The 57,671-nt window shown below is 65.2% G+C and carries 39 protein-coding genes, 1 tRNA gene, 2 rRNA genes and 1 riboswitch; of the genes, 25 read left to right on the plus strand and 17 right to left on the minus strand.

Annotated features, from left to right (window positions below; all coding sequences use genetic code 11):
* The 3 genes from ABIB58_RS09460 to ABIB58_RS09470 all read left to right on the plus strand — a co-directional run.
* A 23S ribosomal RNA gene (locus tag ABIB58_RS09460) occupies positions 1–281 on the plus strand; the annotation flags it as partial.
* Between the two features lie 85 nt (positions 282–366).
* A 5S ribosomal RNA gene (rrf, locus tag ABIB58_RS09465) occupies positions 367–481 on the plus strand.
* 87 nt (positions 482–568) lie between these two features.
* Positions 569–645: transfer RNA gene (locus ABIB58_RS09470), tRNA-Met, on the plus strand.
* 1,001 nt (positions 646–1,646) lie between these two features.
* On the opposite strand, the gene ABIB58_RS09475 is transcribed toward ABIB58_RS09470, so the two are convergent.
* A complete protein-coding gene (locus ABIB58_RS09475) occupies positions 1,647–2,048 on the minus strand; it encodes a hypothetical protein (RefSeq protein ID WP_354040539.1) in 402 nt (133 codons plus the stop codon).
* A 341-nt stretch (positions 2,049–2,389) separates the two neighbouring features.
* On the opposite strand from ABIB58_RS09475, the gene ABIB58_RS09480 reads away from it, so the two are divergent.
* The 3 genes from ABIB58_RS09480 to ABIB58_RS09490 all read left to right on the plus strand — a co-directional run bounded on the left by ABIB58_RS09480 (position 2,390) and on the right by ABIB58_RS09490 (position 7,951).
* Entirely contained in the window at positions 2,390–2,599 is a 210-nt protein-coding gene (locus tag ABIB58_RS09480) for an IPTL-CTERM sorting domain-containing protein (protein ID WP_354040541.1), read from the plus strand.
* A 530-nt stretch (positions 2,600–3,129) separates the two neighbouring features.
* On the plus strand, positions 3,130–4,641 hold the full coding sequence (locus ABIB58_RS09485; RefSeq protein ID WP_354040543.1) for a tryptophan halogenase family protein: 1,512 nt from the start codon (positions 3,130–3,132) through the stop codon (positions 4,639–4,641).
* A gap of 226 nt (positions 4,642–4,867) precedes the next feature.
* On the plus strand, positions 4,868–7,951 hold the full coding sequence (locus ABIB58_RS09490) for a TonB-dependent receptor (protein ID WP_354040545.1): 3,084 nt from the start codon (positions 4,868–4,870) through the stop codon (positions 7,949–7,951).
* Positions 7,952–8,015: 64 nt separating this feature from the next.
* Here the strand turns inward: ABIB58_RS09490 and ABIB58_RS09495 are convergent, their stop codons facing one another.
* A complete protein-coding gene (locus ABIB58_RS09495) occupies positions 8,016–9,422 on the minus strand; it encodes a tryptophan 7-halogenase (protein ID WP_354040547.1) in 1,407 nt (468 codons plus the stop codon).
* Positions 9,419–10,945, minus strand: coding sequence for a tryptophan halogenase family protein (locus ABIB58_RS09500; protein ID WP_354040549.1), 1,527 nt, complete (start codon positions 10,943–10,945; stop codon positions 9,419–9,421). Before ABIB58_RS09500 ends, ABIB58_RS09495 begins: the two co-directional genes overlap by 4 nt.
* 137 nt (positions 10,946–11,082) lie before the next feature.
* Between ABIB58_RS09500 and ABIB58_RS09505 the strand changes: the two genes are divergently transcribed.
* The 4 genes from ABIB58_RS09505 to ABIB58_RS09520 all read left to right on the plus strand — a co-directional run bounded on the left by ABIB58_RS09505 (position 11,083) and on the right by ABIB58_RS09520 (position 17,626).
* Positions 11,083–12,126: a LacI family DNA-binding transcriptional regulator gene (locus ABIB58_RS09505; protein ID WP_354040787.1), complete on the plus strand. Its 1,044-nt coding sequence runs from the start codon at positions 11,083–11,085 to the stop codon at positions 12,124–12,126.
* 152 nt (positions 12,127–12,278) lie between these two features.
* A complete protein-coding gene (locus ABIB58_RS09510; protein WP_354040551.1) occupies positions 12,279–14,804 on the plus strand; it encodes a glycoside hydrolase family 3 protein in 2,526 nt (841 codons plus the stop codon).
* A 30-nt stretch (positions 14,805–14,834) separates the two neighbouring features.
* Positions 14,835–16,148, plus strand: a complete 1,314-nt coding sequence (locus ABIB58_RS09515; RefSeq protein WP_354040553.1) for a cation:proton antiporter — start codon at positions 14,835–14,837, stop codon at positions 16,146–16,148.
* A gap of 47 nt (positions 16,149–16,195) precedes the next feature.
* The gene (locus ABIB58_RS09520; protein WP_354040555.1) at positions 16,196–17,626 is read left to right on the plus strand and encodes a sugar porter family MFS transporter; all 1,431 of its coding nucleotides are present in this window, start codon (positions 16,196–16,198) and stop codon (positions 17,624–17,626) included.
* Between the two features lie 62 nt (positions 17,627–17,688).
* Here ABIB58_RS09520 and ABIB58_RS09525 read toward each other — a convergent pair whose 3' ends face one another.
* Entirely contained in the window at positions 17,689–19,452 is a 1,764-nt protein-coding gene (locus ABIB58_RS09525; protein ID WP_354040557.1) for a glycoside hydrolase family 9 protein, read from the minus strand.
* On the opposite strand from ABIB58_RS09525, the gene ABIB58_RS09530 reads away from it, so the two are divergent.
* The 5 genes from ABIB58_RS09530 (at position 19,391) to ABIB58_RS09550 (ending at position 25,904) form a co-directional block, all read left to right on the plus strand.
* Positions 19,391–19,786, plus strand: coding sequence for an MFS transporter (locus tag ABIB58_RS09530; RefSeq protein WP_354040559.1), 396 nt, complete (start codon positions 19,391–19,393; stop codon positions 19,784–19,786). The genes ABIB58_RS09525 and ABIB58_RS09530 overlap by 62 nt on opposite strands.
* 272 nt (positions 19,787–20,058) lie before the next feature.
* On the plus strand, positions 20,059–20,637 hold the full coding sequence (locus ABIB58_RS09535; RefSeq protein WP_354040561.1) for an RNA polymerase sigma factor: 579 nt from the start codon (positions 20,059–20,061) through the stop codon (positions 20,635–20,637).
* Entirely contained in the window at positions 20,634–21,578 is a 945-nt protein-coding gene (locus ABIB58_RS09540) for a FecR family protein (protein WP_354040563.1), read from the plus strand. The genes ABIB58_RS09535 and ABIB58_RS09540 overlap by 4 nt, the downstream gene beginning before the upstream one ends.
* Before the next feature lie 145 nt (positions 21,579–21,723).
* On the plus strand, positions 21,724–24,714 hold the full coding sequence (locus tag ABIB58_RS09545; protein WP_354040565.1) for a TonB-dependent receptor: 2,991 nt from the start codon (positions 21,724–21,726) through the stop codon (positions 24,712–24,714).
* A gap of 77 nt (positions 24,715–24,791) precedes the next feature.
* Complete coding sequence (locus ABIB58_RS09550) at positions 24,792–25,904, plus strand: pectinesterase family protein (RefSeq protein WP_354040567.1); 1,113 nt, start codon at positions 24,792–24,794, stop codon at positions 25,902–25,904.
* 64 nt (positions 25,905–25,968) lie between these two features.
* On the opposite strand, the gene ABIB58_RS09555 is transcribed toward ABIB58_RS09550, so the two are convergent.
* Positions 25,969–28,482, minus strand: coding sequence for an ABC transporter permease (locus tag ABIB58_RS09555; protein ID WP_354040569.1), 2,514 nt, complete (start codon positions 28,480–28,482; stop codon positions 25,969–25,971).
* Positions 28,479–29,171, minus strand: a complete 693-nt coding sequence (locus ABIB58_RS09560) for an ABC transporter ATP-binding protein (RefSeq protein WP_354040571.1) — start codon at positions 29,169–29,171, stop codon at positions 28,479–28,481. Before ABIB58_RS09560 ends, ABIB58_RS09555 begins: the two co-directional genes overlap by 4 nt.
* 246 nt (positions 29,172–29,417) lie before the next feature.
* Between ABIB58_RS09560 and ABIB58_RS09565 the strand changes: the two genes are divergently transcribed.
* Positions 29,418–29,948, plus strand: a complete 531-nt coding sequence (locus tag ABIB58_RS09565) for an arylesterase (protein ID WP_354040789.1) — start codon at positions 29,418–29,420, stop codon at positions 29,946–29,948.
* Positions 29,949–30,054: 106 nt separating this feature from the next.
* Positions 30,055–30,267, plus strand: a complete 213-nt coding sequence (locus tag ABIB58_RS09570) for a hypothetical protein (protein WP_354040573.1) — start codon at positions 30,055–30,057, stop codon at positions 30,265–30,267.
* Positions 30,268–30,767: 500 nt separating this feature from the next.
* Here ABIB58_RS09570 and ABIB58_RS09575 read toward each other — a convergent pair whose 3' ends face one another.
* The 8 genes from ABIB58_RS09575 to ABIB58_RS09610 all read right to left on the minus strand — a co-directional run bounded on the left by ABIB58_RS09575 (position 30,768) and on the right by ABIB58_RS09610 (position 40,325).
* Positions 30,768–31,811, minus strand: coding sequence for a DUF2891 domain-containing protein (locus ABIB58_RS09575; protein WP_205196327.1), 1,044 nt, complete (start codon positions 31,809–31,811; stop codon positions 30,768–30,770).
* A gap of 2 nt (positions 31,812–31,813) precedes the next feature.
* Positions 31,814–32,779, minus strand: a complete 966-nt coding sequence (locus ABIB58_RS09580; protein ID WP_354040576.1) for a DUF979 domain-containing protein — start codon at positions 32,777–32,779, stop codon at positions 31,814–31,816.
* A complete protein-coding gene (locus ABIB58_RS09585) occupies positions 32,776–33,510 on the minus strand; it encodes a DUF969 domain-containing protein (protein ID WP_185225641.1) in 735 nt (244 codons plus the stop codon). Before ABIB58_RS09585 ends, ABIB58_RS09580 begins: the two co-directional genes overlap by 4 nt.
* Positions 33,511–33,553: 43 nt before the next feature.
* A complete protein-coding gene (locus tag ABIB58_RS09590) occupies positions 33,554–36,445 on the minus strand; it encodes a hydantoinase B/oxoprolinase family protein (RefSeq protein ID WP_354040578.1) in 2,892 nt (963 codons plus the stop codon).
* Entirely contained in the window at positions 36,424–37,164 is a 741-nt protein-coding gene (locus ABIB58_RS09595) for a hydantoinase/oxoprolinase N-terminal domain-containing protein (RefSeq protein ID WP_354040580.1), read from the minus strand. The genes ABIB58_RS09590 and ABIB58_RS09595 overlap by 22 nt, the downstream gene beginning before the upstream one ends.
* Positions 37,165–37,462: 298 nt before the next feature.
* Positions 37,463–38,254, minus strand: coding sequence for an acyl-CoA thioesterase (locus ABIB58_RS09600; RefSeq protein WP_354040582.1), 792 nt, complete (start codon positions 38,252–38,254; stop codon positions 37,463–37,465).
* A complete protein-coding gene (locus ABIB58_RS09605) occupies positions 38,251–39,312 on the minus strand; it encodes a methionine synthase (RefSeq protein ID WP_354040584.1) in 1,062 nt (353 codons plus the stop codon). The genes ABIB58_RS09600 and ABIB58_RS09605 overlap by 4 nt, the downstream gene beginning before the upstream one ends.
* Before the next feature lie 29 nt (positions 39,313–39,341).
* Positions 39,342–40,325 carry a DUF1852 domain-containing protein gene (locus ABIB58_RS09610; protein WP_354040586.1) on the minus strand — a complete coding sequence of 328 codons (984 nt, stop codon included), beginning with the start codon at positions 40,323–40,325 and terminating at the stop codon, positions 39,342–39,344.
* Positions 40,326–40,433: 108 nt separating this feature from the next.
* Positions 40,434–40,641: riboswitch (cobalamin riboswitch) on the minus strand.
* A 504-nt stretch (positions 40,642–41,145) separates the two neighbouring features.
* On the opposite strand from ABIB58_RS09610, the gene ABIB58_RS09615 reads away from it, so the two are divergent.
* From ABIB58_RS09615 to ABIB58_RS09635, 5 genes are all read left to right on the plus strand, one after another.
* Entirely contained in the window at positions 41,146–41,370 is a 225-nt protein-coding gene (locus ABIB58_RS09615) for a hypothetical protein (protein WP_231576708.1), read from the plus strand.
* 186 nt (positions 41,371–41,556) lie between these two features.
* Positions 41,557–44,862 (plus strand): helicase-related protein, encoded by a 3,306-nt coding sequence (locus ABIB58_RS09620; protein WP_354040589.1) that lies wholly within the window; start codon positions 41,557–41,559, stop codon positions 44,860–44,862.
* A 137-nt stretch (positions 44,863–44,999) separates the two neighbouring features.
* Positions 45,000–46,358, plus strand: a complete 1,359-nt coding sequence (locus tag ABIB58_RS09625) for an alpha/beta hydrolase (RefSeq protein ID WP_045811964.1) — start codon at positions 45,000–45,002, stop codon at positions 46,356–46,358.
* A complete protein-coding gene (locus ABIB58_RS09630) occupies positions 46,355–47,899 on the plus strand; it encodes a GMC family oxidoreductase (protein WP_045811965.1) in 1,545 nt (514 codons plus the stop codon). Before ABIB58_RS09625 ends, ABIB58_RS09630 begins: the two co-directional genes overlap by 4 nt.
* Positions 47,899–48,702: an SDR family NAD(P)-dependent oxidoreductase gene (locus ABIB58_RS09635; protein ID WP_045811966.1), complete on the plus strand. Its 804-nt coding sequence runs from the start codon at positions 47,899–47,901 to the stop codon at positions 48,700–48,702. The genes ABIB58_RS09630 and ABIB58_RS09635 overlap by 1 nt, the downstream gene beginning before the upstream one ends.
* Positions 48,703–48,759: 57 nt before the next feature.
* On the opposite strand, the gene ABIB58_RS09640 is transcribed toward ABIB58_RS09635, so the two are convergent.
* The 3 genes from ABIB58_RS09640 to ABIB58_RS09650 are packed head-to-tail and all read right to left on the minus strand — an operon-like array spanning position 48,760 to position 52,479.
* Positions 48,760–49,653, minus strand: a complete 894-nt coding sequence (locus ABIB58_RS09640; RefSeq protein WP_354040592.1) for an SDR family oxidoreductase — start codon at positions 49,651–49,653, stop codon at positions 48,760–48,762.
* Positions 49,646–51,493, minus strand: coding sequence for a glycoside hydrolase family 15 protein (locus tag ABIB58_RS09645; protein WP_156146876.1), 1,848 nt, complete (start codon positions 51,491–51,493; stop codon positions 49,646–49,648). Before ABIB58_RS09645 ends, ABIB58_RS09640 begins: the two co-directional genes overlap by 8 nt.
* Entirely contained in the window at positions 51,490–52,479 is a 990-nt protein-coding gene (locus ABIB58_RS09650; RefSeq protein ID WP_045811968.1) for an SDR family oxidoreductase, read from the minus strand. The genes ABIB58_RS09645 and ABIB58_RS09650 overlap by 4 nt, the downstream gene beginning before the upstream one ends.
* A 494-nt stretch (positions 52,480–52,973) precedes the next feature.
* On the opposite strand from ABIB58_RS09650, the gene ABIB58_RS09655 reads away from it, so the two are divergent.
* From ABIB58_RS09655 to ABIB58_RS09665, 3 genes are all read left to right on the plus strand, one after another.
* A complete protein-coding gene (locus tag ABIB58_RS09655; protein WP_502909745.1) occupies positions 52,974–54,299 on the plus strand; it encodes a TolC family protein in 1,326 nt (441 codons plus the stop codon).
* Between the two features lie 110 nt (positions 54,300–54,409).
* Complete coding sequence (locus ABIB58_RS09660; protein WP_354040595.1) at positions 54,410–55,357, plus strand: HlyD family secretion protein; 948 nt, start codon at positions 54,410–54,412, stop codon at positions 55,355–55,357.
* Positions 55,354–57,669: an ABC transporter permease gene (locus tag ABIB58_RS09665; RefSeq protein WP_354040597.1), complete on the plus strand. Its 2,316-nt coding sequence runs from the start codon at positions 55,354–55,356 to the stop codon at positions 57,667–57,669. The genes ABIB58_RS09660 and ABIB58_RS09665 overlap by 4 nt, the downstream gene beginning before the upstream one ends.
* The last annotated feature ends 2 nt before the right edge of the window (positions 57,670–57,671 follow it).

Raw genomic sequence — 57,671 nt, forward strand, 5'->3', positions numbered from 1 at the left:
TGGTCCCTATCTGCCGTGGGTGTTCGAAGCTTGAGAGGATCTGTCCCTAGTACGAGAGGACCGGGATGGACATACCTCTGGTGTACCTGTCATGGCGCCAGCTGTGCAGCAGGGTAGCTAAGTATGGAATAGATAACCGCTGAAAGCATCTAAGCGGGAAACTAACCTCAAAACAAGGCTTCGCTGAGGATCGTGGAAGACTACCACGTTGATAGGCCAGGTGTGGAAGTGGGGCGACCCATGAAGCTTACTGGTACTAATAATCCGATCGGTTTGATCGTTTCTCAGCAAAACTCATTCGATGATCGTTCAGACCAGAACGATCGCAGACAATGTCTTCTCATCATCCGCTGTCCCCCTGGTTGACCTGGTGGCTATGTCGGAGGTTCCCCACCCGATCCCATTCCGAACTCGGTCGTTAAGCCCTCCAGAGCCAATGGTACTTCGTCTCAAGGCGCGGGAGAGTAGGTCGCCGCCGGGTCTACCAGGCGGACAGCCGATGATGAACAAACACTGCAGTCGCGGCCCTTCTCGAAACGTTCTTCCTTCTCGATACACTACCGCTTGCCGCGGGATGGAGCAGCCCGGTAGCTCGTCAGGCTCATAACCTGAAGGTCGTAGGTTCAAATCCTACTCCCGCACCCAGACCAACCTCACACCCTGTGGGGATGCCAGAAGCCCCGCCCAAACCGGCGGGGCTTTTTGCTGTGCGGGCTTCATTCAGACCCAGCAACACGCCAGGCTTCCATGCATCTGCAGGTCGAGCTTCCCTTACACCTTCCAACGGATAGAAAACCATGCGGTCGTTGGGCCCTCGTGGATGGCTCACTCACTGCCAGCATAGATTTCTGCGGCCAGGCGTGGTCATGACAAGAGTGAGATAGGCGTCTCTACCGAATGTCCAGGCAGTAGCTCGATGTCCGCTTACAGATCGATGAGGCCGGTGGGCATCTCGTGGTTTTCAGGCCCGAGAAAAACGTGGTTTGGTCTGCAAAACTTATCCGAAGCGAAGCGGTTCACCCTTCATCACGGGTCGCCAACAACCGCACTTTAGGCTAGAAAATTGACGACCACTTTTGGCGCCAAAGCCTGTGACCGAAATCGACCGTTGCGGACATTGGCCGCAGCCCACTTAGATACGCGCCTATCGGCAGCGAAGGCTTGGACCGAAATCGGTTTCTAGTCGTGGGCTGAATGCTCGACATTCGCAACCTCGCGTGATCGTCTAGGTGGCCCAAAGGAGAATGGTCTTGTTTTTCGCCGCCATGTTCGCAGCCGCCCAAGTTGCATCACAAGCTCCCCCTTTGGCCGAGGAAGGCGTTTGGCTGGGTCGGCTCTCAACCGCCGTCGCGATCTGCCGTGACTACGGCTACGGGGTGAACCAGACAGCCGCCCGCGGCATCGTCGATGGCTTCGAAGCGAGAGCCACAACAGAAGGATGGACGTCCGAAAATCTCCAAGCCGCTTACAATCAAGGCAGAGAGTTAGAGCGCGCAGACTTCAAACTTCTCTTTGACCTCGACGGACTAACGCGCTCTGAGATTCGACGCGCGTACAGGGATCACCTCAATCGGACGAAGGTCCGATGCAGGGTGCACTCCGAACGCTTTCCCACCGTCATCTCGGATGTGCGTAATGGCGAACGCTCAATCGACGCTAGCCTTTCGGCTGGTCGCTGAGCATGCCGATCCGTTGGCGGTTGCGCAAAGGCGACGGCCTATTTCTGCTAGCTGCGAGGGCGCGCGCGCCTGTTGAAAGTCAACATTCGTCAAGATTAGAGTTTTGAAATGTCGCTGATCGCGATCGCTGTGATGGGCCAGTATCTCGGCCATGTCTACGTCTCCCCACATCCGCCCGAGACTGTTCCTTGCCCGCTGGCTGCGGTGCAGCAGGAACTTGTGCATGGCCGCCACTTCAATCGGATTAGCGTGGGCGATGTCTTCATCGAAACGGACCAGGGGTCCGTGAACTGCAGCCAGCAATACGTTGGAAGCATGTACTGCACCTTCCCGCGGGCGCGTATACTCACAGTGCAGCAGGGCGAACATCCCGTGGTCCGATACGAAATCCCGCGCGGTGCAAGGGTTACATTTGAGTCTCGTGACGGGAGGCATGCTTGCCGATTGGGCCGCTGGATCAGAACGCACGGCGACACGATCGTGCCAGACCTGCCAACTCCTGACTAAAGGTCTCAACCTGCTTGGCCTTCGACGTCTGAGCTGAGCCGCAAGCGTCGCGGCTCGTACCCGAGCTGCAGCGTCTGGCTCGGCCGGGCGCGGAGATCATCGGACGGGTCGCCATCGCTGTCAGAACGGTCGTCATCCAACGGTGTTCGTCCTTGTACAGGTTGCCGGAATGTCTGGCGCTTTTTGATTACAAGCCCTGCCCGATGGCTCGCTACGACGTCGAACTCGAAATGGGGAATGTCATGAGTAAGAAGTGTCTGGCCTCGGCCGTGGCCCTTGTCGTTGGCGCGCCCGCTGCTGCTGCGCCGGCAGCAATCCTGACGATGAGCGAGTGGGCTATGATCCTGTTGGGCGCATTCTTGGCCGGCGGTGCCGCACTCTACTTTCAACGTCGTAGAATGATTGGTGCCTAAACAACGCATTGCGACGCTTCGAAGCCCGGCCGCGCAGTTCCTTGGACTGTTCGGCCTGATTGCCCTGACCATCTTCTAGGTGCTGGCGACAACCTTGGGCGGCGGCTGGCTTTGTCTAGCCGTCCACCCGAGTGTTTGTCGACATCTCAGCCCATTTGATCGCGCCGTTGGACAGCAGCGTCACCGTTGATGGCGACGGCCTGCGGTCCTCAGATGGCCGCAGAGTCGTTCAGGTTTTGCAAGGCTGCAACGCCGTCGACGTTTGCGCCTTGCTGGCGGCTGCAATGTTGGCCCACCCGACGACATTCTTGCGATCGCTCACCGACGCTGTGCTCATACCTGCTACCCACCCATTGCCGACCTCAGTGAGTGATGAAGGGTAGGGCGTTGCACCTAGCGCCATTCCAGAAATGGCCAAACACTTAGACCCAACAAATATGATGATCGATTACGCGCCACTTCGGCCACGGAACAAGCTAATGCCGTTGATGATCCGCAATCGAGCCTGACAATCGCGACCGAGGTGCAATGTGTCTAATCCATCTCCAATCATTGATCGCATCGTTGTCGTTGGCGGCGGAACGGCGGGGTGGATGGCGGCGGCGGCGCTGGCGCATGCGTTCGAGGGCGCGGGCAAGACCGTGACCTTGGTCGAATCCGAGGCCATTGGCATTATCGGCGTGGGCGAGGCGACGATCCCGGAAATCCTGAAGTTCAATGCGCGCCTGGGGATCGACGAGGCGGACTTCCTGCGTGAGACCAAGGACACGTTCAAGCTGGGGATCGAGTTCGACGGCTGGCGACTCGAGGGTGAGCGCTGTTTCCACCCGTTCGGCGCCTTCGGGCTGGATATGGAAGGCATCGCCTTTCATCATTTCTGGCTGAAAGCCTGCGCCGAAGGCGGGTCGGAGCTGCTGGAAACCTACTCCATGGCCTGGCAGGCCGCGCGCCGTGGCCGTTTCGTCCATCCGCAGGGCGGGCCGCAGTCGCCGTTGTCCAGCCTGGGCTACGCCTATCATTTCGATGCGGCGCTCTATGCGGGCTTCCTGCGCCGCTTTGCAGAGGGTCTGGGTGTCGTTCGCCACGAGGGGCGGGTGGTCGAGGTTCAGCAGGCGGCGGACGGTGATATCGCGGGCGTCAGGCTGGACGACGGGCGGATCGTCGAGGGCGACTTCTTCATCGATTGCACCGGCTTCGTCGGCCTTCTGATCGAGCAGGCCTTGACGTCCGGATATGAAGACTGGAGTTCCTGGCTTCCATGTGACAGCGCTGTCGCCGTGCCGTGCGAGCGGGAGGGGGCGTTGTCGCCTTACACGCGATCGACGGCGCGCGAGGCCGGATGGCAATGGCGCATCCCGCTGCAACACCGGGTGGGCAATGGCTACGTCTATTCCTCGGCGCATCTCCCGCATCAGGAGGCCGAGGACGCGCTGATGTCGCGGCTGGAGGGTACGGCTCTGGCCGAGCCGCGTCGCCTGCGGTTCGCCACGGGCAGGCGCAAGGACTGTTGGAAGCGCAACTGCGTGGCGGTCGGATTGTCGAGCGGATTCCTCGAGCCGCTTGAATCGACCAGCATTCACCTGATCCAGAGCGCCATCACCAAGCTGATCACCCTGTTTCCGTCGCACAAAGACAGCGAGGGCCTTCGCCGTGAGTTCAACGCGCTGATGGAGGAGGAATTCGTCACCGTCCGCGACTTCCTGATCCTGCACTACAAGATCACGCAGCGGGAAGGGGCCTTCTGGCAGCAGGTGCGCGACATGCCGATCCCGGACCGGCTGGCGGCCAAGATCGCCCTGTTCGAGGAGACGGGTCGGATCGTCAGGCGCGACCATGACATCTTTTCCGAATCGAGCTGGCTGGCGGTCGCGGTGGGGCAAGGGCTGACGCCGCACGGGCGTCACCCAATTTCCGACGTGATCAGTCATGACGCCAATCTGGGTCGGCTGTCGGCGATCCGAGACAGCATCTGGCGAACTGCCGACGCCCTGCCGACGCACGAAGATGTTCTGGCCACGACGATGAATCGCAAGACGTTTTGAGGCAGCGGCTGGCGCCTGAAAGCCGTGTCAGCAGACTGGCGTCCGCCGCAATGGTGGGCGCGCTTTGCTTCTGAACCCGCTGGTCGAAAAGGCGACAAGTTTGCCGCGAAACGTTGACATCGCTGTCAATCGGTAGTCCAACACGCTCGCGGACGGCCGATCAAGGCTGCCGAAACGATTGCGACGGGCTGAACCGTCCTCGGGGGGATCAGAAGTGAAGTCAGAGATGTTCCAAACCGGCTATGCGCCCGCCGCTCGTGGGCTGCGCCGTTCCGTGTCCGCCCTGGCGTTGACCGTCGCCGTCGTCGGCGCGAGCGCCGCCCACGCCCAATCGACGCCGGCGCCGCAGGCAACTGCCCCGGCCACGGACGATGCGGCGCAGGTCGACGACGTGGTCGTCACCGGCATCCGAGCGCGCATCGCATCCTCGCAGGCGATCAAGCGCGACTCCGACACCTTTGTTGACGCAGTCACGGCCGACGATATCGGCGCCCTGCCGGACAAGTCGGTCAACGAAGTGCTGCAACGCATCCCCGGCGTGAACATCAACCGCTTCCAGGGTCCGACCGACCCCGACCACTTCTCGGTCGAAGGCTCCAACGTCATTATTCGCGGTCTGTCCTACGTCCGCTCGGAGTTCAACGGCCGCGACGCCTTCAGCGTGAACACGGGTCGCGCCCTGGGCTTCAACGACGTGTCGCCGGAACTGCTGGCCAGCGTTCAGGTGTTCAAGAACGCGACGGCCGACCGGATTGAGGGAGGAATCGCCGGCGTGGTCGATCTGCGCACCCGCAAGCCGTTCGACAGCCGCAAGTTCGTCTTCGGCGCGACGGCGGAAGGCTCTTATGGCGATCTGCGTGAAAAGCCGGGCCTGGGCTTCTCGTCGCTGATCAGCAATGTCTGGGACACCCAGTACGGCTCGTTCGGCGCCCTGTTGAGCTACGGCGAATCCGACCTGTATTCCGAAGCCTACGGCAGCCACCTGACAGATTTCACCTATCGGTCCGATCTGTCGAACGGCGAGAACCGCCGATACGTTCCGCGCGGCGGCGCGGTGCGGACCCAGCAGTTCGACCGTTCGCGTTCGACCCTGGACGGCTCGCTGCAGTGGGAATCGACCGACGGCCGCGCCAAGCTGACCGGCGAATACATCCGCGCCGACTCGACCTCGGCCTGGGGCGAGCGCGTGGTCGAAGTGGATCTGGGCAGCGGCGGCAACCCGACCCCCTTGCCGGGCCAGTCGTTCACCTATGATTCCAACGGCGTCTTCACCAGCGGTCTGCTGGTCAGCAATGCGCCGAACCTTCAGGTTCTGCCCAAGCGTCAGCGCGATCTGCAAACCCTGACCGAAGACTTCTCTCTGGCCGCTGAGTTCCATCCGACCGATCGCCTGTCGATCTGGCTGGATGCGCAATACAGCAAGGCCAGCGCCGACGATCTGGACATGAGCGTCTATGGCGCCATCACGCCGCTCTACACCCTGATCGGCGAAGGGCGTCACGGCGTGCCGGACATTCAGTTCGTGGATGCCTCGGGCCAGCCGTCGGCCAGCACAAACAGCCCGTCGAACTTCTATTATCGTTCGGCCATGGATCACATCGAGCAGTCGGACGGCGATCAGACCGCGTTCAAGGCGGACGTCAAATACGACTTCGACAACTCGCCGCTGCGCGCCATCCGCATGGGTGCGCGCTATTCGGATCGCGAGCAGACGCGCCGCTACACCGCCTATAACTGGGGTGCGATTTCTGAAAGCTGGGCTGGCGGTGTCACGCCGTTCCAGACCACAGGTCCGTTGGCCGTCGAAGCCTATGACTTCCCCAACTTCCAGCGCGGTCACAATCCTACGCCGATGAACGGCTTCTATCCGACAGCCGATCTGATTGCGGCCTATCGGGACGGCACGCTGCAGGCGGCCCTGGCTGCAGCGAGCAGCTCGGGCTCGACTTGGCGTCCGCTGGATCAGCGTCCGGGGGCCATCGCCGGCACGCCCTTCCTGCCTGGCGACATCAACAACTCGGCGGAACAGACCACCTCGGCCTATGTCCGGTTCGACTTCGGTTGGGATGACATCTTCGGTCCGGACACGGCTATCACCGGCAACCTGGGTGTTCGCTACGCCAAGACGGACTTCCAGACGCGCGGCTTCATCTCAAGCCCCAATATCGCGCAGAACTTCGGTGATGCGAACGGCAACGATCCGCGCTTCCCGGGTCAAAACATTCCGGTCACCCAGGCAAACGCGGCGGCCATCGCCCGTTTCCGGTGCTCGACCGTCCAGCCGGGTCAGTCGGCGCCGGGCTACTGTTTGCTGTCGAACGACCGTCTGAACCAACTGGTCGCGTTCAGCGACGGCAGCTTCCAAGAGATCGAGCGCGGCAACAGCTATGACGACTGGCTGCCCAGCCTGAACGTCAACTTGAAGTACAAGGAGTGGGTGTTCCGTGGTGCGGTGTCGCGCGCCATGACGCGCCCGGACTTCGGCGTGACGGCCTTTGCCGCCACCCTGTTCTACACCGACATGAATCAGGTTCGGGACAACGGCGGCGACGTCAACACCGCCCCGCTGTTGACGACCTTCACTGGCGGATCGCAGCTGACGGGCGTGCGCTCGTGGAACTACGACCTTGGCGTGGAATGGTATTTCAAGCCGGGCAGCTCGCTGACCTTCAACGCCTTCTACAAGGACCTGTCGGACATTCTGGCCAGCGGCTCGACCGTCCAGCAGTTCAGCAACGCGCAGGGCGTCTCCACCGACGTCCAGGTCAACCAGCAGGTCAATATAGGCTCAGGCTGGATCAAGGGCTTCGAAGTCGGTTATCAGCAGACCTACAGCTTCCTGCCGGGTCTGTGGAGCGGGCTGGGGATCGAGGCGAATTACACCTACGTCGAGCCTTCGACCTTCCCCAACGCCGTGACCGAGCCGCGCTATGTGGGTCTGGAACTGCCGCTGCAGCAGCTGTCGAAACACACCGACAACTTCTCGGTCTTCTACGAGAAGGATCTTCTGTCGGCGCGCCTGGCCTACAATTGGCGCAATGGCTTCCTGCTGACGCCGCGCGACGATGTGAACCCGTTCTCGCCGATCTTCAACGACTCGACGGGGCAGCTTGACGGTTCGATCTTCTACACGCTGAACGACAACTGGAAGATCGGCCTGTATGGCGCGAACCTGCTGGACGAAGTCACCGTCACCCAGCAGCAGACGTCCTACAACCTCAACGGCGCAAACCAGGCCGGTCCGCTGGCCCCGCGATCCTACTTCCGCAGCGACCGCCGCGTGACGTTCAGCCTGCGCTACACCTTCTAACACTTCTTCTCTGAGCGAAGACTTGGGGCGTCGATCTGATCGACGCCCCTTTTTTCGTTCTGGATCAGCCGCCCTCGCGCAGTCGGTCTATGAACTGAGAATGGGCGGGCAGGGCGGCCAAGGTCTGGTCGAAAGCCATGACCATCCGCCCCAGCGACGCCATGGCGGCCTTGATGTCCAGACGGTCGGCCTGGATGTCGTAACGGCGCGGTATGAGGCCCAGACTGGCCATCAGCATTATCCAGTGCTGAGCATCATAAGGATCGCCATCCAGGCCGACGCCGGCGTTGCGAGACGTAAACTGAGTGATGCGACGCGCCAGGTTGTCGCTAGCCGGGGCCAGTCGCTGGCCTTGCGACCCGCACAGAAGAATAAGATGAAGTCGATCCGCGCGGTGCGCGATGTCGCGAACCACCGCCTCATTGTAGGCCTCGGCGCAGCCTGAAATCTGCTCGGACGCGCCCGGCAGTGATGCGACGAGTTGTGTCAGCTGTCGCTCCAGTAGGACGCTGTCCAGGCCCAGTCCGTCGCCAAAGCGCGCCGCCGCCGGACCAAGAGCAAGACGACGGCCGCTCCAGGGATGCGTATCCAGGCCGGGGGCAAAGGCGACGTCCGACTGGGCGGCGACGTCAACGTCGCCCAACCAGGCCGCCAGCGCCGCCTTCGCAACGTCAACGGTGGTGCGATCTGCGGCGTAGGCCAGGCTGGCGAAACCGCCTCCGGGCAGGGGGCTGCGACTGACCAGCCCTTCGACCAGATTGGCCATATCCAGACGCGGCGTGTGATCGCCGCCCACGTAGCGCATGGTCAGACAGCGGTCGTAGCCCAGCCGCCCGGTCCAGTCGCCGTCGCCGCTGAAAACTCCGTTCGCTCGCGTTTCCAGGGTCATGAAGGCTTCGACTTCACGGGCATCTTCAGGCGTCTCCCGCACGCCAGCGCGCAGGGCGATGTCCCGCAGTCGCGCCGTCAGAACGCGCGCGTCCAGCATCAGTCTGGGGCGAAGAAGGGAGCGCGGCGACTGCCGATCTGGGCTGGGATGGGCGTAACGACCGGCCGCCATCATGCGCGCCTGGAACTGCAACGGCGCCAGAAGCGCGGCGTAGTCGGGGGCGGCGGGCGACTGACGGGCGGCGCGCAACACCACGTCCGTCAGCGCGACCCCATCGATCCCAGGCAGCGGCTCCTGCTCGACGACGGCGATGTCTCGCCCGTCGCACCAGTTTCGCAGCAGCGAGCCCAGGAAGAAGCCGCCGTGGCCGTGCGCCAACAGGTCCGCGCCGTCCGACAACTGCATGAGCACGCCGTCGGGTTCGGCGACCACGACCTCAGACTCTTCGCCGAGTGCGGGGGAAACAGCGTCTTCGATCAGGACCGAATTACCAGACGGCAGGTGGCGGGCCAGCAGCGCGGCCGCCGCCCAAGCCGCTAAGCCGGCGCCCTGAATGACCCAAATTTTTTCGGTTCCGCTCATCGGAGGCTACCTGCGCGCGCAGCCGCATCGCTGATGAAGGTCATGTGATCGGGCGTCCGATCGACGGTCGATCGGACGGCGTCACGCAGGGCTCCCAGCTTGTCGGACAGGACATGCGGCTCCAGCCGATCGACGCGCGGATCCCAGCCGTTCGGAACGATGTTCTGCCCCACCAGTACGGCGAGCCAACTGGGCGGCAGGAAGACGCCGATGTCGTAGTCGGGAAGCAGGCCGCGCGACTTAAAGGCCTCGACCTTGGCCGACAGACTGTCTGGCCAGGGCATGGTTCGCATCTCGCGCCAGAACGGCTCGTCACGCTGGTTGGCGACATAATGCAGGACGAGGAAGTCACGAATCCGGTCGAACTCCAGCGCCATGATCCGATTGTATTCTTGGGCGTCCGCCGCTATCCCGACCCGGTCGGGAAACAGATCCAGCAAGGTCGTGATCCCCAACTGGATCAGGTAGATGCTGGTGGATTCCAACGGCTCCAAGAAGCCGCCGGACAGGCCGATCGCCACGACGTTTCGGCTCCACAGCCTTTGGCGTCGTCCGGTCTTGAAGCTCAACCGACGCGGCTCGGCCAGCGCCGGACCTTCCAGATTGGACATCAGGGTCGCCACGGCGTCCTCGTCCGAGATATGGGCCGATGAGAAAACGTGGCCATTCCCGGTGCGATGTTGCAGCGGAATGCGCCATTGCCACCCCGCCGCGCGGGCCGTCGCGCGGGTATAGGGGCCGACCGGCGCCGTCGTCTGGCACGGCACGGCGAAGGCGCTGTCGCAGGGCAGCCAATGGCTCCAGTCCTCGAACGTCGTCTCCAGCGCCTGATTGATCAGCCGTCCGCGAAAGCCCGAGCAGTCGACGAAGAGATCGCCCGAAACACGGCGCCCGTCCGACAGGACGACGGCGTCGACATCGCCCGTCGCGCCATTCAGGACATGATCGACGACCTTCCCTTCGGTGCGGACCACGCCGCGCCCGCACGACACTTGGCGCAGGAAGGCGGCATAGAGGCTGGCGTCGAACTGAAAGGCGTAGCTGAAGGTGGACAGCATCGAGCCGGGGTCTGAAATCGGCCGCTGGAAGCGGTTCGCCTCGGCCGCCCTGACCGGATAGCTGTAGTCGCTGATGTCGGCGGCGTCGCCCATGGCGCGGCGCGCGGCCCAGACATGGTGGAAATCGATCCCCTCGATCGGCTCGCCATAGGCCCCGAAGGGATGGATGTAGCTGTCGCCGGGCCGTCCCCAATCCACGAACTGGATGCCCAGTTTGAAGGTCGCCTGCGTCTGGTTGATCAACGTCTGCTCGTCGATGCCCATGGCCGTGTTGAAGGCGCGGATGTGGGGCAGGGTGGCCTCGCCTACGCCGACGATGCCGATCTCGTCGGACTCGACCAGTTCGATCGAGACGGGGCTGCCCGCCAGACGATGAGACAGGGCGGCGGCCGTCATCCAGCCGGCGGTTCCTCCGTCCAGGATGACGATTTTTCGGATGGGGCCGGCATCGGTTTGGGTCATCATGTCGACTGTCTAGCAGACCATTTTTTGGCATGACAGCGATGGACAAGCCTGGCCATAAGCTGTGTCGGCATCGCCTTTTCGAACGGGGATGTTAGAAGCGGTCCGAGCGACGTTCAGGGGGACGGAATTTGGCGACGGTGACGATCTATGACGTGGCCGCGAAGGCGGGCGTGTCCATCAAGTCCGTGTCGCGCGTGCTCAACAACGAGCCGAACGTCAGCCCCACGCTGCGAACCAAGGTGGAGGAGGCGGCTGCGTCTCTGGGGTATCGACGCAGCCTGTCGGCGCGTAGTCTGGCGGGGGCGTCGTCGTCGTTGATCGCGGTCTTGGTGGACGCGGATCTGACCATCGAACACTGGAAGAGCGGGCGCGGCAGCGACTATCTTGGGCGTCTGGAGTTCGGCGCCCTGATGGAGGCGCGCCAGGTCGATTACCATCTGATGATCGAGCTGGTGGATCATAACTCGCCTGATCTCGAACGCGATCTGATGGCGCTGCTGAACTCCATCCGGCCCGAGGGCGTCATTCTGACCCCGCCGAACTCGGACAATACTGTGGTGATGGATGCTCTCGACGCGGCCGGCACGCCTTATGCCCGCATCGGTGCGGAAGCGGCGTTCGATCGGGGCTTCTGCATCGAGATGGACGAACGGCGCGCCGCATTTGAGATGACCCGCCATCTTATCGACCTCGGCCACACGCGGATCGCCTTCGTGACCGGGCCGGTCGCCTATGGCGCCAGCCGGCGTCGTCTGGCCGGTTACAGGGACGCTATGGCCGAGGTGGGCCTGGATGTGGCGCCGGCCTGGGTGGTGGAGGGCGACTTCACCTTCAACTCCGGCGCGCTGGCGATGGAGACACTGCACCTGACCGCGCCCGACATCACGGCGATCTTCGCCAGTAACGACGATACGGCCCTTGGCGTCTTGCAATGTGCGGCGCGGCTGGGGTTGTCGGTGCCCGGCGACCTGTCGGTGGCCGGTTTTGACGATTCGCCCGGCGCGGGTTTCAGCACGCCGGATTTGAGCACTATCCGTCAGCCGGTGGCGGAAATGGCGGCCGCTGCGGCCCAGCGCCTGATTCCGCCGCTACGCCGCCTTTTGACCGGCGACGCCCATGCGCGCGTTATCGTTCCGCATGATCTGATTGCGCGTCAGTCCACGGCTCGCATCGCACATTGAAGTCAGCGATCTGACAGATATTGACAGCGCTGTCAGCCCTTTGGCACAGTGGGCGTCGTCCAACGGTGCTTCGGACGTCCATATCGGCCTGAAGGCGCGTCTCCGGGGTTGGCTTGGGCGGCGCGGTGGCCCTAGCGATCAGGTCTCTTTCCATGCGCAAGGCCGCCACCGCCCTAGTGATCACCCTCATGTCGAGCGCCTGCGCGATCGACCCCGGCACGGCTCGCGCCGTTCCCGTTCAGGCCGTGACGCCCCAAGCCTCCATCGTAACCGACGCCACGCGCGCTCATCCGGCGCTTTGGCCCCGAGCGGCCTCGCCGGCTGCGATGACCGATGCGGCGACGGAAGCGTTCGTCACCAAACTGATGAGCCGGATGACGCTGGAGGAGAAGGTCGGCCAGACGATCCAGGCCGATATCGGCTCGATCAAGCCTGAGGACCTGCTGACCTATCCGCTGGGCTCGATCCTGGCGGGCGGCAACTCTTCGCCGGGCGGGGACGAGCGCGCCTCGGCCCAGAAATGGGTCGAACTGGCTCAGGCCTTCCGCGCAGCGGCGGCCCAGCGTCCGGGCGCCAAGGTGCCGCTGATCTACGGCATCGACGCGGTGCACGGGCACAACAACATCGTCGGCGCCACCATCTTTCCGCACAACATCGGCCTGGGCGCCGCGCGCGATCCCGACCTGATCCGCCGCATCGGTGAAGCGACGGCGCTGGAAGTGGCGGTGACCGGCGCCGACTGGACCTTCGGCCCGACCCTGGCCGTGCCCCAGGACGACCGCTGGGGCCGGACGTATGAAGGCTATGCCGAGAACCCCGAGGTCGCCAAAAGCTACGCTGGTCCGATGACGCTCGGCCTGCAAGGCGCGCTGTCGGCCGATCGTCCGCTGACAGCCGGCCATATCGCCGGCTCGGCCAAACACTTCCTGGCCGACGGCGGCACCACGGGCGGCAAGGACCAGGGCGATTTTGCGGGATCGGAACAGGAGCTGATCCGCACCCATCTGTCCGGCTATCCCCAGGCCATCGACGCCGGGGTGCTGTCGATCATGGCCAGCTTCTCCAGCTGGAACGGCGTCAAACACTCGGGCAACGAGACCATTCTGACCGACGTGCTGCGCGGCCCGCTGGGCTTCGACGGCTTCGTGGTCTCCGACTGGAACGCCCATGGCCAGCTGCCGGGCTGTTCGAACGAAAGCTGCGCCCTGGCCTTCAACGCCGGCATCGACATGTTCATGGCGCCCGACAGCTGGAAGCCGCTCTACGCCTCGACCCTGGCCCAGGTGAAGTCGGGCGAAATCCCGATGGCGCGCCTGGACGAGGCGGTGCGCCGCATCCTGCGCGTCAAGGTCAAGACCGGCCTGTTCAACGACAGCCGCCCGGTCGAGGGGCATCTGAACGAACTGGGCTCGCCGGCCCACCGCGCCCTGGCGCGCGAGGCGGTGCGCAAGTCGCTGGTGTTGCTGAAGAACGAAGGCTCGGTGCTGCCGATCCGCTCGGGCGCGCGGGTGCTGGTCGCCGGCCAAGCCGACAATATCGGCCAGGCCTCGGGCGGCTGGACCCTGACATGGCAGGGCACGGGCAACTCGAACGCCGACTTCCCCAACGGCCAGTCGATCTGGAGCGGCATCCGCGAGGCGGTCGCCGCCGGCGGCGGCCAGGCGACGCTCAGCGCCGATGGCTCCTTCACCCAGAAACCCGACGTGGCCATCGTCGTCTTCGGCGAAACGCCCTATGCCGAGTTCCAGGGCGATGTGGACACGCTGGACTTCGTGCCCACCGGCCCGTTGGAGACGTTGAAGCGGCTGAAGGCGGCGGGCATTCCGACGGTGTCGGTCTTCCTGTCGGGCCGCCCGATGTGGACCAACCCTGAGATCAACGCCTCCGACGCCTTCGTCGCCGCCTGGCTGCCGGGCACGGAGGGCGGCGGGATCGCCGATGTGCTGGTCGGCGATGCGGCGGGCAAGCCGCGCAACGACTTTACCGGAACCCTGTCCTTCAGCTGGCCCAAGACCGCCAAGGGCGAGCCGCTAAACGTGGGCCAGCCAGGTTATGACCCGCAGTTCGCCTATGGCTACGGCCTGACCTACGCACGCAACGCCCGCGTCGGCGCCCTGTCCGAAGACAGCGGCGTGGTCGGGTCCGGCAGCAATCTGGATCGCTATTTCGTCGATGGCCGCTTCGTCGCGCCCTGGTCGCTGATGCTGCGCGACGCGGGCGGCGAGTTCCGCCTGGGGGCTGAAAAGAGCGGCGCCAGCCCGCGCGGCGGCGTGTCGGCACGCGCCACCGACGGCGCCGGCCAGGAATCGGCGCGCGCCCTGACCTTCTCGCAGAACGGGGGGCAGGCCATCATCGCGGCCCAGCCGGTCGATCTGACGCGCCAGTCGAACGGCGAGATGGCCATCGCCTTCCGCTACCGCGTGGACGCGCGCCCCAAGGGGCCCGTGTTCCTGACGCTGGGCGCCGGTTCGGTCGACATCTCCGGCCTGATCGGCGCAGCGCCCGTCGGCGAATGGCGCACGCTGAAGGTCCGGCTGTCGTGCCTGCGTGATCGCGGCGCCGACATCGCCGCCGTCGACCAACCCTGGGGCCTGCGCACCGACGCCGACTTCGCGATCACGGTCGAGGACATCCGCCTGGCCTCAAACGAGGGCGACGCCGTCTGTCCGACGCAGTAGGCTGGCGCTCGCCAAAGGGGGACCGGCCGCATGAGCAATGCTGAACTGAGCGTGGCCTTCTTCCTGCAGATGGCGATCATCATCGCCGCCTGCCGCATCGTGGGCTGGCTGGCCAAACGCTACCTCGGCCAGCCGCAGGTGGTGGGCGAGATGATCGCCGGGGTGATCCTTGGCCCGTCGCTGTTCGGCCTGTTGGCGCCCGATCTTCAGGCGGCCCTGTTCCCCAAGGAGTCGCGGTCGATCCTGTTCGTCGGCGCCCAGTTGGGCGTTGGCCTCTACATGTTCCTTGTCGGGCTTGGCTTCCGTCGCGACCACTTCCGGGCCAATGCGAAAAGTGCGGCTGCCGTGTCGCTGGCGGGCATGGCGGCGCCTTTCCTGGTCGCCGTCGCCCTTGCGCCCTGGCTGGTCGCTGAGGGTCTGTTTGGGCAGGGCATCCAGACCTGGCAGGCCATGCTGTTCATGGGCGCGGCCATTTCGATCACGGCCTTCCCGATGCTGGCGCGCATCATTCATGAGCGGGGGCTTAGCGGCACGCGGCTGGGGTCGTTGTCTCTGGCGGCCGGCGCCATCGACGACGCCGGCGCCTGGTGCGTCCTGGCCATCGTCTTGGCCAGCTTCGGCGCCGGGCCGATGGTGGCGGTGACGGCCATCGCGGGGGGCGGGGCCTTCGCCCTGTTCATGTTGACGCTGGGACCGAAGCTGCTGGCGCCGCTGGGCCGGATCGTCGAGCGGGAAGGGCGGCTCAGCCCGACCGTGCTGGGGGTCGTGCTGATCCTGTTCATGCTCAGCGCCTGGGCCATGGACGCGGTGGGCATTCACGCCGTCTTCGGCGGCTTCATCCTGGGCGTCGCCATGCCGCGCGGTCTGCTGAGCGACGAGGTCAAGCGTCAGCTGGAGCCGTTCGCGGTGCTGGTGCTGCTGCCGATGTTCTTCACCTTCTCGGGGCTGAACACACAGCTGACCATGGTCAACAGCCTGGGGTTGCTGGCCGTGACCGTCGTCATCCTGCTGGGCTCTATACTGGCCAAGGGCGGCGCCTGCTGGGCCGCCGCCCGCCTGACGGGTCAGGACAACGCCACGGCCATGGGCATCGGCGCCCTGATGAACGCGCGCGGTCTGATGGAGCTAATCATCATCAACATCGGCCTGCAGCGCGGGATCATCGGCCCGGCCCTGTTTTCCATCCTGGTGCTGATGGCCATCATCACCACGCTAATGGCCTCACCCCTGTTCGAATGGGTTTACGGCCGGAAAGCGAGAGCGCGGGGCGAGCTGGGCGGGTTGAACGAGTTCAACGAGTCTGATCCCGACATGCCGGGTATCACGGAACGCCAGCGGGCTTAGCAATAAACGCCCGAACCATTTTTCGGGCTTTCGGAGGGAATATCGAGATGGCAGGACCGACGGGGGGCTCAGGCCCCGACATTGTGGGCGATGACCGCGTCAACATGGCCTTCATCGCCCTGATCGTGGCGGTCGCCACAATCGGCGGCTTCATGTTCGGCTACGACTCCGGCGTCATCAACGGCACCCAGGACGGGCTGGAGGCCGCCTTCAACCTGTCGGCTTTGGGCACTGGTTTCAACGTCGGCGCCATTCTCTTGGGCTGCGCCGTCGGCGCCTTCATCGCGGGACGTTTGGCCGACGCCATCGGCCGTCGCACGGTGATGCAGATCGCCGCCGGCCTGTTCATAATCTCCGCCTTCTGGGCGGGCGCGGCCGACAGCTCGGCACACTTCATCATTGCCCGGTTCATCGGCGGCCTAGGCGTGGGCGCGGCCTCGGTCCTGTCGCCGGCCTATATCTCCGAAGTGACCCCGGCCTCGATCCGCGGCCGACTGTCGTCGGTGCAGCAGATCATGATCATCACCGGCCTGACCGGCGCCTTCGTGGCCAACTACGCCTTGGCCAAGACCGCCGGCGGATCGACGGCGGAGTTCTGGCTGGGCTTCCCCGCCTGGCGCTGGATGTTCTGGCTGCAGGTTGTTCCCGCCGCTGTCTATCTGATCGCCCTCCTGGTCATCCCGGAAAGCCCGCGCTTCCTGGTGGTCAAGAAGAAGGACGCCCAGGCCGAGGCCGTGCTGTCCAAACTGTTCGGTGCGGGCACCGGTGCGCGCAAGGTTCAGGAAATCCGCGCCTCGCTGGCGGCCGACCACAAGCCCAAGTTCGCCGATCTGCTGGACCCGGCGACGAAGAAGGTGCGCCCCATCGTTTGGGCCGGGCTGATTCTAGCCGTGTTCCAGCAGCTGGTCGGCATCAACATCGTCTTCTACTACGGCGCTGTGCTGTGGCAGTCGGTCGGCTTCTCCGAAAACGACGCGCTGCAGATCAACATCCTGTCCGGCGTCCTGTCGATCGCCGCCTGCCTGGCCGCCATCGCCGTCATCGACAAGATCGGCAGAAAGCCTCTGCTGCTGATCGGTTCGGCCGGCATGTTTGTAACCCTGGCTGTCGTCGCCTGGTGCTTCTCCAAGGCCGCCCTGATCGACGGATCGCTACACCTGGACGACCAGACCGGCCTGATCGCCCTGATCGCGGCCAACGCCTATGTGGTCTTCTTCAACTTCAGCTGGGGCCCGGTCATGTGGGTCATGCTGGGCGAGATGTTCCCCAACCAGATGCGCGGTTCGGCCCTGGCCGTCGCCGGCTTCGCCCAGTGGATCGCCAACTTCGCCATCTCGGTCAGCTTCCCCTGGATGGCCGCGACGCTCGGCCTGGTCGTCACCTACGGCTTCTACGCGGTCAGCGCCCTAATCTCCTTCTTCCTGGTCCAGGCTTGGGTGAAGGAAACGCGCGGTCGCGAACTGGAAGACATGGCCTAGGCGTTTCACACGCTAGCTTTCGCCGTCCGAAGAACGGCGGAAGTCTTGGGCTCGCGACGATCTCAATGGTCGTCGATGAAGGCGGCGACCCAGACCAGGGGCGCGTTCCAGTTGATAGCCACTTCGTTCAGGGCATAGGCGTGGATGTCGTCGGCCCAGCAGGTCTGGGCCGCGCATTTGCCGACCAGGGTCTTGGCGACGTCATCAACCATGGCTTGATTGTTCGGCCCGCCTGACAGGGCGCCCGCCGGCGGCAGCGGATAGGCCGGGGCGGCCTGATGCGCCCAAAAGCGATGGTGCGGGTTCTGGACCGGACGATCGCCGTAGCCGGTCACATAGGAGCGATCCATCGGATTGCGGCCCAGAACATAGTCCAGTGACCAGATCACCGCGTTGCGGAAATTCCAGTCGCCGGTGTAGTCGAAGGCGGAGCCCAGGATCACCGCCCGGCTCATCAGGGCGCCGTTCGAACCCCATTCGTATTTCACGCCCGACACCGGCAGGCCGTAGCCCTGACCATAGCCGGCGTCGACATAAGCGCGGGCGGCCGTCACGATATTGGCGCGCACGGTGACCAGATCCTCGGGCGGCAAAACGTCCGGCACGGTCGCCAGCGTCAGCGATCCCAGCGACGCCGTCCACGAGAAGCCCGGATCGCCGGTCGCGCTTTTGCCCGACAGCGGTCCGCCCAGATAGTAGGGCGAGGTCTTCAGCGCGGTCAGATAGGCGGGATTGCGGGTCGTGGCCAAAAGCTCGGCCGTGGCCCAGTAGAATTCGTCCGAAAAGTCGCTGTCGCCATAGGCCCCGCCGCCGGCGAAATTCTCTCCGGCTCGAACGTCGCGATTACGCAGCGCCGCGCGGAAGGCGCGCTGGGACGCCGTCAGACATTGGCGCGCGAAGGCCGGATCGATGTCATGCCAGATCCGCGCGCACTGGGCGCCGACCGCGGCCGGATTGAGCGTCGCGGCCGTGCTGGGCGGATAGAGAAGGCGCGGCTGGGGATCGTCTGTAGGGGCCATCGGCAGGCCCGTCCACTGTGCATCATGCACCTTGTGATGGACCATGCCGCCAGCGTCGATCTCGGTCAGGGTCAGCGGCTGACCGGCCGCCTGGGCGCCGACCGGGACCTTCAGCTTCACGCCGTCGGCGATCTGCATCTTCAACAGGAACTCGATCTCGTAACGCGCCTCGTCCAGCAGATCATTGACGCCGTTTCCGGCCTCGGGAATATCGACCCTGCCGTCCGCAAAGGCGCTCGTGCCGGGCCCGCCCTTGGCCATGGCGCGTTCGTAGGCATTCAGCAGCATCCAGACCGAGATGCCGCCGTTGACGACGTATTTTCCGTGATCGCCGGCGTCATACCAGCCGCCGGTGACGTCCAGCGTATAGTCGCACCCGGGCCAGACTACGCCGGCCGTGTCCGCGCCCGAGAAGCAGGCCGCGACCTCGTGCGGGTGCCCGGCCGCACGCGCCAGATCCGGCCGCGCGACGTGATCCGCCAGGATCGGCACGCCGGCCCGGTTCTGATAGAAATAGGCCAAGGCGTCGTACTTCAGCCGGGCGTGAGGATGCTGCTGGATCGAGAAGGGGCGGCTTTCGTGCGATCCCACGATCAGGCGATAGCCTTCGCCGTCGGTCTGCAGCGACTGAAAATCGACCGTATGCACGGCTTGGCCCGAGGCGGCGTCTTGGCCGAAGACCTTGGACGTGCCTTGGGCCACGTTAGCGCCCGCCCGGTCCACCACGCGCCAAGGCAGGGGGCGGGTGGCGCGATCCTCGACCGTTGCCGTCTTCGGCCCCTGGGTTTCGAACCCGACCTGGCTCATCCGGACGGCCCTTAGCATCGGGGCCCTCGCCTTGGCGATCACGCCATCATGGACAGTCGTGATCCTCGCCTTCGCACTCTATGGAGTGGGGCAGGGGGCCTATGGATCCGTGGAAATGGGCTTGATGGCGGACGCTCTTCCCACCCAAGACAATCGTGGTCGGGATATGGGTCTCAACAACCTGGCAGTGGCGTTACCGCAGGCGATGGCCCCGATCGCCGCCCTTATTCTGGAACGTGTAGGTTTCGATATCCGAGGGCTCTACGTCGCAGCAGCAGCGTGTTTCGCTGCTGCTGCGGTTGTTATGACCCTATTCCGATCAGCCCGGACGTGAACGTTGTTGGATTAACTGCGCGCACTGAATGGTGCTGTCAGTTTGCCCCGTGCAACAAGCAAGTTGCCCAAACCGCCGAAATATCAGGTTAAGGCCGTCACCTGCGCGCCCTGAGCGTGGCTTTGATCTCGTCTTGCAAATCAATCAATGCTGTCAGCGCCATCCTTACAACGTCAGGCACTGCGCGCAGTTATCTCTTTAACGTGCACCACTTTCCGAATGCCGAGTTTTGACGGAAACACCGCCGCCGCGCATCGTACCTCTGAGGGAGGGTGGAATTGGCTCAAGGCGGTGGGAAATCAGAACAAGAACGGGTTCGCTGGTTGGGGTATGAAATCCTGCCCCACGAGCAGGACGTTCGCGCTTGGCTTCGACGATCGCTTGTGACCTCCAACGATGTCGATGATGTCATTCAGGAATCGTATTGCCGATTGGCCAACCTGAAGGCGGTGGAGCAGATCGAGAGCCCTCGCGCCTATTTCTTCCAGACTGCGCGGTCCGTCGTGCTTGAGCAGATGCGCCGCGCCCGGATTGTCCGGATCGACGCCGTGACGGAAATCGACGCCCTGCGCATCGAGTGGGACGAACCGTCGCCAGAGCGTATCGCCGGGGGACGCAAGGAACTCGAACGCGTAATGAAGATCGTCGCCACATTGCCGGAACGCAGCCGACGCATCTTCGAGATGCGCCGCGTGATGGGGTTGTCCCAAAAGGAGATCGCGCGCCAGTTGGGCGTAACAGAGAACGTGGTCGAGAACGAAGCGGCACGCGGGCTGAAAGCCGTGCTGGCAGGCTTGGCCAAGGCTGACGCCAATGTCGCCCCATCATCGACCGGGGAGCGGCGCGCATGAGCCGTGAAGCCTCCACAGAGATCGACGCGGCGGCGGCCAACTGGGCCGCTCGACTGGACGCGAATGCGATGAGCGCATCCGACCAGGCGGCTTTGGACGACTGGCTCGCTGGCGACAGCCGTCGTGAGGGCGCTTTGTGGCGGGCGCGAGCGGTCATGGCCTTGATGGTCGAGCCCATGCCTCAGACCCAAATGCACCGTGCGCCGGCGAAGCCCGATCGCCGCGTGCTTCTCGGGGGAATGGGATTGGCGGCGGCTGTCGCGGCCGGGGTCGTCCTGACGCCGATCTTGTCGCGTCAGCGCTATCGCACCCTGGTGGGAGAAATCCGCCGCGTGCCCTTGGCCGACGGGTCGATGGCGGCGATCAACACCGACACGACTTTGGACATCCGCTTTCAGAAGGCCGAACGCGCCGTGACCCTTGATCAAGGAGAGGCGTGGTTTCAGGTCGCAAAAGATCGAGCGCGGCCTTTCGTTGTGGCGGCGGGCGATGTCCGCGTGCAAGCGGTCGGCACTGCCTTCTCCGTTCGCCGCAAGTCCGGCGGGGCCGAGGTTCGCGTGACGGAAGGCGTCGTGGAGGTCTGGAGCGATAAGGGCGCTGGAAAAATGCGCCGCCGCGTCGCCGCCGGTGAACAGGTGTTCGTCAGCGACCAGGCCGGCGCGTCCAGCCCGGTGAAGCGTCCGCTGGAAATGGACCGAGCTCTGTCGTGGCGAGAGGGGCAGATTGTTCTTGATGGCGACACGATCGGCGCGGCGGCAGCTGAGTTCAACCGCTACAACAACCGCAAGATCGTGATCGTCGATCCGGATCTGGAAGGCCGCACCGTGGTTGGATGGTTCCGCACCAACGAACCGGAAAGCTTCGCCCAGGCGGTGGGCGTCGCCCATGACGCGAGCGTGAAGGTGGGCTCAGAAGTCATCATGTTGGGTGGCGCGGGATAAACCTTTTTCGTCCGGCGACGGAAAGTCGATCGTCGAACATCGAGACTCTCGGAACCCTCGAAGAAGGGTCCGGGAACCAGGAAACAGAAAAAGGGAGGGCCGACGCATGGCCATGTCGCGAAACCAAGGCGCGAAGGCGTCGCTGATGATCGCCGTCAGCACGATGGCGCTGGCCGGCGCCGGCGCCGCTCAGGCTCAGGCCAGACAGTTCAATGTCCCTGCGCAGCCCGCCTCGACCGGCGTTCCGGCTTTCGCACGCCAAGCGGATCTTCAGATCCTGGCGTCGACAGACGCGGTCGCAGGACAACGGACCGCCGCTGTGCAGGGCGTCTATTCGGTTGATCAGGGCCTGGGCCGGCTCCTGCAGGGCAGCAACCTGGTGGTGGCGTCCAATAACGGCCGAACGGCAGTGCTCGCCGGCGCGAGCGTCGCGCCCCAGACCGTCGCCCAGGGGAGCGAGGTCGAAGACCAGGCGGACGAAGTTGAAACTATCGTGGTAACCGGTTTCCGTGCGTCATTAGGCAGCGCGCTGACGGCCAAGCGACGAGCCAATGGCGTCGTCGACGTGATCAAGGCCGAGGACATGGCCGATTTTCCGGACGCCAACCTTGCCGAGTCCATTCAGCGGGTGCCTGGCGTCTCTATCGCACGCGACGCCGGCGAAGGCCGTCAGATCACGGTGCGGGGCCTTGGTCCGCAGTTCACTCGCGTCCGCATCAACGGCGTGGAGGGACAGAGCACCGCGTCGGGCACCGACAGCTCAGGCGGCGCCAATCGCAACCGAGCCTTCGACTTCAACGTCTTCGCGTCCGAGCTTTTCAACAGCATCACGGTTCGCAAGACCGCCTCGGCCGAAACGGAAGAGGGGTCGTTGGGCGCGACGGTGGATCTGCAGACGGGTCGTCCGTTCGACTACGCCGGGGCCAACCTCGTTGTGTCGGGCCAATACGGCTACAATGATCTGTCCCAGGAATGGGACCCGCGGTTCGCGGCGCTCGCCAGCAATACCTGGATGGATGGGCGTCTCGGAGCTCTTGTCTCGGTGGCCTACACCAAGCGTCGCCTGCTTGAGGAGGGGCATGGCTCCGGCGGCTGGCTGAACGGAACCGAGGCCGGCGGCTATAATCCCGCGTCGCCCTTTGCCGATGCGAGGCGGGCCGATGTCTATACGCCCCGCTTTCCGCGTTACGGCCGACTGACGCACGATCAGGAGCGGTTGGGTCTGACGGGATCGGTGCAGTTCCGCCCGCAGGAACAGACGCTGATCAATCTTGATCTGCTCTATTCCGACTTCAAAGCCACCCGTCAGGAAAACTGGCTGGAAGCCCTGTCCTTCGCGCGCAACGCGTCGCAGGGCGGCCGACCGGAAATCATCGTGCGCGACGGCGTCATCGATGCCAACGGCGACATGGTCTACGGCCTGTTCGACGACGTCGATGTGGAGACGGAAACCCGCTATGACGAGCTCGACACCAAATATACGCAAGGGACGCTGAGCCTGGAGCACGCGTTCAGCGACCGGTTCAGAATCAAGGGCTTGGTGGGCTATTCCAAGTCTGATTTTGACAATCCGATCCAGACGACGGTCATTCTGAACCGTGAAAATTCGGACAACTACTCATACGACTATCGCGAAAACCGCAACGCGCCATTGATCCGGTTCGGCTATGACGTGACCGATCCTCTGGCCTATAACTTCGGGGCGGCGCGCTCGGAAATCCGCCTGCGGCCGCAGGGCGTCACCAATACGATCAAGACCGCGCAACTTGACGGCGGCTACGATCTGACGCCGTCGCTGACGCTGAAGGCCGGGGTGAACTACAAGGAATATGAGTTCGACTCCTGGGCGCTGGCGCGGGTCAACGAGGGCGTGGTGCCGCAACTGCCTGCCGGCGTGACGCTGGCCAGCCTGACCGAGTTGGTCAGTGGTTTTGGTCGCAATCTCGGTGCGCCGAACGGCACGATCACAAACTGGATCGCGCCGAATCTCAACGCCTTTGCCGACCTGTTCAACATCTACAGCGGCACGGGACTGTTCGAACTCAGCGGCGCCTCCAACGCCAATGCCCGCGGCAACATCCGCAATGTCACCGAGAAAGACTCGGCGGCCTACCTGCAGCTCGACTTCGACACCGAGCTTGGCGGCGTGCCGGTACGCGGCGACATCGGTGTGCGCTACGTCAAGACGAAGCAGAGCTCGACCGGCTATCAACTGGTCGCAGGCGCGGCGCAGCAGACGACCGTCGATCGCGACTATGACGACGTTTTGCCGGCGCTGAATCTGACGGCCGAAGTCACGCCAGACTTCCTGGTGCGGTTCGGCGCCGCCAAGGTCATGACCCGTCCAAACCTGGGCAGTGTTACGCCGGGCGGCAGCCTCAGCACGGTCGGCGTATTCAGCGTCAGTTCGGGCAATCCGTATCTGGATCCCATTCGCGCCACGACCTACGACTTGTCGGCGGAATGGTATTTCGCGCCTGACGCCCTGCTGTCCGTCGGCCTGTTCTACAAGGACATCGAAAGCTACATTCAGACCTCTCGGACGTCTCAGCCCTTCAACCAATCCGGCCTGCCGCTTGAGTTGCTGAATGGCTTGGGTGTTTCGCCCAGCGACGTCTTCCTATTCAGCCAGCCGGTGAACACCGAGGGCGGTCCGCTGAAGGGGATCGAGGTCAGCTACCAACAGCCCTTCACCTTCCTGCCCGGACCGTTCGACAATCTCGGCGCCATCTTCAACGTCACGCTGGTGGACTCCAAAATCAGCTATATTTCCTCGCGATCACCGACGGGCTTCGTTGAAAACGATCTGCTCGGCCTTTCGAAGACCGCCTACAACGCCACCCTCTATTACGAAGACGATCGGTTCAGCGCCCGCGTCTCGGCCGCCTATCGCGATCGCTATCTGACCGCGGTCCCTAGCGGCACCAGCACCAATGACATCGATGGCGTGCGCGACATCGTGACGGTGGACGCCTCGGCCTCCTATGCTTTGACGGACCGCATCAAGGTGACGTTCGAAGGCTTGAACCTGACCGACGCCTTCAATGAGCAATACACGGACAGCCGTCGCGACAGCATCTACGTCTATTCGCACACCGGAAGGCAGTACAACTTCGGCGTCCGCTACACCTTCTAAGACACTCCCAACTCCTCCGGGAGACTGGGCGCTGGCCGACCTGTCGGCCGGCGCCCTCTTTTTCATCAGGGGCTCTCATGCGTTTGTCATTTTCGCGCCGTCAGGCGCTTGTCGCCGCAGCAGCTTTGCCGATGATGGCGCCCGCGTCTTCTTGGGCCGCTGTTGCCCCCTACGATGCGGTGCTGGGGACCAGCGACGCCGGTCGCCGTATCGGCGCGCCTTCCTATTCCACGCTTTCCGCGGCCATCGCCGCCGCACCGGCGGACGGGCGAAAGCCTTTTCGCATCCTCATCACGCGCGGCATCTGGACCGAGCAGGTCATCGTCGACAAACCCTTCATTCATCTGATTGGCGAAGATCGCTCGGCCTCGGTCATCAATCATTTGGCGGCGTCGGGACTTGCGGCGCCGGATGGCCGGATCTGGGGCACGTTCCGCACCCCGACCCTATTCGTGCGGGCACCCGACTTTCACGCCGAGCGCCTGACGATCAACAACGCCTTCGACGGTCTGGCGGAAATGACCAAGCCCAACGGCCTGCACTCGCACAATGGCGCAGGGCCCCAGGCTGTGGCTCTGATGATGGACAAGGGGTCGGATCGCGCCGTCGTCCGCAACTGCGATATTCTCAGCTATCAGGACACCCTGTTCCCCGACGCGGGCGCGACGTTGTTCGAAAACTGCCTGATCACCGGCAGCTATGACTTCATCTTTGGTGGTGGGCGTGCCTGGTTCGAACGTTGCGAAATCCGATCGCGACTGCGTCCCGCCGATCCGGTCGAAGGCTACATCGTCGCTCCAAGCACGCCGATTGAGCAAGACTACGGCTTTGTCTTCCACGATTGCCGTCTCACCAGGGACGCCGGTGTTCCGCGCCATTCCGTGTTTTTGGGACGCCCCTGGCGACCGTCCAGCACCTTCCCTGATGGTCGGTACGGCGATCCGAAGTTTGTCGGCGCAGCGACCTTCCTCGACTGCTGGATGGACGACCATATCGCGCCGGCGGGCTGGACCGAGATGTGGTACACCGGCCGCGACGGCAATCCCCGCACCATGCTTCAGCCCGAAGACGCCCGCTTCGCCACCTTCGGCTCGCGGGGGCCTGGCCGCGCAGAGTTCTCGCGTGGCAAGCGTTTGACGATTGAGCAGGCGAGGCGGATCAATAGAGCCGCCGTCATAGGACGACGCTAGCCGCCACGCAGCGCGCTCAATTTTCCGGACCGGCATCCAGGCGAGCTGGACGCTACCCTTCCGCTCAATCCGACCGAAGAACCGGCGCCGGGCGTCGCGACAGGGCGTGCAAGGCCGCCACACCGCCGCCCAGAGCCGCGACGCCCGTGGCGCTGGTGAGAAGAAGAACGACGCCGGTCCAGTCCACGCTCCAGGTCGCCTTGAACGCGAGGGTCACGACTGGCCAGGCGCCGGCGGCGCCGAGAAGAAGGCCGGCCAGACCGGCGATGGCGCCGACCAGGCTGTATTCAACGAGGTAGGCGGTCAGGATCTGGGCGTGAGAACCGCCCAGCACCTTGAGGACGGCGGCCTCGCGCGCCCGCTCGCGCACACCCGCCGCAATGGCTCCGATCAGAACGAGCAGGCCCGCGAGTCCGGCGACGGCCGCGGCCCCGCGGATGGCTAGGGCGAGGCGGTCGAACAGGGTGGCGGCGGCCTCGAGCTGCTCGCGGACGCTGATGATGTTCACCTCTCGGAAGTCTGCGCCCAGCGCCTGGGTCAGGGCGAGTTCTTCGGCGGGGGAGGCGCGGGCGATGGCGACGCTGCGCGGATTGGCGCCTTCGATGGCGGCGGCGTTGAGGACCAGCAGGAAGTTGGTCCCGAACCCGCCCGGCTCAGTCCGGCGAAGGGCGGCGATGCGCACGTCCATCTCGCGGCCCAGCAGCTGCAGGGTCAGGCTGTCGCCGACCTTGAGATCGGCGGCCTTGGCCACATCCTGCGAGAGTGCGATTTGAGCCGGACCGGCATAGTCGGCGGCCCACCATTTGCCGGACACGACATTCGCATCGTCCGGCGAGCCGGCCAGGGCGGTCAGGAGAATATCCTGATCGAAGGCCCAGCGTTCGCCTTGAGGCAGGGCATCTACGTTGACCGGCGCGCCCTTCAACCGCACGATCCGCCCGGTCAGCAGGGGCAGGCGCCGATAGCGATCCGGTCCGGGCGTCGCCATCACCTTCGCCACCGCCGCATCGAACGCCGCGCCGCGATCAGCGGGGATTTCGGTGAAGACGACGGATGGGGCTGATCGTGGCGCGACCTCGGTGATCTGGCCCAGCAGGCTGGACTGGATCAGGACGACCATGGCCAGAAGCGCGACGCCCAGGCCGATGGCGGGGGAGGCGGTGCGCGCCGCCGAGCGCGGGCCGGCGAGATTGGCCAACCCCAGCCGCACCGCCCCGCCGGCGTGTCGTCTCAAACGCCCGGCCAGGAAGGTCGCCGCACGGCCGAGCGCCCACAGAAGGGCGAAGGCGACGACCGTGCCGCCGACCAAGCCCGCCGCTGCAAGTTTGGACGGCGCGGTCCAAAGGGCCAGACCCGCCAATCCCATCGCGGCCAGGACAGCGAACACCAGTTCGACACCGAGAACCGGTCGGTCGGTAAGCTGGCGACGGAACAAGGCGGAAGGCGGCGTGGCGCGGGCGCGGGCCAAGGGCGCGAGCGCGAAGGCGGCCGCCGCCAGAAGGCCAAACGCTCCGGCCTTGACCAGTGGCGCCGGATAGACCGCGAAGAGGGCGGGGATGGGCAGGCTGTCCTTCGCCAGCACGCCGATGACGAGCGGCGCGACGGCCCCGATCACGAGCCCGATGGCGACCCCGACGGCGGCCAACACGCCGATCTGGATCAGATATATGTCGCGGATCAGCCCGCCCTCGGCGCCGAGCGCCTTCAGCGTCGCGATCGATGGTTTGCGCCCCTCCAGATAGGCCGAGACGGCGCCCCCAACGCCGAGTCCGCCGGCCACAAGGGAGGCCAGACCGATAAAGCCCAAGAAATACTCCAACTGATCAATCAGCCGTCCGGCGCCGGGGGCGGCCTCGGACCGATCCCGGGCTTCGAGCCGACTTTGCGGAAACCGCTTTTCGATGCCCGCGATGGCGGCCTTGGGATCGACGTCGGCGGGAAGGGCGATGCGCACCGCCTCGCCGAACAGGCCGCCGGGCGCGAGCAGGCCGGCCTGTTCGACGGCGGGGACCGGCGTCACGACGCGCGGCCCGAGCGCAAAGCCCCGACCCAGGCGGTCGGGTTCGGCCAGAAGGACGGCGCGGGCGACGAACCGCGCGCCGCCGACGGTGAAGGTGTCGCCGAGCTTAAGATTCAATCGGTCCAGCAGGCCCTGTTCGACGACGGCGCCCGCCAAGCCGTCCTCGACGCGCAAGGCCGTAGCCAGATCAGGGGCGCCCGACAGTTCGACCGCGCCGACCAAGGGGTAGGCGGCGTCGACCCCGCGCATATCGACCAGACGACGCTGACCGGTTCCGGTCTCGGCCATGCCGTTGGCTCGCACCGAATAGGCGACGGGCCCCAGGGCGGCGAAGGCTGCGCGTTGGTCGGGGCTGAACCGGCCCTGGTCGAGGCTGAAGACGACGTCGCCGCCGAGAATCTCCCGCGCCTGGCTGGCCAGTCCCTGGCGGAAGGCCTCCGCGGTCGATCCCGAGGCGGCGATCGCCGCCACGCCCAGCGCCAGACAGGCCAGAAAGATTCTAAATCCCGCAATTCCGGAACGGAGTTCGCGGCGGGCGAAGCGAAAGGCGAGCCTCATGCAGAGGTCAAGGCCGGGGCGACGACCTGTCCATCGCGCATCGTCACGATCCGGTCCGCGCGCGCGGCGAGACGGTCGTCATGGGTCACCATGACAAGGGCCGCGCCGCTGTCGCGCACGAGGTCGAACAGCAAGTCGGCGACCAGGGCGCCGTTGGTCCCGTCCAGATTTCCGGTCGGTTCGTCAGCGAAAAGCAACTCGGGCCCGACGGCCAGGGCGCGGGCCAGGGCCACGCGCTGTTGCTCGCCGCCTGACATCTGGTGGGGATAATGCGACCGCCGGGCGCCGAGGCCGACGCGCTCCAGCCAGCTACGCGCCAAGGCCACAGCCCTTGGTCTGCGGGCCAACTCCAGAGGCGCGGACGCGTTCTCCTCGGCCGTCATATTGGGCAGGAGGTGGAAGCTTTGAAAAACCAGAGCGGCGCGCCCCCGACGCAGACGGGCGCGGCCGTCCTCGCCCAACGCGGCCATATCCTGACCGAACAGCATGGCCCGGCCTCGGGTCGGGGTTTCCAGCCCTGCGGCGATGGAAATCAACGAGGATTTGCCCGATCCGGAGGGACCGACGATGGCGACCGTCTCGCCCGGCGCCACGACCAGGTCCACGCCGCGAAGGATTTCCACGGGTCCTGCCGCCGAGGGCAGGGTGAGGACGACGCCGTCGAGAACGAGCGGGGCGGCTGAAGCCATCGATATGTCGCCTGCTGCATTGGGAGGAGGAAAATCGGTCCCTATATGGGGGCGCAGATCATGACTCCAAATCCCCCTTCGCCCATGCCGCCTATTGCCCGCCGCACGCTCCTGACCGGAGGGGTGGGGCTCGTCCTCGCCGGATGCAGCGGCTCGAAAGAGGACACGTCAGAGGCCCCGGCTAAACCCTCGGTGTCGCCTTCACCCACGGCTGCCCCTTCGGACGGGCCGGAAAAGATCGTGACGATGCTGGGCGATTCCATCACCGCCGGCTTCGGCCTGCCATCGGCCGAGGCTCTGCCGGTGCGCCTTGAAGAGGCGTTGCGGGCCAAGGGGCTCCGGGTGAGGGTTCGCGGAGCCGGCGTGTCGGGCGACACGACCGGCGGCGGACTGGCCCGGGTCGGCTACAGCGTCCAGGACGACACCGACCTGTGCATCGTGGCCCTGGGGGGCAATGACATGCTTCAGGGCGTGGATCCCAAAACGGTCCGATCCAACCTGGAGGCCATCATAACGTCGCTGAAGGCGCGCGATATCCCCGTGCTGCTGGCGGGGATGAAGGCGCCGCCTCAATATGGCGCCTATGCCGCCGAGTTCGACCGCATCTTCGCGGACCTGGCGCGCAAGGAAGATGTCCCGGCCTATCCTTTCCTGCTGGAAGGGGTGGCCTTGGATCGCCGCTACAATCAGCCAGACGGCATCCACCCCAACGCTGAAGGGGTGCGCATCATCGCCGACGGCTTGGCCCCGGTCGTCGCAAAAGCGCTGTCTGTTTAGTCAAGGACGCGGCGACGTTATGAGATCGCATTAAGGCCTCGATTGCTCGTCGCTTTGTGCGACGGAGCTGACTGTTGTTTGAAAAAAATCTCTGTCTGAGCGGGCTATGCCGAAATCCAACGACACCGAGCATCTGCGCTTCACGCTAAAGGGCGAAACCGGTCCATTCTGGCAGACCAATGCAACAGTGGCCTCGGTCGCCAACGGAATCGCTCTGCTCGACGGCCTAGATCGCCAGATCGCCGCCCGTATCGCCGATTTTCGCCAAGCCGGCGAGGGCCGTTGGACACTCGATTTCGAAGTCCGGGCGCGGCCGTGATCACTTCGCTATCGTAGGTCGTCTGCTTCGCATGCCTGAAGGCCGAAGACTGAAGGTGGTTGCTGGCTGGCAGCGCTGCTGTCAATGGGCGGCCAAGGCGCGTCGATGCGGTCCGCGAGAACAGTCTTCGGACCAAAGCGTCTTTGAGTGAGCCACTCCGATCTACAGACTTTGAGACCTTTGCAGGTTGCTGCATTTGCCGCTGAACAGAGACAGCGTAGACTTGCCACGGCCAAAGGAGGCGATCTCAATGGAGCTTGGCCATGCGCGAGTCTGACCTGTTCAAGGAACCGAAGCGACCATGAAATGGCGGCCGCCTGATCGACGCGCCGCTCGCCATCATCGCGTTGACCCCGGCCTCAATGACCAGAGTGGAACAGCCCCCGCCGCCCGTGGCAATTGCCGATTTTTTCAACGGTATCGGCGCATTTCGGAAATTGGTGAGTTGGAACGGCAAACTCTCGCGTTCAGCGATGGACGAATGGGGTCCGGGTTCTGGTTCACGGGCTGACGGCCCACACTTTCTCCTGCAAGAGCGCGAGAAGGGCGAAGCTGGCCAGCCAGTGTTCGCCCATATAGTCGCCGGTGACATGCTCAAGCGCGACATCGAGATGGCGATCGGCCGCGTCGGCGGCGATCGCGCGAACCGGAGAGTCGCCAGGAAGGGCAGAGGCGATGCCGCGCCAGCACCAAGCCCGGCTGAGATTGAGTCCGTCCAGATGGGCGATTTTGCCGTCACTGCGGTCACTAACGCGGGCGGGCGACAGCAGGGTCGCCGGCTCATGCGCAGCGAGACCGGGCAGGAAGGCGCCGAACCAGCTCTGGAAGTCGTCCGACGGCAGGATGCGCCGCATTAAGTCCGCCACCATGAGGGCGGGGGACAGGAACTCATCCTGGGACGGTTCCCAGGCCTGGCAGTCGCGATCGTCGCCATGCCAGCGCAGGGCGACCTTGCGACAGAGAGAGGCCAGATCGACGTCGTGGGCGTCCGCGTAGTCCAGAGTGAGACGCAGGGCGAAAGCGGTATTTGGGTGCGTCCCGACCCGCACCGGATAGTCAGCCAGCGGCAGGAAGGCCTTGAACCGTTCGGCGAAAACGTGAGCCAGCGGTTGCAGGGTTTCAGACCATCGGCGGCCTTCGTCAGTGCCGTGGCGGGCCAGTTCAGCGCTCAGCATCAGCAGCCAGGCCCAGCCGTAGGGACGCTCAAACCCCCGCGCTTCCGGTCGCGCTAGATAGGCGGCCTCGCCGGCGACGTGTGCGGGCGTGAACAGGCTGTCGGCCTTGGCGCGGATGGCCTCGGCCTCCGGCATCTCGGGATGGAGCCGATACAGGGTGAACAGGGTCCACCAGCCGTGCACGCAGGAATGCCAGTCGAAGCTGCCGAAGAAGATCGGATGCAGCTCGCGAGGCGTCCGCGCATCCTGCGGCTCGGCGAGCACATGCTGGATGATGTTGGGATATTCGCGCGTCACATGGCCGAGGGCCGTGGAGGCGAAGCGCGAAGCGAGGGCGGCGTCGAGCGCCGGAGTAGCGTAAGCGGACATGATCAGAACCGGAAGGCGAGAACGTACATCAGCAGGATATTGGCCGCGAGCATGATGGCCGCTGTCGGCAGTTGGGCCCGGATGACGCCGTTCAGAGGCGCATTGCGGTCGGGCAGTTCGAGCAGGTTGGCCGGCACGACGTTGAAGTTGGCGGCCATCGGCGTCATCAGGGTTCCGCAGAAACCGGCCAGCATGCCGATGGCGCAGACGATGGCGGGATCTCCGCCGAACTGATGCACCACGATGGGCAGGCCGATGGCGGCGGTCATCACCGGGAAGGCGGCGAAGGCGTTGCCCATGATGATGGTGAACAGGGCCATGCCGGCGCAATAGGCGAAGACGGCGAGGAAGGCCGAGGTCATGGGGATGACCTGGGCCACCAGATCGCCGACCACCTGACCCACGTCGGCGGCGAGTAAGACGGCGCCCAGCGAGGCCAGCATCTGTGGCAGCAGCGCCGCCCAGCCGATGGAATCCATCAGTCGACGCCCCTCCTGCACCGGGGCCATGACCGGCGGTCGGAACCAGATCATGGCCACGACCAGCGCCACGACGCAGCCCAGGCCCAGAGAGACCAGGGTCGTCTGCACCGGCGAGATCAGCCAGGCCCCGGCCGGCGTGTATTTGGCCAAAAGAGTCCCGCCGACCGCGACCAGGGGCACCATCAGCGCCGGCACGAACAGGGCCTTCTTCCAGCGCGAGGCGCTGGCCTGACGTTGCTCGCCGGTCGTGGTGACGGGCTTGCCGAAGCCCAGCCTGCCCATTGCGCCGATGACGACCAGGGCGATGACCAGAAGGCCGTTGCCGAAGCCGCCCAGCCATGAGCCGAACAGCAGGGAGACGGCGATCAGGCCCCAGAACAGGGCGCTGCGGAACCGGGTCGGGTTCAACGGGTCGCGCAGGCTGAGGATCGAGAAGGCCGCGAACATCAGGCCTGTCGCGACATAGGCGTGTTCCAGCGTGATCATTGCCCGGCCGCCTCACCCTCGAGGACATCAGGCACGATTATGTCCTTCCGGACCTGACGGTCGAACATCAGCAGGCGTGAGCCGTGGACCAGCAAGGCGACGATGGCGGTGGGGATGGCCCACAGGGAGACGTGCAGGGCCTCGACCCGCACTCCGGCCTGTTCCAAGAAGCCGACGATCAGGACGATGGAGCCGATGGCGATGAAGATGTCCTCGCCGAAGAAAAGGCCGATGTTGTCGGTGCCGGCCGCCATGCTGCGGATGCGAAACCTGGCCCTGTTGGTCAGTGGGCCATGTTCGGTCTCGGCCGCGCCCTCGGCCATCGGCGCGATCAGGGGGCGCACCATCTGGGGATGGCCGCCCAGCGAGGTCAGGCCCAAGGCTGAGGTCGCCTGGCGCACGATCAGATAGATGAGCATCAGCCGGCCGGCCGTGGCCGCCTTGACCTGTGTCACAAGATCTCGCGCCCGCTCCTGAAGGCCGGCGTGCTCCAGCAGGCCGATGACCGGCAGAACCAGCCAGGTGATGTGGAAATAGCGGTTGTCGTTGAAGGCCTCGCCGAACCGGCTGATCGTAGCGACGGCCGCCGCCACAAGGGCGGGCGCATCCACGCCCGGCCCGACCGCCGCCAGCACTCCGGTCGTGATCGCCGCGACCAGAATGACCACCAGCGGATTGATGCGGGCGACGAAGCCCACGACCACGACCGCGATCCCGATAAGCACCAGCATGGTTCGCACCCCTTTGATGGCATGGTCGCGCGGTTCGCCCGGCTCAGGAAGCGTCTTTTGCGCCGAAGCCGCCGCCGCCGGGCGTTTCGATGACGAAGACGTCGCCGGGCGTCATCGCCGCCTCGGCCGTCGAGCCGAGGGGATCAATCGTTCCGTCCGCCCGTTCGATCCGGTTCACGCCCATCGCGCCCGGTTGGCCGCCGTCGGAGCCGAAAGGCGAAACGCGGCGACGATTGGACAGGATGGCGGCGGTCATGGGCTCCAGGAACCGCACCCGTCGCGCGGCGCCGTCGCCGCCCGTCCAGCGCCCCGCGCCGCCTGAGCCTCGACGGATCGAGAATTCTTCCAGCAGGACGGGGAAGCGGGTTTCCAGGACCTCGGGATCCGTCAGGCGGCTGTTGGTCATGTGGGTCTGGACCGCGCTGGTCCCGTCGAAGCCCGGCCCAGCGCCCGAGCCGCCGGCGATGGTCTCGTAATACTGGCGGGCGTCGTCGCCGAAGGTGAAGTTGTTCATCGTCCCCTGGCTGGCGGCCAGGACGCCCAAGGCGCCGTACAGCGTGTCCACCACCGCCTGGCTGGTCTCGACGTTGCCGGCGACGACGGCGGCGGGATAGCGAGGGTTCAGCATCGACCCCTCCGGCACGATCAGCTTGATCGGCTTCAGACAGCCTTCGTTCAGGGGAATGGCGTCGTCGACCAGGGTGCGGAAGACATAGAGGGTCGCCGCTCGCGTGATCGACAGGGGGGCGTTGAAGTTGGTCGGTCGCTGTTCGCTGGTTCCGTTGAAGTCGACGACGGCGCTGCGCTGAATCGGATCGACATCGATGCGGACCCGGATGACGGCCCCGTCGTCCATCTCATAGGCGAAGGCACCGGGTTTCAGGGCGGCGACGGCGCGGCGGACGGCCTCTTCGGCATTGTCCTGGATATGGCGCATGTAGGCGGCGACGACGGGACGACCGAACTCCTGCGTCATGCGGATCAGCTCGTCGGCGCCGCGCGTGCAGGAGGCGATCTGGGCCTTCAGGTCGGCCATGTTCTGATCGACGTTGCGCGACGGATGACGGCCCGAGGCGAACAGGGCGCGGGTCTCGGCGTCACGCAATCGCCCGGCATCCACCAGCAGGAAGTCGTCGATCAGCACGCCTTCGTCGTCCACCGTGCGCGACGAGGCGGGCATGGAGCCCGGCGTCGTGCCGCCCACGTCAGCATGGTGCCCGCGCGCCGCGACGAAGAAGGCCGGCGCATCGTCGGCCTCAAGGAACACCGGCATGATGACGGTGATGTCGGGCAAATGGGTGCCGCCGTTGTAGGGCGCGTTCAGCATATAGACGTCGCCCCGGTTCATCCGCCCGCCGCGAGACGCGATCACGGTGCGGATGCTCTCGCCCATCGATCCCAGGTGGACCGGGATGTGCGGGGCGTTGGCGATCAGGGCGCCGGTCGCGTCGAAGACGGCGCAGGAGAAGTCCAGACGCTCCTTGATGTTCACCGAATAGGCGGTGGCGCGAAGGGCCTCGCCCATCTGTTCCGCGCAGGCCATGAAGCGGCTGTTGAACACCTGCAGCATGATCGGATCGACATCCGTGCCGATGGCGACGCGGGCGGGCAGGGCAACGACCCGCTCCAGCAGCAGATTGGCCTGGGCGTCCACGGTCGCCCGCCAGCCCGGCTCGACCACGGTGGTGCCGGTGTCCTCCAGCAAGATGGCCGGTCCGTCCACATCGACGCCGGGCGTCAGGGCGTCGCGGCGATAGACGGGGGTCTGGCGGTCCTGACCGGCCATGCGAACGGTCAGTTCGGCGACGGTCTCAAGCGCGCCGGTGGCGAACGAGATAGAAGGGGCTGATGGCGTCTGGCCCGAATGGCCGACGGCCTCGACCTCGAGCGTCTCGACGACCAGGGCCTTGTCCTCGGCGAAGAAGCCGAAGCGGCGGCGGTGCAGGTCCTCGAAGGCCTGGGCCATCGCATCGGCAGGACCGAAAGGCACGACCAGGGGCGTGTCGGAACCAGCGAACTTGATCTCGGCGCGGGCGAGGGTGGAGACGTCGGCTGTGAAGCCCTGGGCTTCGAGATCGGCGCGTGCGGCAGTCGACAGTTGGGCGATCCGGTCGGCCAGGGCGGCGTCGCGTCCGGCGTCCAGCGGCGCGGCCTCGGTCGCCTGTCGGATGGCGCGCACCTCGGCCAGGCCCATGCCATAGGCCGACAGCACCCCCGCAAACGGATGCAGCAGCACCTTGGTCATGCCCAAGGCGTGGGCGACCAGACAGGCGTGTTGCCCGCCTGCGCCGCCGAAACAGTTCAGCACATAGCGGGTCACGTCATAGCCGCGCTGGATCGAGATCTTGCGGATCGCCTCGGCCATGTTCTGGACGGCGATGGTCACGAAACCCTCGGCCAGTTCGCCGGGCGTCGTCTGGCGTCCGGTCGCCGTCGAGACTTCGGCGGCCAAGGCCTCGAACCGGGTCCGAACCGCACCGACGTCCAGCGGTTGGTCCGCGTCAAGGCCGAAGACGGCGGGGAAGAAGTCAGGGCTCAGCTTGCCCAGCATGACGTTGCAGTCCGTCACCATCAGCGGTCCGCCGCGCCGATAGGCGGCCGGTCCCGGAACCGCGCCGGCCGATTCCGGCCCGACCCTCAGCCGTCCGCCCTCGAACCGGCAGATCGAACCGCCGCCCGCCGCGACGGTGTGGATGCTCAGCATCGGCGCCCGCAGCCTGACCCCGGCGACCACGGCGTCGGACGTGCGTTCGTACTCGCCGGCGAAGTGGGACACATCGGTCGAGGTGCCGCCCATGTCGAAGCCGATGGCCCGATCAAAGCCTGCCGCCCTGGCCGTCTCGGCCATGGCGACCACGCCGCCCGCCGGTCCCGACAGGATGGCGTCCTTGCCCCGGAAGGCGTCGGCGGCCGTCAGCCCGCCCGACGACTGCATGAACTGAAGCGGCGTGTCCGGCCCGAGGAGGACCCGACCCGCTCCACATAGGCGCGCAGGATCGGCGACAGATAGGCGTCGGCTACGGTGGTGTCGCCTCGCCCGATCAGCTTGATCAGCGCCCCGATCTCATGACTGACCGACACCTGCTCGAACCCGACCTCGCGCGCGATCGCCGCCAGCCTTCGTTCGTGATCGGTGAACCGCCAGCCGTGGACCAGGACGATGGCGACGGCGCGCAATCCCGCCGCATGGGCCGCCGTCAGGTCGGCGCGCGCCCTGTCTTCATCCAGCGGCCGGTCGATCTGGCCGTCCGCCGTCACACGTTCGTCGATCTCGACCACACGGTCATACAGTTGGTCGTTCAGCACGATCTCGCGCACGAACAGCTCGGGGCGCGCCTGCCACCCGATCTGAAGGGCGTCGCCGAAGCCGGAGGTGATGGCCAAGAGCGTCGGTTCGCCCTTGCGCTCCAGCAGCGCATTGGTCGCCACCGTCGTGCCCATCCGTACGTCCCCGACCAGACCGGGCGGCAACGGGCCGCTCTGCACGCCGAGACTCCGCCGGATGCCCTCTACGGCCGCATCGGCATAGTGTTTCGGATTGACCGACAGAAGCTTGCGCGTCTGCAGCGTGCCGTCGGGGGCGCGGGCCACGACATCGGTGAAGGTGCCGCCCCGGTCGATCCAGAACTGCCAGAGCGCGTTCGATTTTATCATGGTCCGAACTTTAAGTCGGTGCTGTCAGCTAAACTAGCCCAGCCCATGGCGCGTGGGACTTGCGCGGATCCTGATGCTTGCCCCTGTCCTCACATCATCGTGTGCGCCGTTATGGCCGTCGGAGGTCAGAGCGTGATCAGATGCCGCCGAACATGGGGTGTCGCATTTGGAAAAACGGATGCTGGAACGGTCAGGACGGTCGTTTCACGAGGCTATCGCAGCCCGCGCTACGTTCGTCTGGATCCCCAAGATCGTCTCGATGTCGATTACTTGGCCCTAAGCCGGGGTCGCTTCTTGCCTACCCAAGAGCACCATCTATGGCACCGAAGCTTCCATCTAAACTCCGTCTGGCTTGGATTGCCTTCGGCTTAGCCGCGTCATCGACGGCGACCATGACGAACTCGGCCGTGGTCGAGCGTCGCCGTTCTCCTGTCAGGAGGCGTTCGGCCCAGAGCTGAAGCTCGACCGAGAGGGAGCTGCGCCCGACCATCTTCACGCGCGAGACCAGTTCGACCATGTCGCCGCCGTCGATCGGGGCCTTAAAGTCGATGCGGTTGGTCGCGGCCATGACCATGACTTCGCGCGCATGGCGGGTCGCCGTGACGAAGGCGGCCTTGCCCATGAGCTTGAGCGCGTCGCCGCCGAACAGCGTGCCGTAGTGGTTGGTCGTGCCGGGAAAGACCATCTCTGCGGTCCTGAGCCAGCCGTCGTTCGCCTCGCCTGCCTCATCGAGGGACGCCAAGGGATGGTCATCCCCCGCCGGCCTCAGGGCGACCATGTTGAAGGCGCCGCGCGTGCACAGGCGGCGCTCGCCGCTGAGCAGGCTTTCGGCGTGCAGTTCGACTTCGACGCCCAGCGAGGACCGCCCGATCCGAACGACGCGGCCGACCGCCTCGACCATCTCGCCGATCCGGGCCGGGGCGGCGAAGTCGATTCGTTCGCATCCGGCCGTCACCACGGCCCGTCGTGCATGACGGCTCGCGGCCAGAAAGGCGACCTTGTCGAGATGGGCCAGACCGACACCGCCGAACAGGGTGCCATGGTGATTGGCGTCGCCGGGGAACACCATGTCGATCAGGCGAACCCTCACGACTTGGACCTTTCCGCGCCGTAGTAGAGGTCGCGCGACAGTTCCTCGCGCACGATGTCGGCCCCGGCGCTCAAGGCGCGCAGCTTGCCGTTGGCGACGCGGCGCGACAGGGGCGCCATGCCGCAGTTGGTGGCCGGATAGAGTTTGTCGGCGTCCACGAACTGAAGCGCCCTGCGCAGGGTGTCGGCCACCGCTTCGGGCGTCTCGATCGCATCGGTCGCGACGTCGATGGCGCCGACCATCACCTTCTTGCCCCGGATCAGTTCGATCAGATCCATCGGCACGTGCGAGTTCTGGGCTTCGAGCGAGATGATGTCGATGCTGGAGGTCTGCAGCTTGGGGAAGGCCTCTTCATACTGCCGCCACTCCGAGCCGAGCGTCTTCTTCCAGTCGGTGTTGGCCTTGATGCCGTAGCCGTAGCAGATGTGGACCGCCGTTTCGCACCTCAGCCCTTCCGCCGCCTTCTCCAGGGTCGCCACGCCCCAGTCGTTCACCTCGTCGAAGAAGACGTTGAAGGCGGGCTCGTCGAACTGGACGATATCGACGCCGGCGGCCTCCAGCTCGCGCGCCTCCTCATTGAGGATCTTGGCGAACTCCCAGGCCAGCTTCTCGCGGCTGCCGTAATGGTTGTCATAAAGGGTGTCGATCATCGTCATCGGCCCAGGCAGGGCCCATTTGATCGGCTGGTCGGTCTGGGCGCGCAGGAACTTGGCGTCCTCGACGAAGACCGATTTCGGACGACCAACGGCGCCCACGACCACCGGGACGCTGGCGTCATAGCGATTGCGGATTCGCATGGTCTTGCGGTTCTCGAAATCGACGCCGTCGAGGTGTTCGATGAAGGTCGTGACGAAATGCTGGCGGGTCTGTTCGCCGTCGCTGACGATGTCGATGCCGGCCCGGCGCTGATCGTCGAGCGACAGGCGAAGGGCGTCCTGTTTGGCCTCGATCAGGTCGTCGCCCTGCAGCTTCCAGGGCGACCAGAGCGTCTCGGGCTCGGCCAGCCAGACCGGTTTGGGCAGGCTGCCAGCGGTCGAGGTCGGGAGAAGGGTTTTCATGAGGTAAGGCTCTGAAATCTGGAAACTGATCAGGCGGCGAAGGCGGCCGACCATTGGTCGAGAAGGGCGCGGTGCGGCTTGATGAACCGCTCCTCGACGAAACGGCCTTGTTCGACGGCCAGCCGGCTGCGCTCGTCGCGGTCGTAGACGATGCGGGTCAGCGAATAGTCCTGCGCCTTCAGGCTGGGCTGATACTGCTCGGTCGCCGGGGAGTTGGCGTTGTAGATCTCGGGCCGATAGATCTTCTGGAAGGTCTCCATCGTGGCGATGGTGCTGGCCAGTTCGAGGTCGGCGTAGTCGCCGGTCAGGTCGCCGATGTGGTACAGGGCGAACGGCGCCACGCTGCCTGGGGGCATGAAGTAGCGAACCTTCATTCCCATCTTTGCGAAATACCGATCGGTCGGCGAGAAGGCGTCGGTGTCGTATTCCAGCCCCAGCACCGGATGGTCGAAGCCGGTGCGGTGATAGGTCTTGTTGCTGGAGACGCTGAGGCAGATGACCGGCGGCTTGGCGAAGTTGTCGCGATAGGCGCGCGACGCCAGAAAGTGCCGGAACAGCTTGCCGTGCAGATCGCCGAAATCCTCCGGCACGCCGCCGTTCGGATGTGCTTTCAGGTGTTCGGGCAGAACCACGCTGAAGTCGTAGTCGCGAACGTAGGAGGAGAAGTTGTTGCCCACGATCCCATCGATCCGCAGACGCGTCTCCTTGTCGATGATCGTCGTCTGCAGGATTTCGATCAGCGGAAAGGCGTCATCGCGTTCCGATCCAAGGCTCATCTCGACCGAGACGATCTGAAGCTCCAGCGCATAGCGATCGCCCCTCGGATTGTCGTGGTGGGCCAAGGAGTTGAAGCGGTTGTCGATCATCCGCAGGGTGTTGCGCAGATTGTCCCGGCGGCTGTCGCCTCGCGCCAGGTTGGCGAAATTGGTCGTGATCCGCGTCTTCTCGGCGGGACGATAGTCTTCGTCGAGCGCAGTCCGCTTGATCCTGAAGGTGAAGTCGCTGCTCGCCATGGTCTCTGCCGTTGATGCTGTGGCGAGACAGCGGACAGGGACGCGCGACCGCTCGCGCGCAGTCGTCCCGTCGCGGCGTTCATGCGGCCTGACCGGGCACCCCGCCGGAGGACGTTATCTGTCGGGGCAGGTCTCCTGGCTCACGGGTCACGGCTTCCGGCCCGGCCTTCCCAACGTCCGAAGACGCCAGTGACACGAAATGGACCTTCGGCTCGCCGCTCACAGTTGCGGGGGCAGCGCCGGCATCACACCGGCTTCCCTCTTAGCTCCGCATCGCCCGGAGGCGACGCGCAGAACCTCGACCTATCCATGAGACGCGCACCAGACGCCGAAGTCAAGAAACACATAAGGATATCCTTATGGGTTCTGTCGGCTTCTACCATCGCTCCTGCTGTTCAGCTTTCCGGGGTCATGGCTCCACGAGCCCATCGAAGATTGAATAGCATCTCTTTGGATCCCGGTCTGCCACAGACGCCGCCGGGAAGTTTGTCGTCCGACAATGCTAAGGCTAAGCGAAGGCACGGGTGGAGCGCACGAGTTGCTAGCTTGTGCGCTAATAGCGATCACAAATCCTCGACGGTTTTGGAGGTGAGCCACCTCAATTCGAAGAGGTTCTGTCGAGTCCATAGATCGCGCTAGCTCAATCACTTAGAGGCTTGGACCCTCTGGGCGGCGCCCATCGGGCGCGCTGCGCGTTGTCCCGACGATGAAGCAGCCCTTCCGATACCCTACGACTCCAGACGGCCGTTACTTCGTGGTGCGAGGCCGGCTTTGGCGATGCGCCAAGCCAGCGTTGTCGACTGCGGCGAGGGACGAACTGGTGCATGATCTGATGTCGGCGCGCCGGGCGGTGCGGACGGCCCTGGCGGCTGAGGATCCAGATGCTCTGGCCGCATCGCGGCGGAGCGTGGACAAGGCCAAGATGGGGCTGGGCGAGCGGGGGCCGGTTTGGTGGAGCGACGGCTCACCGGATCTCAATCGGCGCATGGTGCGCAACACCCCCTACGCGGATTGGTTCGCCAGTTTGTCCGAGACGCGCGAATGATGACAGCATTCCATCGTTTCGTTGCGGCTTAGGCCATGCGTTCGATACGGCCATGGCAGAAATAGCCGCCGCCCGGAAGGATCCCGCAAATCCGTTCTGAGGCGGTCCGTCGCGCTAGCAGCTGAAATGACAAGTTGGGGTACGAAAGCGGGCGCAACCCTCGGACGGCCTCGGGGTTGAGCCAGGATGAAATCGTCACCTGCCGACACCGATCTTTCCGCCACGGGCCTACAGGTCCTCGTTGGAGGGCCAGCGCCCGAGCAGGACGACGGCAAGCGTTGGAAAATGCCGGCGGCGGCCGTGGCGGCTGGACTTGCCGAGATGAAGACAAGGCGCTCGCAGGCCGTGGTGTTTATAGCCACCAGCGAACGCCGCGCCGATGAGATTGCGGCGGCGCTCTCGCCGATGGTGAAGGACGCCGAGGTGCTGGTTCTGCCGCCCTGGGACTGCCTGCCTTACGACCGCGCCGCGCCTTCGCGGGAAAGCATGGGGCGGCGGATGGCGGTCCTGGCCGCCCTGAACGAAGCCGGCGCAAGGCCTGTGTTCCTGGTCGCTTCGCCCGATGCGATCGTGCAGCGGACGCCGTCGCGCGAACGGATCAAGGCCCGCTTGTCGCTCGCGGCGGGCGAGGCGCTGGATCGCGAAGTCCTGGAGTCGTTTCTGACCGATACGGGCTATGCGGCGGATGAGCGGGTCGATGAACCTGGCGAGTACGCTCTGCTCGGCGCGGTGGTCGATGTCTTCCCGCCCGCGTCCGCCACGCCTTATCGCATCGCCCTGGACGAGGCGGACCGGATCATCGAGATCCACGCCTTCGATCCCGTGTCGCAGCGCCGGGGCGCCGAGATCGAGACGATCTGTCTGACCCCGGCGGCTGAGTGGAGCGACCGGTCGCTCGAGGATGATGAGGCCGATCATCAGGACAGGGGGCCATCGATCGATGCTGAGACCTCCACGACCCTGTTTGATTTCCTCGACAAGCCGATGATCCTGACCGACGTGGGCGTGGATGATCGGTTCGAACGCATTCGCGCGCATGTGGCCGAAGCCTATGACACGCGCCTGCGCTTCAGCGAGGGCGCGCGTCCTGCGAAACCCGACAGCCTCTATTTGACGGAAGAAGACCTTCGGCTGGCGTTGAAAGGCGCCAAACCCCTGAGCGTCGAAGGTTGGGCGCCGACGCCGGCGTTCGCATTGACGAAGTCGCCGGGACGGGCCCTGAAACAGTTCATTGCCGAGCGGCGCGAGGCGGGCGATCGCATTGTGCTGACCGGATTGCCTCATGAGCACAGGATCATTCTACGCCTGCTGCGTCGCCACGATATCGATACGCCCGTGACGCTCGAGAGCTGGAGCGCGATCGCGCCACTGCAGCCCGGGCAGATCGCGGTCGTAACCGCCGATCTGGACACAGGTTTCCGGCAATCGGCGACCGGTCTTGTCGTCCTGACGCCTTCGGACATCTTCGGCGGCCGGATCGCGCGTGCATCCGGCGACGCGAACAATGCGTTCGGAGAGACAGAACTGCGGTTGGACGATGTGGTCATCCATGAAGACCACGGTCTGGGCGTCCTGAAGGCTTTGGAACGGGTCGCTGCCGATGGCGTGGAGCGCGACGTTCTGCGCATCGAATATCATGGCGGAGGGACCATCCTCGCGCCGATTGAGGAGTTCGGCAAAATCTGGCGCTACGGCTCGGAGCCGGACGCGGTGTCGCTGGATCGGCTGACCACCCAAGGATGGCTCAAGCGTCGCGCCAAGGTCAGCGCGCAGATCGACGAGGCCGCAGCGGCCCTGTCCGCCCGGGCCGAAGCGCGTGCAGCGCTGAGGACCGAGCCGATCACCGCGCCGCGTCAGGCGCTGGCCCGGTTCGCCGCCGGCTTCGCCTTCCCCGAAACGACCGATCAGGCGCGGGCCATCGAGGCGGTCCTGTCGGACCTGGGGTCCGGCAAGCCCATGAACCGGCTCGTCTGCGGCGATGTCGGTTTCGGCAAGACCGAGGTCGCCCTGCGCGGTGCGGCGGCCGTGGCCCTTGCCGGCAGACAGGTCATCGTCGTCGCCCCGACCACCGTTCTGGCGCGCCAGCATTTCGAGGTGTTCAAGAGGCGGTTCAAGGACACGGACATTCAGGTCGGCCACCTGTCGCGCGCCGCAGACAGCGCGGAGGCGCGGGCGGTCAAGGCAGGGCTGGCGGACGGCTCCATGCGCGTCGTGGTAGGTACGCAGGCGCTGGCGTCGGAGGGGTTGGCGTTTTCCGACCTCGGGCTTGTCATCATCGATGAGGAGCACCGCTTCGGCGCGCAGATGAAATCTGCCTTGGCAGAGAAGGCGCCGCATCTGTTGTCGATGTCGGCCACCCCGATCCCGAGGACTTTGCAAAGCGCCATGGTCGGCATTCAGGACGTCAGCCTGATCGCTAGTCCGCCTGCGCGACGTCGGCCAATCCGAACCTTCATGACCCCGTTCGACGCCGGGGCGGTTCGCCTGTCGCTGATGCGCGAGAAGGCGCGGGGCGGGCAAAGTTTCGTGGTCGTGCCGCAGATCGAGGATATGGAACCCTTGGCGGAACGCCTGAAGACTCTAACGCCCGAGCTGTCGGTGGTCTCGGCGCACGGCGACATGTCCCCGTCCGCGATCGACGAGGTTATGAGCCGGTTCTCCGACGGCGAGGGCGACGTGCTTCTGGCCACGAACATCATCGAGACCGGCCTGGATGTGCCGCGCGCCAATACGATGTTGATCTGGCGGCCGGACCGGTTTGGCCTGGCGCAGTTGCATCAGCTGCGCGGGCGTGTCGGCCGGGGGCGGCGACAGGGCTTTACCTATCTGCTTTCCGATCCCGAAGCGCCCATGGCGGCGGCGACGGAGGCGCGTCTTCAGACATTGGAGGCTCTGGACCGACTAGGGGCGGGCTTCGCGATCAGCGGGCGCGATCTGGACCTGCGCGGCGGCGGCGATCTGGTGGGCGAGGAACAGGCCGGACATGTCAGGTTGATCGGCTCGGCCCTTTACCAGGCCGTCCTGGCGCGGGCGCTCGCGGCTGCCAAAGGCGATCCCGATCCAGACCAAGCCTCTCCCAGCCTGAACGTCGGCGCGACAGGGCATCTGCCGGCGGACTACATCCCCGACGAAACCGTGCGCATCAATCTGTACGCTCGGTTGGCGCGCGCCACGACGGCGGAAGATGTCGACGCCCTGCGAGACGAGGCCGAAGATCGGTTCGGTCCTTTACCCGACCCGGCAGAGGATCTGTTCACCGGCCGTCGCTTGGCGGCGCTCGCTCGTGACGCCGGCGTCACGGAAATCGTGTCGGGACCGAAGGCGACGGCGTTGCGGATCGCGGCGGCGCGTCGGCCCGGCATGGAAGCGTCCTTGCCGTTGCGCGATGATCGACGCTGGTCCGAGGATCGCATGATCGTCGACGCCGCCAACGATCAACCGCACGACACGGCCTTCATTGAAAAGCTTCTGACCGAATTGGCGGCGGCTTGAGGCCAGGGCGGGTCTCAGCCTGTTTTGACGTTTGGGTTCTGTTTTGTTGGGAGCAATTCCGCCGCTGGCGCGCTGATCGACGACCGCCGACCGATCACGGCGGAGCCTCACGTCTCCGCTTTCGAAAAAGCCCCTGCATGCCCACAGACACTCGCCTCACTGTCGTCTTCCTTCATTCTCTTGGCTCGAGCCGCCACGATTGGGACGCGGTGATCGACCGGCTTGGCGATGAAGTGGTGACCGTCGCGATCGATCTTCCAGGGTTCGGGGACAGGGCGGGGGAAGGCTATGGCGATGTCCAAGCCGTGCTCGAGGACCTGAGCCGCCGCCTTACCGATCTCCATCTCCCGCGCTGGATCCTTGTCGGCCACAGCATGGGCGGCAAGTTTGCGACCTTGATCGCCGCGCGGGCGCATGACGGGGCGGCCGGTCTGAGCGGGTTGCTGGGCGTGGTGCTGGTCGCCGGATCACCACCCTCGCCGGAGCCGATGGACGAGAACAGGCGCGCGGATATGCTGACCTGGTTCGACGATCCGACAAGGATCGAGGATCGGGGACGCCAGTTCATCGACGCCAATACCGCCGCCGGTCTGCCGCAGGCCGCCTTCAATCAGGCGCTGGCCGATTTCACCCGAACAAACCCCGAAGCCTGGCGCGGATGGTTGGCCGAAGGATCGCGCGAGGACTGGTCCGGTCAGGTCGGCGTCCTGCCTTTCCCCGCCCTGATCATCGCCGGCGCGGAGGATGGCGATCTGGGCGAGGCGGCGCAGCGGCGTGTCAACGCCCCCCACTATCGCGCCGCTGACGTGGTGGTCGTGCCGGATGCGGGGCATCTGATCCCTCAGGAACAGCCGGACCGTCTTGCGGGCCTGGTTCTAAAGTTTGTCGAGAAAGTCGGTTCAGTCGCGTTGCCGCCAGCCTTCGTGGATCTGATGGCGTCCGATCGCGTGTCGGATCGCACGCGACGCTCCATGCTGGATCGTCACTTCGGTCCCAAGCCAGCTGACGGCGGCGTCCTGAACCCGACCCAGCGCGCCGTGCTGTCGGCGATGATCGCGCGCATTCTGCCTGGTACAGGCGATCCGGATGATTTGGCGCGACGTCTGGATGTGGGCCTCTGCAGCGGACAGGGCGACGGGTGGCGGTTCGTCGATCTTCCCTCGGACGCCGAGGCCTGGCGACGCGGGCTGGGTAAGATCGCCGCCATGGCACCGGAGTTCGCGACTCTGGCCCCCGGTCGTCAGGACGACATCCTGCGATCCATTTCGCAGGGCGAATGGGCCGGGCCTGGCCGGCTTTCGGCGGGCGCCATGAAGTTATGGTTCGAGGACGTCGTATCGGAGGCCGCGCGCCTGTGGATGTCGCTGCCGGCCACCTGGGCCCAGATCGGTTACGACGGCTTCGCCACGGGCGGCGAAGGCCGGTTTCAGGGCTACGACCAGACGGCGGCGGACCAGACCGAACCTTGGCGTCTGCCGATGGGGGGCGTGGGTTGAGCGCGCCTGCAAGGACGGCCGGCGAAACCGATGTCGTCATCATCGGCAGCGGGGCCGGCGGGGCTCCGATCGCGGCCAGGCTGGCGAAGGCCGGGCTGTCGGTCACGGTGCTGGAGGCGGGGCGGGCTTTCGATCCGGCTGAGCATACGCCCGACGAAACGACGGCAGACCTTTATTGGATGGAGGAGCGCCTCAGCGGAGGGCGCGACCCGACGGCCTTTGGGGCCAATAACTCGGGCCAGGGCGTCGGCGGCTCGCTGCTGCACTGGGGCGCCTTCTGCCCGCGACCCGATCCCCGTGATCTGAAGCTGGCGTCGGAGACGGGACGCGGGCGGGACTGGCCGTTCGGCTGGGACGAACTGAAATCCTATGTCGAGACTGTAGAGACGGTGATCGGAGTCTCAGGCCCGGCCGACTATCCGTGGGGCGGGCGACAGTTCGCCTATCCGCCCGTCCCGCGCAACGCCCCGGCGGACGCGATGGCTCGTGGCTCAAGGGCCGTCGGGCTGACCGTTACGGATGCGCCGGCGGCCGTGCTGTCCCGCGATCGCGAGGCGGGGACGACGCCCTACCGCATGGCCTGCGTCAACTGCGGCGCGTGCCACCAGGGATGCAGAACCGGCGCCAAGGGCGGCGCGGACAACAGTTTTTTGCCGATGGCCTCAGCCAACGGCGCCACGATCATCGCCAACGCGCGGGCGATAGGCGTCGAGCGTGACGCCGGTGGACGGATCAAGTGCGTGATCTATCGTCGCGACGGGCAGGATCATCGGCTGAACTGTCGAGCGCTGTTTCTTTGTGCGGGCGGTGTCGAGACGCCCCGCCTGCTGCTGAACTGGGGATTAGGCAACGCCGGCGGCGAGGTCGGCCGCAACTTCATGACCCATGTGGCGACCCAAGTCTGGGGGCGGTTCGACGCCGACATGTCCATGAACCGCGGCTATCCCTCTTCCTTGATCAGCGAAGACATGGTGCGTCCGTCGGGCGCGAACTTCTCCGGCGGCTACCTGATCCAAAGCCTTGGCGTCATGCCGGTCACCCTGGCGGGCGGGTTCGCGCGCGGCGCGGGCCTCTGGGGCGCGCCGCTGGTCGACACGCTGCGCAACTATCGCCGGCTCGCCGGGATCGGCATCAATGGAGAGTGTCTGCCGAACGACGACAATCGCTTGAGCTTGTCCGATGAGGTCGACGCCGTCGGGCTGCGCAAGGCGCGGATCGACTTCAGCTATGGCGAAAACGAGCGGCGTCTGGACGCCCATGCCCGGCGCGTCATGACGGAGATTTGGACCGCCGCCGGCGCTGAGGACATCTTCGCGGTGGCCCGGTCGGCGCACACCATCGGCGGCTGCCGGATGGGAGACAAGGCGGACGGGGCGGTCGTCGACGGCGACGGGTGCAGCGTCGAGATCGACAATCTGTACGTTTGCGACAACTCCGCCTTCCCCAGCGCGCTTTCGGCCAACCCGGCCTTGACCCTCATGGCCGTCGCCCTGCGCACGGCCGATCGCTTCCTCGAACGTCAAAGAACAGGAGATTTGTGATGGACCTCGGGATCAAGGGGCGGATCGCCCTCATTTCTGGCGCCGATTCCGGCATGGGCAAGGAGACGGCGCGGCTGCTGCTGGAAGCCGGCGTACGGGTCGCCTTGACCGACAAGCCCGACGGCACGCTGGATGAAGCCGTCCAGGAGTTGTCCGCCTTGGGCGAATGCATCGGCGTGACCGGCGACGTGACCAAGGCCGACGATGTCGAACGGCTGTGGGCGGAAATCCGAGACCGCATGGGCGATCCGGACATCTATGTGAACGCCGCGGGCGTGACCGGCGCGACCGGCGATTTCCTGGATGTCGATGACGCCGGTTGGCTGGAGACGCTGGACATCAATATGATGGGCGCGGTGCGGATGTGCCGCCAGGCCATTCCGGCCATGCGGCGTTCGGGCTGGGGCCGTATCGTCCTGTTCGCGTCGGAGGATGCGGTCCAGCCCTATGTCGATGAACTGGCCTATTGCGCCTCGAAGGCCGGCATTCTCAGCCTGGCGAAGGGTTTGTCCAAGGCCTACGGCTGCGACAATGTGCTGGTGAACACGGTCTCGCCCGCCTTCATCGCCACCCCGATGACCGACGCCATGATGAAGAAGCGCGCCGAGGAACGCGGCGAAACCTTCGACGAGGCGATCAAGAGCTTCCTGAAGGAAGAGCGGCCCGGCATGACGCTAGATCGCAGGGGCAAGCCGGAGGAGGTGGCCGCAGCCGTCGCCTTCCTGTGTTCGGAGCGCGCCAGCTTCATCAACGGCGCGGGCATCCGGGTCGATTCCGGCTCGGTCGCCACCATCGCCGGCTAGTCGTCCCGCCGAAAGAGAGACCGGCGGCGGGACGATCCCGCCGCCGGTTTGGTCTTGTCAGGCGACGCCCATGCCGCCGGTGACGCCGAACACTTCGCCGGTGATGTAGCTGCCTTCCTGCGAGGCCAGCAGAACATAGACCGGGGCGATCTCGACAGGCTGGCCCGGACGACCCAGCGGCACCTGTTCGCCGAACTTCATCACGGCGTCCTGCGGCTGTCCGCCGGACGACTGCAGGGGCGTCCAGAAGGGACCGGGCGCCACGACATTGGCGCGTACGCCCTTTTCGATCAGCTGCTTGGACAGGGCCTTGGTGTAGGCGACGATCCCGGCCTTGGTGGTGGCGTAGTCCAGCAGGATGGCCGAAGGCTCATAGGCCTGGATCGAGGCGGTGGTGATGACCGAGGCGCCCGCCGGCAGATGCGGGACGGCCGCCTGGGCGATCCAGTGCATGGCGTAGAGGTTGGTCTTCAAGGTCTTGTCGAAGTCTTCCGACGTCACCTGCGAGATGTCCTCACGATACTGTTGGCGGCCGGCGTTGATGACCAGAATGTCCAGTCCGCCCAGCTCCGACACGGCCTGTTCAACCATTTGTCGGCACCAGTCTTCATCGGTGATGTCGCCGGGCAGGTCGATAGCCTTGCGGCCTTCAGCCTCGATCAGGGCGATGACTTCGGCGGCGTCCTTGCGCTCGGACGGCAGATAGGAGAGGGCCACATCGGCGCCTTCCCGGGCATAGGCGATGGCGGCCGCGCGGCCGATGCCGCTGTCCGCGCCGGTGATCAGGGCCTTGCGTCCTTTCAGCTTGCCGGAACCCTGATAGCTGTTCTCGCCATGATCGGGCTTGGGGTCCATCTCGCGCGCTTCGCCGGGCACCGGCTGCGGTTGGCGTGGGAAGGGCGGCTTTGGATATTGCTCGCGCGGATCCTGAAGGGTCAGGCGATCAGTCATGGAACGTCTCCGTTTCGGGCTGGGGGAAAGGGGTCTGCGCCTTGCCGACGGCGGTCAGGGCCGTCAGATGCGCGAGGTGGCTGAGCCCCTGCGGCATGTTGCCGAGGTAGGCCCCGGTGTCCGGGTCGATCATCTCGGTCAGCATGCCCCAGCGGCCGCTGAGGGCTTCGCGCAGACCGTCGATGCGGGCGCGCGCCTTGTCCGGTTCGCCGAGCGTCGCCCAGGCTTCGGCGATCCAGAAGGAACAGGCGATGAAGCACCCTTCCTCGGCCTGCATGCCGGTGTAGCGATAATGGAAGACGCCGGCGCCGAGATGGCGATCCAGCGCCTCAAGGGTTGCGCGCAACCGATCTTCGCCGTCGAAACGGAAGCGCACGGCAAGGGCCAGGGCGGCGTCCAGCTTGTCGCTGCCCGGATACATGACGAAGGCCTGAAGGCTGTCGGACCAGCAATGCGTCTCGACCCAGTCGAAAATCCGGTCGCGCTCGCGCCGCCAGCGATCCCGGCATGTCGTCGGCAGTTGTCCGGCGTCCGCCAGTTCGACCGCACGGGCCAGGGCCTGCCAGCAGCTGATCTTGGACATGGTGTAGTGCTGCTGATCCTCCAGCTCCCACATGCCCGCGTCCGGTTGTCGCCAGGCGTCGGCGCACTGGTCCGCCAGTTCCGACAACTGCTGGGCGCTGGCGCTGTCGAGAATGTTGCCGCAGCCGACGAAGCGCGAGGCGGTCTCGAAAATGTCGCCGAACACGCCGTGCTGCGCCTGGTCGGCGGCACGGTTTCCGGTGACCACAGGACGCGAGCCTTTATAGCCCGGCATGTCCCAGTGTGTTTCCGGCGGCACGAGTGCGCCGTCTAGGCTGTAGCAGACCTTGGCGCCATGGCGCTTCAGCTGCATCAGCAGCCAACTGAAGGCGGCCTTGGCCTCGGCCTGGGCGCCGGCCGCCAGGAAGGCTTCGATCGTATAGCCGGCGTCGCGCAGCCAGGCGTAGCGATAGTCCCAGTTCTTGTCGCCGCCCAGACGCTCGGGCAGGGACGTTGTGGCCGCTGCGGCGATGGCGCCCGACGGAGAGTAGAGCAGCAACTTCAACGCCAGGGCGCTGCGAATGAAGTCGTCGCGATACAGGCCGGGACAGTTCAGACGCGCCGCCCAGTCCCGCCATTCCTGATCCGACAGGTCGATGCGGGCGTCGATCTCTTCGATGGACGGCACGACGAGCGGCTCATCCCGCCCGGCGACGATGGCCACTGTGCGACGCTCGCCTGCGCCGACAACGATGGTTCCGACAATGCCCTCGTCGGACCATTCGCAGGAGATGCGCGGATCGTGGACGAACAGGCCGAGGACCCGCTCGACATGGAAGACCGTGTGTTCGCCGATTTTGGAATGATACGGATTGGCCGTATCGCCCCGACGCCCCAAACGCATGTCCAGGGCGAAGGTCACTTCGCCCTCGAGGCCATCGATACGGCGGGCCAGCTCGCACCAGGGCAGGCGGCCGGCCGTGCCGCTGTTCAGGCTTTCGGTCAGGCGCGCACGGCCAGTGGCGGTGGTGAACTCGGTCTCCAGCACATTGCTGTCGGGGCGATAGCGGCGGGTCGCCGTGAAGGCCTCGGTCGGCGTGATCGAAAACCGGCCGCCCTCCGGATCCAGCAGGCGGTCGAAAAGCGGCGGCGCATCGATCGCCGGCACGCACCACCAGTCGATGCCGCCATCCAGCGCTGAAAGCGCCACCGTCCGGCCTTCGCCCAGAACGCCGTAGTCTTCGAGGGCGACGTAACCGTCGGGACGGAGCGTCTGTGACGAGCGCGCCGGATGGGGCGTGAAGGCCGTCTCTATCATCGTTTGGACGATCCGATCGCAAAGCCCGCCGTCACCGCAAGGCCGGCTAGGACACCGACCGCCGCGACCTTGATCGCCGCGATCTGGCGGCTGGACACGAAACCGATCCACGGTCTGACGACCCGTTCGGTGTCCGGACCGTCGATCGCCGCCGGACCGTCTTCGGGTTGATCGAGATTGCCGAGACGCGGCATTTGCAGTTCGCCCTGCTGCGCTGTGATCATCCTGGCGGCCTGCCGATCCGCCAGCGCCGGCAAGAACTGTTGCGCCAGCGCCATCAGCCATGTCGTGCGACCCACGAAGATCTTGCGGCTGGGCCGCTGCACGGCCGACCAGACGGCGTCTGCACATAAGCGGGGATCGAATAGGGGATCTGGAATGACCTGCGCCCGGTCGGTCCGGTTGCGTGACCACAAAGGCTGGGGCGTGTTGACGGCCGGCAGATAGACGGTGGTCAAGGTGACGCTGGAGGCTGCGGCGATCAGTTCGGCCCGAATGGCCTCGGTGAACCCGTCGACGGCCGCCTTGGCGCCGCAATAGGCCGCCTGCAGCGGGGCGGGGCGCAGCGCCAGTCCCGAGGAAATTTGGATCACCGCCCCTTTGTCCACCGGCCGCATTACCCGAAGCGCCGCGCGCGTTCCGTAGACCTGAGACAGATAGGTCGTCTCGACGACGCGGCGGTAGTCGGCGTCGGTCAGATCCTCATCGCGGCCGATGACCGTGGACATGGCGTTGTTGACCCAGACATCGATGCCGCCGAAAGCGTTCACGACATCGCGGCCAACCTGCTCCACGAACTCCGAATCGGACACATCGCCCGCCATGCCGATCACGCGATCACCCGACCGTTTCAACTGGTCAACGGCGTTGAAAAGCCGTTCAGCCTGTCTGGCGATCACCACGACCTGCCATCCGGCCCGGGCGAACCGGTCGGCGATGGCAAGACCGATGCCGGCGCTGGCGCCTGTGACGACGATGACCGGCATGGCGATCCTTCTGATTTCGAATGTGGAATGACGATCGCGGTTGCGGCCGAAGGGGAGGAGGCTCTGACAACGACACGTCCGGAGGAAGGTTGCCGTCTTTCCGGCGACCGGCGCTTAAGTCGCTCGTCAGCATTTTGATGCTGGCGCAATTCTTCGCCCATAGAGATGGACGGGCACGAGCATGCGGGAGGGCGGCAAACACAGTGCAATGTCATTCGCCGTCGAGCGGTGCGGTGCTGCTGGACCGAGCGGCTAAGCTTCGGATAGTTTCTCTCTGCTGAAGGCGGGGTGAAACGATGCGTGCAGCTTGGATCGGTGCGGTTGCTTTGGGCATTTTGGCCGGATCAGCGCCGAACGCCCTTGCGGCGGTCTCCCAAGTTTAGGCCGCGCCCCAAGAGGCGGCCCAGGGCGACGCTACAGTCGCTCTGACCTATGCGGCCGCTCAACAACGTGTTCGCTCCAACTCCAGTCTCGGTCGCGCTGCGGGCTATGGGATGCAGGCCGCCAGGGCCCAGGCGGATGTGGCTGCCGGGCTAAATCGGCCGGCCGTAGCGCTCGATGCTCAGTTGATCCGTTATCGCAAGACATTCGATCTCTCGCTGGGCGACACGCTGGACCGCGCACAGGCCGAGCTCGGCGCCGCCATTCCTGGGCTCATCGCGGATTTGCCCGGCGTGCCGGGTGACGTGTTGCAAAGTGTCGGCCAGCGGCTGGAAGCGGCGCTTCCCGAAATTTTCGCCGCCTTGCCGCAAGACGTCCGATTGCAAGTTGACGACACGACCTTTCGCCCCACGGTGACGGCGCTTCAGCCGATCTATACCGGCGGCGCAATTCCAGCCTTACGACGAGCGGCGGCGGCCAATGTGGATCTGGCGCAGGCGAAGCAGCAGGAAGCGGTCAGTCTGGAGGACGTCAATCTGGCGCGGGCGTACTTTGGCCAGGTGCTGGCCGCCGAAGCGCTGAAGATCGCACGCGAGACCCGTGACGGCTTCGATCTGCATTTGCGCAACGCTCGACTGTTGGAATCGCAAGGCGTGCTCAGCCACGCCCAGACGCTTCAGGTCGAAGTCGCCCGCGATGCGGCTGAGCGGCAGGTCAACAGGGCCGAACTGGAGCACGACAACGCCGTGGCGTCCCTCGCCAGGGTCGTTGACACCAAAGGCGCCGTCGTTCCAACCACGCCCCTGTTCGTAAACCGTGACCCAATCGGTCCAGCCGGCGTGTTTCTTGACCAGGCAAGCCAGGCGAACGCTCGCCTTGCGCAGGCTCAAGCCGGGCGCGATCTGGCCGAGGCGGGCGCCGATCTCGCGGCGTCACGAATGAAGCCGTCCGTCTATGCATTTGGAACCTACAACCTGAACTCAGACGACGCTCTGCCGACCGAGCCGGATTGGGCGGTTGGGATCGGCGCCCGTTACACTCTGATTTCGACGGTGGATCGACGACGCATGCTGGGGGCCGCACGCGCCCAGGCCTCGGCTGCTGCGGAGGTTGAACGACAGGCCCGAGACGACGCCCGATTGCTGGTCACGCGAGCCTATAATCAGGCGGAGTTGGCGCGTCGTCAGTTTCTGAGCATGGACAGCAGCCTGGAGGCCGCCAGCGAGAATCTTAGAGTTCAGGAGGTTGGGTTCCGTGAAGGCGAGGCCACAGCCGCCTCGGTCGTGGACGCCCGCAATCTTCTGGGCGCCGCGCGTTTGCAACGCGCAGCAGCAGCTTACGAATATGATCTCAGCCTGGCCGCCTTGCTGGCGGCGTCGGGAAGCGATCTGACTTTGAACGACTATCTGCAACGCGAAGACCGGATAAGCGCGCCATGAGCGAGAAGCCTCCCTTTGCCGATGCCCCGACAAACGGTGCGCCGACCATCGCGGCCAGTCGTACGTCTGCACGGCGACGTATTCTGCCTGTGATCGTGGGCGTCGGCCTCGTGCTGCTGATCGGCTTCATCATCGTGGGCCTCTTCCTCGCGGCCCGTCCTGCCAGGGATCAAGTTCAGGGCATGGTCGAGGCGGAGACCTTCACTGTTGCGACCAAGGTGCCCAGTCGCGTGGAGCGCTTCCTGGCTTCAGAGGGCGATCAGGTAAAGGCAGGTCAAGTGTTGGCTCTGATGAGCAGCCCGGAGGTTGCAGCAAAGGAGGCTCAGGCCCGGGCCCTGCTTCAGTCGAGTGAGGCCATTCAGTCGATGAGCCGCGAAGGCGCTCGCCGCGAGGATGTGCAGTCGGTCGAGTCCGTCTGGCGCGCCGCCCAGGCGACGGCTCGTTTGGCGGACCAGACTGCGCGGCGGGCGGAGAACCTGTTCGCCGAAGGCGTGATTTCCGCCCAACGCCGTGACGAAGCCGTGGCCGCTCGCGCTGCTACAGCCTCGCAGTCCGAAGCCGCCCGTCAGCAGTATCTGAAGGCGTTGGCAGGGACACGGCCGCAGGAAAAATCCGTTGCCGACGCCAATGTGCAAGGCGCGCAGGCCGCCGTCGCCGAGGTCCAAAGCCTCCAGGGTGAGACACGACTGCTTGCGCCAAACGACGGCGAGGTTGCGGAGCGTTTCGCCAATGTCGGCGAGCTCGTGCTCACGGGCGTGCCAGTCTTCACAATCGTGGACATCGGCGACCCGTGGGTTACCTTCAGTGTGCGCGAGGATCAGTTTCGCGATCTGACAATCGGCGCGATCGTGCGTGGCGACGTGCCCGCACTCGGCCTCGCTGACGTCGCCTTCCGGATCACCGCCATCAATCCTCAGGGCGAGTTCGCCACCTGGCGCTCAACCCGGCAGTCCAGCGGCTATGACGTGCGAAGCTTTCAGGTCAAGGCCAAGCCTGTTCGACCTGTCAGCGGCCTGAGGCCTGGCATGAGCGTGCTGTTCGATTGGTCCGCACGGTGAGACGCCTCGCGGCCGTCTTCGTATCGGCCGTTCGGGACGAGGCGCGCGTCCTGGTGACCCGACGGTGGGACGCGTTCGTCGCCTTTGGCCTGCCGATGATCCTGCTGATGGTCATCGCGGCGATGCTGGCCCCTGGAGTGATCCGTCAGGCCCCGGTCGCCGTGGTCGATCAAGACAATTCGGCCTTCAGCCGCGCCGCAATTCGCAACATGGAGGCGAGCGCCGGTGTTCGCGTGACCCATGCTCCGGCGACGATGACGGAGGCCATGGCCTTGATGCGACGGGGCGAGATTTACAGCGTCGCTCATTTTCCAGCAGATTTTTCTGACGGGGCGTTTCGTCGGCCGGAACAGGTGACCCTGTCGTTCAATGGCGCCTTCCAGACGGTCGGCGCCTTGTCGGCCTTGGGGCAGAGCGCGGCCATCGCATCAGCGGCCGGCCAGCAGTTGCAAGAACGCGCGCGCCAGAGAGGATTGCCCGAAACCGCATTGCAACTCCCCGTTGTCCAGGTGTCGATCGTCGGCAATCCGCAGCTGAGCTTCGAGCTTTTTCTCGGGGGACTTCTGGCGCCGGGGGTCCTTCATCTGCTGGCGGCTTGTTCCGCGGTGTTGGCGGTTGGTCGGCAAATGCAGGGCGGCTCCTTCAAGCGCTTCGAGGCCGAGACCGGCGGCTTCACGACAACAGCTCTGATCGGGCGACTTATTCCGCACTTCATGGTCTTCAGCCTGTGGGGGTTGGCCTGGATCGCCTGGCTCAGCGGCGTCCGGGGCTGGGGTGTAGCAGGCTCTCTCCCTTTGCTGATCCTTGGCATACTCGCCTTGATGGCGGTGAGCGTTGTCTTGTCGGCTTTTCTGGTCGCCGCGCTTGGCGAGGTGGATATGGCGTTCTCGGCCACCGCCATCTATTCGGGTGCGGCTATCGCCTTTTCCAATGGCACTCTCCCGCTGGACCATGGGCCGCGCTTCGCTCGGATCTGGAGCGATATCCTTCCCTATACGCACTATCTACGGCTGCAGACGGGTCAGCTGGTCACGGGTGCGACTTCCGCATCGGCATGGCGAGACTTGATGATTCTGAGCGGCGTCACCGTGATCGGTCTGATCGTTTCGGCGCTTTTCATCCGGGTACGAGCGCGTCTTGTCCCGAAGCCTGAGAATTTGAACTTTCCGCTCCCGCAACAGGGCGTTATCGCCGCCTTCGCCGCGACGTTCCGGAACCTGCCGCGTGCGCGGCCGGTCAGCAGTCTGCTGATCCTGGCCGTCGTCCTTTACGCCTTTTACTATCCGGCCGCCTATGCCGGACAGGCCGCGACGGGACTGCCCATCGCCATAGCGACACCGACGCAGACAACGCTGACGCGCACTCTTGTCGAAGACCTGAATGCGTCGCGCCAGATCGAGGTCGCCGCCGTGATTTCATCCCCTGCTGAGGGCTTTGAACTGATGCGGCGCGGCGTGGTCGACGGGGTCGTCGTCCTGCCTCAGCGTTTTGAGGCCGATCTGTTGAGGGGGGCGCCGACGGGCGTGGCCATCTGGCTGAACGGCGGCTATCTGGTTCGTGTCACGGCTGTCGGCAGAGCCGTCGCCGCCGCAACAGCGCAGGTCGCCGAGGCGCAGTTGAAAGGGCTGCCTGATATCGCCCGCGCCGTCAGATTGGCGCCGACCCTGAAGCAGGTTTCCCTTTTCAACCCGACGGAGGGCTACGGCGGTTACGCCGTGCCGGCGGTCAGTCTTATCATCTTGCAGCAGACGCTATTGCTGGGAGCCGGCGTGATCACCGCCGTGCGTCGAGAGACCGGCGCAGCTAGGCTGAAACGCAGCGCGCGCTTGGGTCTGTGGCTGGCGCTTACGGCGATTGGGACAGCCTCCAGCCTCTTCTATTTCGGTTTCGTGGTCTGGTTTCAGGACTATCCCCGCGCAGGCAACCTGATCGGCGTCCTACTGCTGGCGCCCATATTTTCAGCGGCGGTCGCCGCTGTGGGTCTGCTTCTAGGCGCGCTTTTCGATCGCCATGAACGGGTCTTGCAGGTTTTGGTCGGCACTTCCGCGCCCTTGTTCTTCCTGTCAGGCGCTGCGTGGCCGCATTTCATGATGCCTGAAGGTCTCGTCTGGCTGGCGCACTTTTCACCGTCCACCGCTGCCGTTCAGGCCTTTGTTCGCCTGAACGCCATGGGCGCCAGCCTTTGGGAAGTCTCAGGTTTAGCAGCCATTTTGACAGGCCTCGCGGTCGTCTATGGCGGTTTGTGGGTGGTGTGCGGCTCTCTGCGCGTGACGGCGGGGGCGTCATTGTCGCAAAGCGCAACGCGAGAATAGAG

Origin of the sequence: Brevundimonas sp. UYEF29 (assembly GCF_040546195.1) — a bacterium.
GTDB classification, from domain to species: Bacteria; Pseudomonadota; Alphaproteobacteria; order Caulobacterales; family Caulobacteraceae; genus Brevundimonas; species Brevundimonas huaxiensis.

Bases quoted from the DNA above. Each gene is read 5' to 3' on its own strand.
- ABIB58_RS09480 (WP_354040541.1), top strand. From the start codon at position 2,390: ATGGCTCGCTACGACGTCGAACTCGAAATGGGGAATGTCATGAGTAAG.
- ABIB58_RS09490 (WP_354040545.1), top strand. From the start codon at position 4,868: ATGTTCCAAACCGGCTATGCGCCCGCCGCTCGTGGGCTGCGCCGTTCC.
- ABIB58_RS09610 (WP_354040586.1), bottom strand. From the start codon at position 40,325: ATGGCGAGCAGCGACTTCACCTTCAGGATCAAGCGGACTGCGCTCGAC.
- ABIB58_RS09545 (WP_354040565.1), top strand. From the start codon at position 21,724: ATGATCGCCGTCAGCACGATGGCGCTGGCCGGCGCCGGCGCCGCTCAG.
- ABIB58_RS09580 (WP_354040576.1), bottom strand. From the start codon at position 32,779: ATGATCACGCTGGAACACGCCTATGTCGCGACAGGCCTGATGTTCGCG.
- ABIB58_RS09570 (WP_354040573.1), top strand. From the start codon at position 30,055: ATGCCGAAATCCAACGACACCGAGCATCTGCGCTTCACGCTAAAGGGC.
- ABIB58_RS09655 (WP_502909745.1), top strand. From the start codon at position 52,974: ATGCAGGCCGCCAGGGCCCAGGCGGATGTGGCTGCCGGGCTAAATCGG.
- ABIB58_RS09645 (WP_156146876.1), bottom strand. From the start codon at position 51,493: ATGATAGAGACGGCCTTCACGCCCCATCCGGCGCGCTCGTCACAGACG.
- ABIB58_RS09510 (WP_354040551.1), top strand. From the start codon at position 12,279: ATGCGCAAGGCCGCCACCGCCCTAGTGATCACCCTCATGTCGAGCGCC.
- ABIB58_RS09500 (WP_354040549.1), bottom strand. From the start codon at position 10,945: ATGATGACCCAAACCGATGCCGGCCCCATCCGAAAAATCGTCATCCTG.
- ABIB58_RS09585 (WP_185225641.1), bottom strand. From the start codon at position 33,510: ATGCTGGTGCTTATCGGGATCGCGGTCGTGGTCGTGGGCTTCGTCGCC.
- ABIB58_RS09495 (WP_354040547.1), bottom strand. From the start codon at position 9,422: ATGAGCGGAACCGAAAAAATTTGGGTCATTCAGGGCGCCGGCTTAGCG.
- ABIB58_RS09625 (WP_045811964.1), top strand. From the start codon at position 45,000: ATGCCCACAGACACTCGCCTCACTGTCGTCTTCCTTCATTCTCTTGGC.
- ABIB58_RS09550 (WP_354040567.1), top strand. From the start codon at position 24,792: ATGCGTTTGTCATTTTCGCGCCGTCAGGCGCTTGTCGCCGCAGCAGCT.
- ABIB58_RS09595 (WP_354040580.1), bottom strand. From the start codon at position 37,164: ATGATAAAATCGAACGCGCTCTGGCAGTTCTGGATCGACCGGGGCGGC.
- ABIB58_RS09565 (WP_354040789.1), top strand. From the start codon at position 29,418: ATGCTGGGCGATTCCATCACCGCCGGCTTCGGCCTGCCATCGGCCGAG.
- ABIB58_RS09590 (WP_354040578.1), bottom strand. From the start codon at position 36,445: ATGCAGTCGTCGGGCGGGCTGACGGCCGCCGACGCCTTCCGGGGCAAG.
- ABIB58_RS09620 (WP_354040589.1), top strand. From the start codon at position 41,557: ATGAAATCGTCACCTGCCGACACCGATCTTTCCGCCACGGGCCTACAG.
- ABIB58_RS09525 (WP_354040557.1), bottom strand. From the start codon at position 19,452: ATGAGCCAGGTCGGGTTCGAAACCCAGGGGCCGAAGACGGCAACGGTC.
- ABIB58_RS09520 (WP_354040555.1), top strand. From the start codon at position 16,196: ATGGCAGGACCGACGGGGGGCTCAGGCCCCGACATTGTGGGCGATGAC.
- ABIB58_RS09640 (WP_354040592.1), bottom strand. From the start codon at position 49,653: ATGACTGATCGCCTGACCCTTCAGGATCCGCGCGAGCAATATCCAAAG.
- ABIB58_RS09635 (WP_045811966.1), top strand. From the start codon at position 47,899: ATGGACCTCGGGATCAAGGGGCGGATCGCCCTCATTTCTGGCGCCGAT.
- ABIB58_RS09575 (WP_205196327.1), bottom strand. From the start codon at position 31,811: ATGTCCGCTTACGCTACTCCGGCGCTCGACGCCGCCCTCGCTTCGCGC.
- ABIB58_RS09515 (WP_354040553.1), top strand. From the start codon at position 14,835: ATGAGCAATGCTGAACTGAGCGTGGCCTTCTTCCTGCAGATGGCGATC.
- ABIB58_RS09555 (WP_354040569.1), bottom strand. From the start codon at position 28,482: ATGAGGCTCGCCTTTCGCTTCGCCCGCCGCGAACTCCGTTCCGGAATT.
- ABIB58_RS09560 (WP_354040571.1), bottom strand. From the start codon at position 29,171: ATGGCTTCAGCCGCCCCGCTCGTTCTCGACGGCGTCGTCCTCACCCTG.
- ABIB58_RS09650 (WP_045811968.1), bottom strand. From the start codon at position 52,479: ATGCCGGTCATCGTCGTCACAGGCGCCAGCGCCGGCATCGGTCTTGCC.
- ABIB58_RS09540 (WP_354040563.1), top strand. From the start codon at position 20,634: ATGAGCCGTGAAGCCTCCACAGAGATCGACGCGGCGGCGGCCAACTGG.
- ABIB58_RS09605 (WP_354040584.1), bottom strand. From the start codon at position 39,312: ATGAAAACCCTTCTCCCGACCTCGACCGCTGGCAGCCTGCCCAAACCG.
- ABIB58_RS09475 (WP_354040539.1), bottom strand. From the start codon at position 2,048: ATGTTCGCCCTGCTGCACTGTGAGTATACGCGCCCGCGGGAAGGTGCA.